This window comes from Rhizobium vallis (assembly GCF_003985155.1).
Lineage (GTDB): Bacteria > Pseudomonadota > Alphaproteobacteria > Rhizobiales > Rhizobiaceae > Rhizobium > Rhizobium vallis.
Genome location: NZ_ML133708.1, coordinates 1 through 48,735, shown reverse-complemented (window position 1 = coordinate 48,735; position 48,735 = coordinate 1). Strand labels below are relative to the sequence as shown.

Sequence of the window (48,735 nt, the reverse complement as noted above, 5' to 3'; positions counted from 1 at the left end):
TCGATCATATGGAAGTTTCTAGTTCCAGAGCTAGGCGCAGACATAGAAGCTCACAGTTTGTGAATCGTCTGTCCGCAATACAGCGGCCAACGCTACTGACGCCAGATGGGGTCAGCTTGTCGCTTACATAGCACGATCGTTCGGATGGACACGACGTCGGGCAGCCTTTCTACATGCTATTATCCGAACGGCAACATTGGGCAGCCTGTCTCATGTTTTCCATGGAGCCAAACCAATAGGGACTTCGTGCCTGCCAAAAACGCAGATGGGGCAGCACAATGACTGTAGTGGCCTCCAGTCCGCTTGGTGAACGCCTGGGGATATATCTTGTCCTCCTCGCGGGCCTTCTAGTGCTTTCGGCATGCACCAAAGACGAATTGGCTGAGCGAAAGCGGGCCTGCTCGGATTACGTTAAGTTTGGCGTACTTCCGAAAAGTGATGGTGATCGATGCGTTTATGAGGAGGGAATATTCAAGGCAGCCGCTGAGACAATCACAGACAGGCAAGTTGAAAACATCTACCCGATCTTGATAGAGGCCTCCCGGCGAATGGCGGCATCAAGCTCCCGATTGGACAAAACGTCCTTTGCTGTGCTGTCTTCCGATATTCCAGCGCCGGGGCCGTTCATTGATCCGCAAAGCAGCACCACTTGGCACGCTGCTATCGATCTCGCTCACGTGACGTTTGATGCCCCTACTCAAGACCCCGATTTTCAGAGAGATTGGTGGGAAATCTCGGGTGGCCGTTCGGGACGCCCCGATGATCTATGGAACCTCAAGATAGTTGGCATCGGGCCATATGATTTTGACGGCCTCGAAACAGTGTGCCAGTTGCTTGCCTATTCACAATCGGCGGAAGGTTGCAAAGCCCGCGTTTACATCGATCTCGACAAAAAGAGCATTGCTCCTGATCTGGGCGAATTGGGTGTTATGGCTATAGATTTCATTCCACCGACTAGGGACGAGGTGCGCAGGGTTCTCCTTGATTCTGAGTTGGAGCATTGGCCGCCAAACCATACTAGCTGACCGAGTCTTTCATTATCCGAAAGTAGCTGGCCCTACTGATACCCAACGCCGACTGAATTTCTGATGGGGTCTTACCCTCCGACTTAAGGGCTAATACGCTACTTGCCTGTGTCCGGGCCGTGGGTGCTCTGCCTTTGTACTTGCCCTCTGCTTTGGCCTTGGCGATGCCCTCGCGCTGCCTTTCTAACATCAGCTCCCGCTCAAACTCCGCAATAGACCCCAGCAGATTAAGCATCAGCTTGCCGGTGGGCGTCGAGGTATCCAGATTGAGCGCCAAGATGCGCAGCTCGACACCCTTAGCCTTTAGCGTCTCCGTGATAGCCACCAGGTCGGCCACCGAGCGGGCCAGACGGTCCAGCTTCGTGACCACCAACACATCGCCCTCTCTGACAAACTCAAGGGCACGCTCAAGCTCGGGCCTTTCGTTCGCTACCGAGGAAAGCTGCTCTCGGAATATCTTTGTGCATCCCGCCGCTTGTAGGTCGCGAAGTTGGGCTTCTAGTCCCGCCTTCTGGTCGGTGGTGGATGTGCGGGCATAACCTATCATCACTGCTGTCATGGTGTCTTCCTCGTAGTCTCACATGAATTAAAGACTATGAGATATTTAAAGTCTCAAAATGTCAATTGTATTTATGTGAGACCCTTAGGGCGACTTTGCGGCAGACTCACAAGGGCTTGGCCTATTGAGACAGCTTAGTTGACTTGGAAGCGGGACGACGCCTAGCTTTGCGAAAACAATGGAGGTTGAAATGGCCAAATTGCCCAAGGATGTACGCCTTGATTATATCGTCAGAAACGGCTTGGTGAATAAGCCGGAGGAATACATCCGAGGCATTTTCGGGAACGCTAAGCAGTTCGAACGGCGGCACGGCGCGTGGGTGATACGTCTCGGCGCAGGTGGAACCGGGTACGCTCCCAACTATCGTATCGAATTCGCGGCATCGCCAAGCCAGGCTTCACCGGAAGAACTGCGGGCCGGCTTCCTCGAAGGCCAATACGTTCCGACGGTCGAAGCCCTGACAGCCGCTAACACTTTGTACGGCGGGTCCAGTCATAAAGTGTTGCAACATGGTTTGGGCGACGAGCGATGGAGCACAGCGACTGACGACGAAGCATCGCTCTTGTCTGTCTTGCAGAAACTGGTTGAGGATCGTCGACGCAGTACTTCCCCTCGTTGAGGTCTTGCTCTGCCGGGACTGATTTCGCAACAGCTCTTTGGGTCCCATCGAGCCCCACCGGGGGGAAGTCGCACGGCAACTGGCACGTAGGTGACCTCTGAGATGCATGACCCCTAAATTTATGGGGTGGAGACTCTGTGGGCGACCTTCGGCCGAAGTCGCGTCGCCCTCTTGACTCATTCGAAAGTGAGAACATAATAAGAACATCGGCGAGGCGACCGCCAATCTAAAAATTCGAAGAGTGGAGACCGGATATGTGCGAGCATCCGACTGGCGAAGCTGTGGCCCTTCACTGGTACGCTGACCTTCTTGAAGATACCGAGTTTTATTGCGGCCAAGCGCGCGAGATAAGCAAGGAAAGAGCTGTCCCTGCGCTCGTGAAAGCGGTGGCGGGTAGTAGAGACGTGCGGTTCTTCGTTGTTCATATTCTCGATCCAGACACGCTTCTGTATGCGCTCATTGTGATTGCGCTCGATCCTATGGCGGGCGATGCGGTCGGCATTGCCAGTATGGAAACTGATATCGTTGGGTGGGTCGAGGACGATGGCCTGAGGCAACCGATTCTGCGGGATGTTTGGACCGACCCGGTTAGATTCCGATCTGCGCCGGATTTCGAGTTGGCGCTTGCTCGCTATCTCGCCATTCTTCAGGACTGCGGAAATTTGCGATGGGTGCATCTGTCATGAAGCATGCATTTCTGGCCGATGGGTTGCCATCTGAGAGGGAAATCGAAGCCGTTCTCGCTTGGCACGACAACAACACCCATGCCGCGATCGGCACCCTGCTCGATGACATTCGTCACCTCCGCCTCCAACTCGTACTCGTGGAAGGAGCTATGGGCAGAGGCATGACGCGAGGCTGGCGGCCGACCTACGACCGAGACTGACAATGCCTGAAATGAACATATCGAAGAAGCTTTCCCGCTGGTCCTTGGAGGATGCGCGGGAGGTCGGTCACGTGCTCGTCATCCGGTGTGGTCTTTGCAATATCACGCGCCGGTTCCTGCCGGGCGATATCCTCAAGCTCCGCAAGAACACCACGTTGAACCGCCTGAAGTTCGTCTGTCAGAAATGCGACAAGGGTACCTACATCGACGTGAATGTTTACTACCCGTCTGCGGGAGATATCGGCAAGCTTCCAATCCGCCGCCTTGCGGGGATACGAGACGTTAGAATGCCAATTTGGCGAGATGAGACCCTATAGGCCGAACATGGCGAACCGCAGAGACAACCCAATTACACGCTGGCGGATGGCGAGACCGAGGCAGCACCACGTGCTTCTCTGGTGGTCTGACCCCTCTGGTCGAGAGGTTCGGTGGAACTTTCCCCTTCCCGTGCGGGGCAAAGTGCTTTCATCGGCAGTCGAACTTGACAGCAATTCGAACAGCTACGCAGCGGATTACGAGGGCAACCACTACCTTGTCTTTTGCTTCAACAGCCGCGAAGCTGCACGGTACTTTAGGGACCGCTGGCAAGGCCAATTCATCGACACGGACGAAGTGAACCGCAAGGGCGTATGGACGCCGAGGGAGGGAAACGTGTGTAATCTCTACCGGATGCTGAGCAATCAGGATGCGATCCGCTCAATTACCAGGGCGATGATCGACAGCACCGGTAACATGGAGCCCATCACCGAGTTCTGGCCCGACTACCGGGCACCGATCGTCCGCAACACGCCGTCCGGCCGAGAGCTTGCCTATGTGCGGTGGGGTCTGCCGAGTTCTTCGCAAGCGATATTCCAAGCCGCCACCAAGCGAGCCGATGGCCTCCGCAAGAAAAACAAGCCAGTCGACTTCCAAGAGCTTCTGAAGATGGAGCCAGATGGCGGCACCACGAACGTCCGCAACGTGGAGAGCAAACACTGGAAGCGCTGGCATGGCGTCGAGTTCCGCTGCGTCGTGCCTTTCACCTCCTTCGCAGAGCCAGACCCAGCCAACAAGCCCGAAGGCGGCCGGACGCCCAATGCATGGTTTGCCGCAGACCCAAGCCATCCCCTCATGTTCTTTGCCGGCATATGGGTGCCGCAATGGGAGAGCGTTAGGAAAGTCAAGGAGGGGCTTACCGTCAATGACCTGTTTGGCTTCCTCACCACCGAGCCCAATGGGGTCGTGGAGCCTGTCCACCAGAAGGCAATGCCGGCCATCCTCGCGAACAGCGATGAGATCGAGACATGGCTCACCGCACCATGGGAGGAGGCTCGCCAGCTACAGCGACCATTGCGGGAGGACCAGCTTATTCTTGTGCCGACCGAGAAGGATGCCGCATGAGCATCGCCAGCCACTCAACAGCACCCGGCGCTAACCTCCTCTTCGAGCATTACTGTGAGGAGCCCGGATGCCAGGAATGGGGAGGCTTCGGCCACAGTCCCTCACCTGCTGTCCCGACTCGCTGGTGGTGCTGGGGACACTTCCCGTACAAGACCTACGAACAGGAGCAAGCCTTTAGGAGGAAGCTCGAAGCTTCGGAGCGGGGTCCGGCGCAGTGATCGCAGAGCTTCTTGTTTGCGCATCGCTCACGGCCGTGGACGGTGACACCGTGCGATGCGATGGGCAGCTCATGCGGCTCCTTGGTGGCGGCATTCCGTTCGTTTGGGGGATAGACACGCCTGAGATTGGCAGCCACGCGAAATGCGTCAAGGAGCGAAAACTAGCACTGATAGCCAAAGGTCGGCTGAAGGAACTATTGGAGGAGCGCGGTCTGCGGATTGAGGTCAAGGGGATCGACAACACGCAGGCACATCGGCCCCTGGTGAACGTCTACCGCAAGGACGGTCGGGAGGTGGGCGCGATGCTGCGAGCTGAGGGCTTTGCCCGCGAGTGGAGACCCCATCACAAGAACGACTGGTGCAGCCAGGATAAATAACAGCGCGCCCTTCGAGCACAAGGAATGCTGCCACCATCGGAGATGCTTGGCCTCCACTACCACGGGATTATCTTCGAGATACGTGACTTCAAATAATGGGGTGCCGACTATGGCTGCTCTGGAGGGGCGCCTTCAAGTATCTGCACGTCATATCCTCCCGAGCCGTTGCGGCGGCCGATGCGTAAGTCTACCTCCGGCATTTCCTTATGGACGAGGCCTGAATAGCGAAGAAACGCTTCATGAGACTTATCTGGCAGAATCGAACTTATCGCCACGCCCTCATTTGTAAGGATGTAGACGCTCGTCGCCGGCTTCCCGGTATGGTTCCGGTAAACTGCCGTGCCTGAGGCGGTCATGTGAATCAGCCCCCTGTCGGGCAATTCCACATCTTTCGGAAATACAAGGGCGTAGTCGTCGAACGAGATCAGCCAAATGTCTTTCCCTGCGTCATCCTTACCCTCTTGGAAAGAGCGATTTTGGCCTAGGCCCGGCTCAACAAGGAGACCTGCCGTCGTGAGGGCAATAACTGTGTCGTAGGGTATCTCACCCGTAAGGCATTTCGGCAAAGTATTGCCAATTCGATGGTCGCATGCATCCTCAAAAAGCTTAGCAGTTATTGCCTCTATCTCATCCACGACGCGTAGAACTTTGTTCGAAAATGTTCCCGGGCTCCTTACTTCTTCAGCCAACACCCGACCCCAACGCTGCCTCAGCTCTTCGGTCGATGCTTCGCCAGCGTAACCTTCAAACCGATCCATGAAGGGTTGATTTAGCTCTTCGGGGCCTGCAGCAGCCTCAATCTCGGTTGGGGGAGAAGTCTTCAAATCTTCGATGGCGTAACCCAGAACCCCTTCCCTATTGATTTGCTTTCGTGCGATCATTCCGAAATGGATTTCAAATGCCCGTGCAGCAAACTGAGGATCGCTCTTTAGGCGTTCCATTCCGTACTTGACTGTTTCCTCTATCAAGGCGCGCTCGCCGTCAATAATGGATCTGCGCCGTGCAGTTCCACTTTCAATGCGGACGTTCAGCCACTCGGCTAAATTACCACCCAAGCGATCTATCGCGGATAGTAGTCGACTCTTCGCTTTTGCGTTCACGCCTGCGGGCGTAAGTTCGGCCGTTAAAGAAATTTCGTTATCTAAGTGGTCCGGCGCAGTCACTTACTCCCCCGAATCGTAGGCCATCAGGGCTTACATCATGGCGTGTATGGAGGACCTTCGCAACTCGTGACGGCTTTATCTGCCGGCCTCAGCAACGCCAGTCAGAATCGCCTGTCCAATGGGTACTCCCGCTGGGTACTTTATTGGGTACTTGGGAAGTTCTTACCGCACCTTATCAGCTTGTTTTTAATGATAAAAACTAAACCGAGGAAAATTTGGTGGAGCTAAGCGGGATCGAACCGCTGACCTCTTGCATGCCATGCAAGCGCTCTCCCAGCTGAGCTATAGCCCCATCAAGGCGGTCCGGCTCAAGGCCGGTCCTGGGATGCTCCTCAAGGCGTGCCCTGCGGAGTGGCGGCTTATTACTTCCGGTTTTCGGAGATAGCAAGCCTAAAAAATTCGGCCCGGAGAATTTTTTCCTCGCCGGGCCGAAATGCAGTCGTCAGACTTCGTCTTCGTCGCCGGTCACGCCGATGATGTCGCTCATGTCGTCGTCATCGTCGTCTTCGTCGGGTGTAAGGAAGGTATCGTCGTCGTCATCGCCTTCGATTTCGACATCGTCGTCGCCCATATCGGGGATGTCGTCGCCAGAGGCGGCGTCATCGGCATCCTCAAGCGAAACCAGTTCGACTTCGGTGTTTTCAGTATCGACTTCCGCGACCTCATCTTCCTCGGCAACTTCGGCGATCGCCGAGGTTTCTTCGAAGAAGGAGAGAGGGTAGGACTTGCCGGTATAAGGGGAGACGATCGGATCCCGGTTCAGATCATAAAACTTCTTGCCGGTTTCCGGATCGGTGCGCTTGGTTCCAAGTTCCGCTTTCGCCACTATAAGCCTCGTGAGAATGACCGAATGCGAGATTCGGCAAATGCCGATCAAGCCGGCGTTCCATCGGAATTTATAAGCCGGTCCCCTTAATCGCTGTGGCTTCCCATGTCAAAGCCAAACTTAATGATCGCAGCGCGGGGTTTTTCGAGAGTCGGCGGATGACCGCCCGGCGGGTTTATGTTAACGAGCCGCGACGGCCGCCGAGGCGGGCGAGGATTGCGACCGGTCAAGCTCAGCTTCCGGCAAAAATAGACTGTTTTTTCAGAGGATTGCGTCATGAGTCACGGCTCTGCGCCAAGGCCCGCCACCGCCCGTAAATCCGCCGGCCTTTCCGGCAGAGTACGCATTCCGGGCGACAAATCGATCTCGCATCGCTCCTTCATGTTCGGCGGGCTCGCCTCCGGCGAGACGCGGATCACCGGCCTGCTCGAAGGCGAGGACGTGATCAATACCGGCCGGGCAATGCAGGCGATGGGCGCCAGGATCCGGAAAGAGGGCGAGCAGTGGGTGATCGAGGGCACCGGCAACGGTGCGCTGCTTGCGCCTGACGCGCCGCTCGATTTCGGTAATGCCGGCACCGGCGTGCGGCTGACCATGGGCCTTGTCGGCACCTATGATTTTCATTCAACCTTCATCGGCGATGCCTCGCTTTCGAAACGTCCGATGGGCCGCGTGCTCGATCCGCTGCGCGAAATGGGCGTGCAGGTCAGCGCATCCGCGGGCGACAGGCTGCCGGTGACGCTGCGCGGGGGAACGCCAAGTGCAATCCGCTACCGCGTGCCGATGGCGTCTGCCCAGGTGAAATCGGCCGTCCTGCTTGCCGGGCTCAATACGCCGGGCATCACGACCGTCATCGAGCCGGTGATGACGCGTGACCATACCGAAAAGATGCTGCAGGGTTTTGGCGCCGCCCTTTCCGTCGACACTGACAAGGACGGCGTGCGCACAATCCGGCTCGAAGGGCGAGGCAGGCTCACCGGCCAGGTCATCGACGTGCCCGGCGATCCCTCCTCCACCGCCTTCCCGCTGGTCGCCGCACTGATCGCTCCAGATTCCGACATCACCATTCTCAACGTGCTGATGAACCCAACGCGCACGGGGCTGATCCTGACACTGCAGGAAATGGGTGCCGATATCGAGGTGCTGAACGCGCGTCTTGCCGGCGGCGAGGACGTAGCGGATCTGCGCGTGCGCCATTCCGAACTGAAGGGCGTGGCCGTGCCTGAAGAACGGGGGCCGTCGATGATCGACGAATATCCTGTCCTCGCCGTCGCCGCCTGCTTTGCCGAAGGCACGACCGTGATGAAGGGGCTGGAGGAACTGCGCGTCAAGGAATCCGACCGCCTCTCCGCTGTTGCCAACGGGTTGAAGCTGAATGGCGCGGACTGCGATGAGGGGAAGGACTTTCTCGTCGTGCGCGGCCGGCCTGATGGCAAGGGGCTCGGCAATGCCGCCGGTGATAAAGTCAGCACTCATCTCGACCATCGCATCGCCATGAGCTTCCTTGTCATGGGGCTTGCCGCGGAGCATCCTGTGACCATCGACGACGCTGCGATGATCGCGACCAGCTTTCCTGAATTCATGCCGCTGATGACCGGTCTTGGAGCATGGATCGAAGAGGTGCGGGAATGAACAATGGACCAGCCACCGCAGGATTGATCGCATGACAACCAAGACCTTTACCATCGCCATCGACGGCCCGGCAGCTGCCGGCAAGGGCACGCTGTCGCGCCGCATCGCCGAGCAATACGGTTTTCATCATCTCGATACCGGGCTCACCTATCGCGCCACGGCCAAGGCGCTGCTCGACGCCGACCTGCCGCTCGACGACGAGGCGGTGGCGGAAAAGATGGCGCGGGAGGTTGAACTTGGCGGGCTGGATCGCGATATACTTTCCAGGCACGAGATCGGCGAAGCCGCCTCGAAGATCGCGGTCATGCCGGCGGTGCGCCGGGCACTCGTCGAGGCGCAGCGACGGTTTGCGGCGAAGGTGCCGGGAACAGTGCTCGACGGGCGCGATATCGGCACGGTCGTGTGCCCGGATGCGCCGGTGAAACTGTATGTGACGGCGTCGCCGGAAGTTCGCGCACGACGCCGTTACGACGAAATCCTCGGCAAGGGTGCGACGGCGGATTTCGATGCGATTTTCGAAGACGTCAAGCGGCGCGACGACCGCGATATGAATAGGGCGGACAGCCCAATGAAACCGGCGGTCGATGCACACTTGCTTGACACGTCGGAAATGAGTATAGAGGCCGCGTTTCAAGCTGCTAAGTCGTACATCGACGCTGCCTTGGACCGAAATGCCTAAAATAAGCGGTTTTCCGTGCTACGTGCGCGGGACGCTCATGCAAAGCAAGCCTGAAATTCCGTCCAAGCGCCGGATTGCCTTCGTAAAAGAGGGCGGACTGGGTTCAGGCCCATTCAACTCGAACCAACCGGCGCATACGTGAGCCTTGAAGCTATCGAAGGCCACGCAGGAGATTTTATGTCAGTAGCAACTCCCTCTCGCGAGGATTTCGCGGCCCTTCTGGAAGAGTCCTTTGCCAAGAACGATCTGGCCGAAGGCTATGTTACCAAGGGTATCGTCACGGGCATCGAAAAGGATGTCGCCGTTGTTGACGTCGGCCTGAAGGTCGAAGGCCGCATCGCGCTCAAGGAATTCGGCGCCCGCGCCAAGGACGGCCAGCTCAAGGTTGGCGATGAAGTCGAAGTTTACGTTGAGCGTATCGAAAACGCGCTCGGCGAAGCAGTTCTGTCGCGCGAGAAGGCTCGCCGCGAAGAAAGCTGGGTCAAGCTCGAAGCCAAGTTCGAAGCTGGCGAGCGCGTCGAAGGCGTTATCTTCAACCAGGTCAAGGGTGGCTTCACGGTCGACCTCGACGGTGCGATCGCCTTCCTGCCGCGTTCTCAGGTCGACATTCGTCCGATCCGCGACGTGACCCCGCTGATGCACAACCCGCAGCCCTTCGAAATCCTCAAGATGGACAAGCGTCGCGGCAACATCGTGGTTTCGCGCCGTACGGTTCTGGAAGAGTCCCGTGCCGAGCAGCGTTCTGAAATCGTTCAGAACCTCGAAGAAGGCCAGGTTGTTGACGGCGTCGTCAAGAACATCACCGACTACGGTGCATTCGTTGACCTCGGCGGCATCGACGGCCTGCTGCACGTCACCGACATGGCATGGCGCCGTGTGAACCATCCGTCGGAAATCCTGAACATCGGCCAGCAGGTCAAGGTTCAGATCATCCGCATCAACCAGGAAACCCACCGTATCTCGCTCGGCATGAAGCAGCTCGAGTCCGATCCGTGGGATGGCATCCAGGCCAAGTATCCGGAAGGCAAGAAGATCTCCGGTACCGTCACGAATATCACCGACTACGGTGCGTTCGTCGAGCTGGAGCCGGGCATCGAAGGCCTGATCCACATCTCGGAAATGTCCTGGACCAAGAAGAACGTTCACCCCGGCAAGATCCTGTCCACGAGCCAGGAAGTCGAAGTCGTCGTTCTCGAAGTCGATCCGTCCAAGCGCCGCATTTCGCTCGGCCTCAAGCAGACGCTGGAAAACCCGTGGGCAGCATTCGCCCGCAGCCATCCGGCCGGCACTGAAGTCGAAGGCGAAGTCAAGAACAAGACCGAATTCGGCCTGTTCATCGGTCTCGACGGCGATGTCGACGGCATGGTTCACCTCTCCGACCTCGACTGGAACCGTCCGGGCGAACAGGTCATCGAGGAGTTCAACAAGGGTGATGTCGTCAAGGCCGTCGTTCTCGATGTCGACGTCGAGAAGGAACGCATCTCGCTCGGCATCAAGCAGCTCGGCAAGGATGCGGTCGGCGAAGCAGCAGCTTCGGGCGACCTGCGCAAGAACGCAGTGGTTTCCTGCGAAATCATCGCGATCAACGACGGCGGCATCGAAGTGAAGCTCGTCAACCACGAGGATATCACTTCCTTCATCCGTCGCGCCGACCTCGCCCGCGACCGCGACGAGCAGCGTCCTGAGCGCTTCTCGGTCGGCCAGGTTGTCGATGCCCGCGTCACCAACTTCTCCAAGAAGGACCGCAAGATCATGCTGTCCATCAAGGCTCTGGAGATAGCGGAAGAGAAGGAAGCCGTCGCTCAGTTCGGTTCGTCCGACTCGGGCGCTTCGCTCGGCGACATCCTGGGCGCAGCCCTGAAGAACCGCGGCGGCGAATAAGCCTCGCAACCGTCTCTGAATTGAAGAACCCGCCGGAGCGATCCGGCGGGTTCTTCATTTTCAGGCTGTCAAAAAGTTATTCCCAGCCGACCATGCGCTGATAGAGGGCATAGACCGGATCGGCGGCCGCGCTTGCCGGCTGATGAGCCACCGGTTCGGCATCGATCATCCTCGGTGTCCTCCGCGCGGGTGCTGCGTCGGTCTCTTCGCCGTCTGGCTCGGCATCCTCGCCGCCGGACTGCGCCTGTTGCTGATCCTCCGGCGCGTCGTCGCGATGGTGTTGGTGCTGGTGGTGCGTTTCGCCCGCCTTTTCGTTCGGCAGCATATCTTTGGCGAACTGGTAAGGCAGCTGGGTATAGGCAAGGCCCTCCGGCATCTTGGCTGCCAGCGGCACATAGGCGGCTTCGGCCATCTCGGGAACCGGCATCGTTTCCGGCTGTGCGGAGATTTCTTTCGGCTGACGGGCAGCCGCAGCTGCAATCTCCATATCGATCTGTGAGGGCCGAGGTGTAACGGACGGGGCTGCATCGGCTGCAGTGAAGTCCGCCGGCTGACGGGTCAAAGTCTCGGTCGCGTCGCTGATGACAGCTTCATCGAGGATCGCATCGATCTCCACCGCTGCCTCGATGGGACCATCTTCCAGCACGGTCTCGACCTCCTGCTCGCGGATGATGGTGGCGATCATCTCCGAAGCCTCTTCGGTCATGGAGGCGACAATTCCCGTCCAGTTCCTGGGAATGACCGGATCGGCCCTTTCCGATGTCGCATGGGGTTGGATGGCGGGTGGTTCCGCCGTTTCTCCGATATCGTCGGCTTCTGCTGACTCCGCCGAAAACACCTGCCGGGATTCGATCTCCTGGGAGATAGATTTTTCCGGGGCGGCTTCCCTGGCTGTCACCGGAGCGAGCTCGGTGTGGCTTTCAGGCTGTGGCGTTTCCGGATCGATAGCCTGCACGGCATCAGCAATGGCCGCTTCTTCGGCCGTCGCCAGTGCCGCAGCCTCGATCGGCGGAGGCATCTTTTCCGCAGGCTGGCGCGTGGCGGCGGGCAGGCTGTCCTCGTGCAGCTGGATCTCAGGGCGGGCTTCGGCGCGCATCGGCGAAGCATCGTTCTGGCCGTAGGAGCGCACGACAGCGCGGGCGGCGAGATCGCGATCCTTGTAGCGGACGATTTCGAGATAAGCGATGATACGGGCTGCCTGCGGCCCCGTCGGGTTCTTCAGGGCTTCGGCGATCACCCTGAGCGGCAGGCTATGGCCCTGGTCGGTCAGTTGGCGCTCGACCTCGTCGATCCTGGCGGCCGGCAGCCGGCGGATGGCGTCGGCAAGCCGGGAAGCGAAGGCAAGATTGGTCTCGTCCTCGCCGCGGTCGAGCGAAATTGAGCGGCCGGCCGCATCGATGACATCGAACAGGGCTTCGACCATGCGCTCACGCGCGGCAAGGAGCAGAATATTGAGCTTGCCGGCAATGGCGGAATTCAGGTCAGTGGCTTCGACGGCGTTGACGGGCGTGGGCGCGACCACCGAACCGCCGAGACCGCCGGCGACGATCGCCGCAGCCTGACCTTGGGACGAAAAGCTTGCATTGGACGCTGCACGAACGGGAGACAGCACGGCATGCCCTTTCGTAAAGTGACGATGAAAGCAGGCTCTATGAAAGGACCGCGCTCATCCGGCCCCTTGCATCCCAGCAGATCCTCCTGTCCGCATGACGCAATTCCGGCGTCATCGAATGCATAAAAATTGAATCAATTATTAAAAAAGAGACATTAATGAATCGCTAACGGCCGCAGACGAAGTTCGCCCGCGGCCGTGAAACCATGGAATGAAGGCAAATCGCTCAGCTATGGGCGAAGATATCGGCCTCTTCCCAGCCGAGCAGATCGAGCTTGGCGCGGGTCGGCAGGAATTCAAAGCAGGCCGTGGCGTGGTCGAAACGACCGTCGCGGATCAGGCGCTCAGTCAGCTTGTCGCGCAAGGCGTGCAGATAAAGCACGTCGGAGGCGGCATATTCGATCTGCGCGAGGGAGAGCGCCTGAGCCCCCCAATCGGAGGATTGTTGCGCCTTGGAGACATCGACGTCGAGCATCTCCTTGAGATTGTCCTTGAGACCGTGGCGATCCGTATAGGTCCGGCTGAGCCGTGAGGCGATCTTGGTGCAGAACACCGGCGTCGTGGTGACGCCGAACGTATGGAAGAGCACGGCAATATCGAAGCGGCCGTAGTGGAAGATCTTCTGATGGGTCGGATCTTCGAGCAAGGTGACGAGATTAGGCGCCTGTTTCTGGCCGGCGGCGATGCGGATGATGTCGGCAGTGCCGTCTCCCGGTGACAGCTGGACGACGCAGAGCCGATCGCGGCGCGGCACCAGACCGAGCGTTTCGGTGTCGATCGCGATCGCACCCGTATAACGGGCGGCATCGGCCGCGGAAATATCGCCTTCGTGATAACGTATGGTCGCCGCCATGAGACTGTCTTTCGTTCGAATGCTTCCCCTACAGCGCCGCGCGTCTTTTCAGAGGTGCAAAGGACGCTGTAGCACTTTGAATGGCTGCATGCGCTATAGCGCAAAGGCAGACGAGGCGAAACCGCTTTCCTGTTGCGGGTGGGTCAGAAGGTCGGCGGCGTATTGATCCAGAGGAGCACGGTTTCGCCATCGTGGCGGTTGCGCCAGGAATGGTAGCGGCGGCTTTCGAAATAAAGTGAATCGCCAGATCCGAGGTCGAAGAACTGATCGCTGTCGAGCACCAGTTCGAGCCGGCCGGACAGGACATGCAAAAACTCCTCGCCTTCGTGGCGATAGGCGCCCTCGCTTGCCGCACCCGGCGCCAGCACGAAACGATGGCAGTCCATCATCCTGCGGCCTTCGGCGAGCAGCTGCACCGTGACCCCGGGCGTCGTTTCCGGCCAGGTACGCCATTCACCATCGCGCACCAGCGTCGGCACGTCGGCGCTCTCCTCACCGGAGAGGCGGGAGACCGTGGTGCCGTAATAATCGGCGAGATCGTGCAGCATCTTGAAACCGACGCCTTGCGAGGTGCGCTCCAGCGTCGAGAGCGTCGAGGCGGTGATGCCGATGTCGCCCGCCACCTGATCGAGCGTCTTGCCGCTCGCATGGCGCAGGCTGCGCAGCTTGCGTCCGAGGCCGGAATCCTGGCCTGTGTCGGCGCCATCGGGGGCAGGATCCTCGCCTTCCAGCGCCTCGCGGATTGCCGCGGGATTGAGCCCGCGCTCGACACGATACCAGGAGATTCGCTTCAGGCGCGCCACATCGTCGGCGCTATATTGCCGGTGGCCGGTTTGCGAACGGCCGGGAACCAGAAGACCCTGGCTTTCCCAGAGGCGCACCGTCGAGGCCGAAATGCCCGCTAGCCGCGCGGCCTCCGCCACCTTGTAGCGTACCGGCCCGTTATCACCCATCCGAAAATATCCCTGATTCCAACCGCCCGCGAGCATTCATCAAAAAGCGTGATGTTTGAAGCGAAAAATGCCGCTTGTTTTCTTGCAGGAAAAATGTAGGAGTTTTCTACATATCTTGCAGAACTTATGCAAGATAGTTTTCCAACCCTTTTCAGCGCAGGAGCGCATCGATGAACGCGACAAGCCTTACCGACCGGAAGAATGCCGCCATTTCCCGCGGCGTCGGCGTGACGACTCAGATCTATGCGGATCGCGCAGAGAATGCCGAGATCTGGGACAAGGAAGGCCGTCGCTATATCGATTTTGCCGCCGGCATCGCCGTTCTCAACACCGGCCACCGCCATCCCCGGATCATCGCCGCGGTCAAGGCTCAGCTCGACCATTTCACCCATACCTGCCATCAGGTGGTGCCCTACGAGACCTACGTGCATCTGGCCGAACGGCTGAACGCGCTGGTGCCCGGCAATTTCGAGAAGAAGACGATCTTCGTGACCACGGGCGCCGAAGCCGTCGAGAACGCCGTCAAGATCGCGCGTGCCGCGACCGGCCGCTCGGCCGTCATCGCCTTTGGCGGCGGCTTCCACGGACGCACCTTCATGGGCATGGCACTGACCGGCAAGGTCGTGCCCTACAAGGTCGGCTTCGGCGCGATGCCCGGCGACGTGTTCCACGTTCCCTTCCCGGTCGAGCTGCACGGTGTCACCGCCGATCAGTCGCTTGCGGCGCTGAAGAAGCTTTTTGCCGCCGACGTCGATCCGCAGCGCGTCGCGGCCATCATCATCGAGCCGGTGCAGGGCGAAGGCGGCTTCTATCCGGCGCCGGCTGCCTTCATGAAGGCGCTGCGCGAACTCTGCGACCAGCATGGCATCCTGCTGATCGCCGACGAGGTGCAGACCGGTTTTGCCCGTACCGGCAAGTTGTTTGCGATGGATCATCACGAAGTGGCGCCCGACCTGACGACCATGGCAAAGAGCCTTGCCGGCGGCTTTCCGCTCGCCGCCGTCACCGGCCGCGCCGAGATCATGGACGCGCCTGGACCCGGCGGGCTCGGCGGCACCTATGGCGGCAACCCGCTCGGCATCGCAGCCGCCCATGCCGTGCTTGACGTCATCAAGGACGAGGATCTCTGCAATCGCGCCAACCAGCTCGGCGGGCGGCTGAAGCAGCGGCTGGAATCGCTGCGCGAGAAGGTGCCGGAGATCGTCGACATCCGCGGACCGGGCTTCATGAACGCCGTCGAATTCAACGACCGGACGACCGGATTGCCGAGTGCCGAATTCGCCAACCGGGTGCGGCTGATCGCGCTCGACAAGGGGCTGATCCTGCTCACCTGCGGGGTCCACGGAAACGTCATCCGCTTCCTCGCGCCGATCACCATCCAGGACGAGGTCCTCGGCGAGGCGCTCGACATTCTGGAAGCCTCGATGCTGGAGGCGACTGCAGGCAAGTGACCGCGCCGAAACCGCATTCAGGGCTGCCGGCCAACCGGCAGCCTCATTCCCAATGAGGATATGACATGGCTTTCACCACCGCACTGACGAAGCACGTTCCCTTCTCTTCACCCTTCCTGCGCGCCGCAGGCTATATCAACGGCGTCTGGACATCGGGCGATGCCACGACGACCTTCGACGTGCTGAACCCGGCAACCGGTGAGCTGCTCGCTTCGTTGCCCGACATGGGCGCTGCTGAGACCCGAACGGCGATCGACGCGGCCTATACCGCCCAGCCGGCCTGGGCTGCCCGCCCGGCCAAGGAGCGTAGCGCGATCCTGCGCAAATGGTTCGACCTGATGGTCGCCAATGCCGACGAGCTCGCCGCGATCCTGACCGCCGAAATGGGCAAGCCCTTCGCGGAAGCGCGCGGCGAGATCCTTTATGCCGCGGCCTATATCGAATGGTATGCGGAAGAGGCCAAGCGGATCTACGGCGAGACGATCCCCGCACCTTCGGACGACAAGCGCATGATTGTCATCAAGCAGCCCGTCGGCGTCGTCGGCACGATCACGCCGTGGAATTTCCCGGCGGCGATGATCACCCGCAAGATCGCCCCCGCACTCGCCGTCGGTTGCACTGTTGTTTCGAAGCCAGCCGAACAGACCCCGCTGACGGCGATTGCACTTGCGGTGCTTGCCGAACAGGCCGGCCTTCCCTCAGGCGTCTTCAACGTCATTGTCGGTACCGACGGTCCGGCGATCGGGCGCGAGCTTTGCGGCAACGAAAAGGTGCGCAAGATCAGCTTCACCGGCTCGACCGAAGTCGGCCGCATCCTGATGCGCCAGTGCGCCGACCAGATCAAGAAGGTGAGCCTGGAACTCGGCGGCAATGCGCCTTTCATCGTTTTCGACGATGCCGATCTCGACGCCGCCGTCGAGGGCGCGATCGCCTCGAAATATCGCAATGCCGGCCAGACCTGCGTTTGCGCCAACCGTCTTTATGTCCAGTCGAACGTCTATGACGCTTTTGCCGCCAAGCTTGCGGCGAAGGTCGCCGAGATGTCGGTCGGCGACGGCTTCAAGGCGGGCGTCGTGATCGGGCCGCTGATCGACGAGCAGGGTCTTGCCAAGGTGGAAGAGCATGTCAGCGACGCGCTTGCCAAGGGCGCCAGGGTGCTCACCGGCGGCAAGCGTATCGACGGCGCCGGCACCTTCTTTGCGCCGACGGTACTGACCGGCGTTGCCCGCGGCATGAAGGTGGCGCGCGAGGAAACCTTCGGGCCGGTGGCGCCGCTCTTTCGTTTCGAGACGGTCGACGATGTCATCGCCCAGGCCAACGATACGGAATTCGGTCTCGCCGCCTATTTCTTTGCCGGCGACCTGAAGAAAGTCTGGCGGGTGGCGGAAGCGCTGGAATACGGCATGATCGGCATCAATACCGGCCTGATGTCGTCCGAGACGGCGCCTTTCGGCGGCATCAAGCAATCCGGCCTTGGCCGCGAGGGCTCGCGCCACGGCGCCGACGACTATCTGGAAATGAAATATCTCTGCATCGGCGGCGTCTGATCCGTCATCAGACAGTGCCGGAAGTATCGGCTGCACGCGGCATTGCGCCGCGTGCTTTCAATAATGCGGCGGGCGGGTGATCGCTGGCGCGTCCAGCGACTGCTCTTCGAGCGACAGGAAACGTTCGGTCAGCCGATCGAGCTTGGTGCGCATCTGCTCGACTGTCTTCCATTGCTCGGCGAGCTGATCGGAAAGTTCTTCGATCGTCTTTGCCTGGTGGGCCAGCATTTCTTCCAGCCGGGTGATGCGGTTCGTCTCGTCAGACATCGATCCTCCTTTGCCGGAACCGGCAGAACTTATGGTTCTCCCAAAGCGGAAATGGGCCGTGTCGTCAATGCTTTCAATGGCGGGCGAGACTATCGCAAAACTGTACCGTTTGGTTACTGAAAGACCTTGCCGTGCCTGATGTTGTGGGGTAGGCCCTTATCGATCAGGGAGGAATACTGATGGATGTAGGGAACGGCTTTCTTCATCCGGACCGGCTCTTTCCGGCCGATCCGGCAACACGGAGCGTCGCGCGGGACCTCTACGAGACGGTGCGTAACCTTCCGATCGTCAGCCCGCACGGGCATACCGAACCGTCCTGGTTCGCCGACGACAAGCCGTTCGAAGACGCGGCCTCGCTGCTGGTCATTCCCGATCATTATCTCTTCCGCATGCTGCACAGCGTCGGTGTGACATTGGACGATCTCGGCGTGCCCAGGCTCGACGGCAAGCCTGTTGCAACGGGGCGGGCGATCTGGCGGACGTTTGCCGCGCATTACCATCTTTTCCGCGGGACACCCTCGAGCCTCTGGGTCGACCACGCGATGTCGGCCGTACTCGGCTGCACTGAGCCGCTGACGGCCGAGAATGCCGATGCGCTCTACGACCACATCAACGCCCAGCTTGCCCTTCCCGAATTTCGCCCGCGGGCGCTGCATCAGCGATTCGGCATCGAAACGATCGCGACGACGGAAGGCGCGCTCGACCCGCTCGTGCATCACCAGAAGATGGCGGCGGACGGCTGGATCGGCAAAGTGCGCACCACCTACCGGCCCGACAGCGTCACCGATCCCGACGCCGTCGGCTTCCGCGACAATCTCCTCAAATTCGGAGAGATCACCGGCGCCGATGTAACGCGCTGGGACGGCCTGATAGAGGCGCACCGGCGCAGGCGCGCCTATTTCCGCCAGTTCGGCGCGACTGCGACCGATCACGGCGTGCCGACCGCCTTTACCGCAGATCTGCCCCTCACGGAAAAGCAGGCGCTGCTCGACAAGGCGCTGAAGGGTCCGCTTTCCCCTGGGGAGGCCGAACTCTTCCGCGGCCAGATGATGACCGAGATGGCCGGGCTTTCGGCCGAAGACGGCATGGTGATGCAGATTCACGCCGGCTCGAGGCGCAATACCGACCGCGCGCTCTTTGCAGCGCGCGGCCCGAATATGGGCGCCGATATCCCAACATCGACGGATTGGGTCGGCGGCATGAATGCGCTGCTTTCCAAGTATGGTCACGCGCCGGGCCTGCGTGTGCTGCTTTTCACACTCGACGAGACGACCTATGCGCGCGAGATGGCGCCAATGGTCGGCCACTGGCCCTGCCTGATGATCGGCCCGCCCTGGTGGTTCCACGACAGCCCGCTCGGCATTCGCCGCTATCTCGACCAGGTGGTGGAGACGGCTGGTTTCGCCAATATGGCGGGTTTCAACGACGATACACGCGCGCTGCTTTCGATCCCGGCGCGGCATGACGTCTGGCGGCGCGAAGTCTGCCGTTTCCTCGCTCAGCTCGCCGCCGAGCACCGGATTTCCAAGAAGGAAGCCGAGATCGTGGCGGGCGAGCTCTCCTATGGCAATGCGAAGAAGGCCTACAAGCTGTGACGGAACGACTGCAAACCCTTACCGGCCTCGCCCCGACCGCGAAGCTTCCCGCCTATGACAGGAATGCGCTGAAGGCTGGCATTCTGCATCTTGGACCGGGCGCCTTCTTCCGCGCCCATTTCGCACCCTTCACGGATGACGCGCTCTCAGCCGCAGGCGGCGACTGGGGTATCGAGGTGGCAAGCCTGCGCACGCCTGATGTGGCGGATAACCTGACTGCCCAGAACGGGCTCTATACGATGCTGATCCGCGATACGTCAGGCACGACGGCGCAGGTGATCGGCTCGATCCTGAAGGCGCATGTGGCGCCGCGCGATCCGGCCGGCCTGCTGGCGCGGCTGGAAGACCCTGCTATCCGTATCGTCAGCATGACGGTAACGGAAAAGGCCTATGGTTTCGATCCGGCAACGGGCGGCCTCGACCTGAAGCACCCCGATATTGTCGCCGACCTTGCCAACCGGCATGCGCCACGCGGCGTCATCGGTTATATCGTCGAAGGCCTTGCGCGCCGCCGGCACAAGGGTATCCCGCCCTTTACGCCGCTGAGCTGCGACAACCTGCCGAGCAACGGCGCGGTGCTGAAGCGCCTCGTGCTGGAATTCACCTCCCGGATCGATCCCGACCTGCATCGCTGGATCGAAGCGAACGTGCCTTTCCCGTCGACGATGGTCGACCGCATCACGCCGGCAAGCACCGAGGCAACCTATGCCGATGCCGAGGGGCTGACGGGCCGCACCGACATGGCGGCGATCGAGACCGAGCCCTTTACGCAATGGGTCATCGAAGACCATTTCGTCAATGGCCGGCCGGCTTGGGAAAAGATCCATGGCGCGCTGATGGTCGAAGAAGTCTCGGCCTATGAGAAGATGAAGCTGCGGATGCTGAACGGCGCCCATTCGCTGCTTGCCTATCTCGGTTATATCGGCGGCTATGAATTCATTCGCGACGTCATGGACGATGCCGCTCTGGCGGCTCTGGCCTACCGCCACATGCATGCAGCGGCGCGAACGCTTGACCCTGTGCCCGGTATCAATCTCGACGACTACGCCAGTGAATTGATAGCACGCTTTGCTAACAAGGCGATCGCGCACCGCACCTACCAGATCGCCATGGACGGCACGCAGAAGCTGCCGCAGCGGCTGCTGGAACCGGCATGCGAGGCTCTGGCGCATGGCGACAGGGCGGAGACCTATGCGATCGCCGTCGCCGCATGGATGCGCTACGCGCTCGGCGAGCACGGCAATGGCGAACGCTATGAGCTGCGCGATCCCCGCGCCACAGAAATCGCTGCCCTCATCGCCGATGTTCCGCGTACCGGTCCGGCGATCTCGGCTGCCCTTTTCACGCTTCCCGGCCTTTTCCCGAAAGCTTTGACCAGCCACCGGGCGTGGACGCAAGATGTGTCCGACAAGCTGGAGATTCTGATCCAGGACGACCGGCTGCCGCTCTTCTAAGCGGCAGCCGCTACGCCTTGATGCGCGCCATATCGGGATCGTAGAGCGGCGCCAGCGACACCTTGCAGGGAATGCGTTCCCTCGCAACATCAAGCTCATATGTGCCGGAGAGAACGAAATCCTCCGTCACTCCGTCGGGGCTGCGGACATAGCCGTAGCCGATCGGCTTGCCCAATGTGTAGCCGAAGCCGCCGCTCGAAAGCCAGCCGACGCGCTTGCCGTCGCGATAGATCGTTTCGCGACCGAACAGCACGGCATCGGGATCGTCGGGGACGAAGCAGGCAAGGCGCTTCTTCACGCCGCCCGAAAGCTGCCGCTCGATCGCCTCGCGGCCGCGGAAGGGAATGTTCTTCCGCATCTTCACCGCCCAGCCGAGGCCAGCCTCGATTGGCGTATGGTCGGGACCGATATCGGAGCCCCAGGCGCGATAGCCCTTTTCCAGGCGGCAGCTTTCGATGGCGCGATAGCCGGCATTGACGAGGCCGAGCTCACCGCCTGCTGCCATCAGCGCGTCATAGACCGTCGTCGCATATTCAATCGGAATATGCAGTTCATAGCCGAGCTCGCCGACATAGGTGATGCGCAGCGCCCGCACCGGGCACCCTGCAATGCCGATGGTTCTGACATGGCCGAAGGGGAAGGCCGCGTTCGAGACGTCGCTGCCGGTCACCTTCTCCAGCACGGCACGGGAATTCGGCCCCATCAGCGACAACACGGAATAGGCTGATGTGACGTCAACCAGTTCGGCATGCATCTCCGCCGGAATATTGCGTGCGATCCAGTTGAAGTCATGCGTGGCGAAACCGGTGCCGGTAACGATGTAATATTCGTTCTCGGCGATCCGGGCGACCGTCACATCGCACTCGATGCCCCCCTTGTCGTTCAGCATCTGAGTATAAACCAGCGATCCCACCGGCCTTGCGACATCGTTGGAGGCGATCCAGGAAAGCGCTGCCTCGGCATCCCTGCCCTTCAGCACGAATTTGGCGAAGGAGGTCTGGTCGAAGATGACAGCCGCCTCGCGCACCGCCTTGTGCTCGCGGCCGACGGCGTCAAACCAATTCTGTCTGGTATAGCTATAGACATCCTTCGGCTCTTCGTTGGCGAAGAGATCGGCAAACCAGTTCGGCCGCTCCCAGCCGAGCTTCTCGCCGAAGCAGGCGCCCTGCGCCTTCAGCCGGTCATAGAGCGGCGACTTGCGGCAGGGGCGGCCGCTCGATTGCTCCTCGAACGGCCAGGCCATGGTGTAATGTTTGCCATAGGCCTCGAGCGTCCGCGTGCGCACCCAATCCGTATCGAAATGCGGACGGCCGAAACGGCGGATATCGACCGGCCAGAGATCATAGGGCGGTTCGCCCTTTGCCACCCATTCGGCAAGCGCCATGCCGGCGCCGCCGGCCGAAGCGATGCCGAAGGCATTGAAGCCGGCGCCGACGAAGAAATTCTTCAGCTCAGGCGCCTCACCGAGAATGAAGTTGCCATCGGGCGTGAAGCTTTCCGGGCCGTTCAACAACTGCTTGACGCCGACATTTTCCAGCGCCGGAACGCGGCCGAGCGCCTGTTCCATGATCTGCTCGAAATGGTCGAAATTGCTGTCGAGCAGCGTGTAGTGGAAACCTTCGGGGATTCCTTTCTCCGCCCAGGCAATGGGGTTCGGCTCGTAGCCGCCCATGACGATGCCGCCGACTTCCTCCTTGTAATAGGTCAGGCGATCGGGATCGCGCAGTGTCGGCAGGTTGGAGGGCACGCCGAAGGATTCGGTGATGATATATTGATGCTCGACGGAGACCAGCGGCACGTTGACGCCGAAGCGGGCGGCGAAGGCGCGCGTCCACTGGCCGGCGCAGACGACGACGCGCTCGCATTCGATGCGCCCCTCGGCGGTGATGACGGCGCGGATCCTTCCCTTGTCGATTTCAAGGTCGAGGACTTCCATATCCTCGAAGATCGAGACACCCGACATGCGGGCGCCTTTCGCGAGCGCCTGGGTGATGTCGGAGGGATTGGCCTGGCCGTCTGTGGGAAGGAAGGCGGCGCCGACGAGATCGTCTGTCGTCATCAGCGGCCAGAGATCGAAAGCTTCCTGCGGCGTCAGCAATTGCATTTCGAGACCGAAGGACTGGGCGGTGGTCGCCTGGCGCCTGACCTCGGTCCAGCGCTCTTCGTTGCAGGCAAGGCGCAGGCCGCCATTCATCTTCCAACCGGTGCCGAGGCCCGTCTCCTCCTCCAGGCGCTTGTAGAGATCGACGGAATAACCGAGCAGCTGGGTGATGTTGGCGCTGGTGCGCAGCTGGCCGACGAGGCCGGCGGCATGGAAGGTGGTGCCTGAGGTCAGCTTCTTGCGTTCCAGCAGGACGGTATCGGTCCAGCCGAGCTTGCCGAGGTGATAGGCTGTCGAGCAGCCGATGATGCCGCCGCCGATGACCACGGCCTTTGCCGTCTTCGGTAATTGTCTCGTCATTTATCGATCCTGCTCAAAGGCTTGATAGGCGCGTTCGAAGCGCGCAAGATTTTCGGCTGTATAGGCGGAATAATCGAAATCAATGGTGGAATGGATTTCCGAAATCATGCTCCAGAGCGTCTCACGCAACAGCGAGGCGCATTTCATCGCGCCATAGCGCCTGCCGAGATCTGAGGTCAGCGGTCGGTCGAAATAAGTCTCCAGCATGGTGCGCTCGGCGGCTTCCGAAAGCTCGTTGTTGGAGGCCAATCCGCCGAGATCGAAAAGCGGCGTGTTGAAGCCGGCATAATCCCAGTCGATCAGCCAGAGCCGCTTGCCATCATCGAGAAAATTGGCGGCCAGCAGGTCATTGTGGCCGAAGGCGATGTCGAAGGGTCCTGCAGCCTCTTCAAGCACCTCGGCCTTGCCAGTCAGCTCGGCAAGAAGGGAAAGATAGGGGCTCCCGGATGCCTTCAGATTGGCGGCATAGTCGCGGATGACATGGAAGACCCAGAAGATCATCGCCTGGCCACGGAAATGCCGGGCGATGTCGCGGTGGCAGGCGCGCACCAGCGGGACGACGCGAGCCAGCATATTAGGCGTCCTGATATCCTCGGGAGAAAGCGCCCTCGCCTCGATATATTCGAGCACCAGCACACCCGGCGAATGGTGGATGACGGCGGGCGATATGCCTGCTGCATGGGCGGCGTAACTTGCGGCAAGCTCGTTCTGTCGGTTGATATGATGGATCGGAATATCGGTGCCGAGCCTGACGACGCAGCGCGCGACGGCATCGCTGACCAGATAGTTCCTGTTGGTGATGCCGCCTGCTATCGGCGAAATTTCAAGCGGGCCCTGCCAGATGCCAAGCGCATGAATCCTATCTTCAGGCGTCATGCTTATCCCCCAAGGGCATGATGCCGAAAGTGCGAGCGGTTTTCGGACGACATCATGCTCTAACTATTTAACCTAGAACAGGATTCATCCTGTTTTAGTGATCCTCCCGAAATGATGGGGCAGAGGAGGATCAGCTGTCAAGCGGAGGGGTCAGATCGTCTTGCCGGCGGCATCGAAGACGTGGCAGCGGGCCGGATCGAAAGAGGTCGCCACATTGGCGCCGCGCTCGACCTTCTGCTGGCCGTCAAGTGCCACGGTCAGGAGCTGGTTATCCGGCGTCGTGGTGTAGAGCATGGTGGCGCCGCCGAGATTTTCGACGAGATCGACGTTGACGGTCGAGAGCGTGATTGCGCCTTCTGCCAGCGAAAGATGCTCGGGGCGGATGCCGAAGGTGACGTCTTGGCCGGCCTCGCCTTTCAGTCGGCGTGGCAGGCGGACGGAATTGCCGCAGACATGGATGCTAGTTTCGGCCTCGCCGACCTTTTCGATACGCGCCTTCAGGAAATTCATCTTCGGGCTGCCGATGAAACCAGCGACAAAGCGGTTGGCGGGATTGTTATAGAGATCGAGCGGCGCGCCCACCTGCTCGATGCGGCCGGAATTCAGCACCACGATCTTGTCGGCCATCGTCATGGCTTCGACCTGGTCGTGGGTGACGTAGATCATGGTGTTGCCGAGCTGCCGGTGCAGGCGGGAGATCTCGACACGCATCTGCACGCGCAGTTCGGCATCGAGGTTGGACAGCGGCTCGTCGAAGAGGAAGATGCGCGGCTCGCGCACGATCGCGCGGCCGATCGCGACACGCTGGCGCTGGCCGCCGGAGAGCGCCTTCGGCTTGCGCTCCAGGAGTTTCTCGATCTGCAGGATCTCGGCGGCGCGTTTCACCTTCGGCTGGATGTCGGCCTTCTTGTAACCCGCCGTCTCCAGGCCGAAGGCAAGGTTCTTGTAAACCGACATATGCGGATAGAGCGCATAGGACTGGAAGACCATGGCGATGCCACGCTTGGCAGGCGCCACCTCGTTCATCCGCTCGCTGTCGAGCAGCAGAGCGCCTCCCGAGATCTCCTCAAGACCGGCGATCATCCGCAGAAGGGTCGATTTTCCGCAGCCGGATGGGCCGACGAAAACGACGAATTCGCCGGGATCGATCGACAGGTCGATGCCATGGATCACGTCCATCGCGCCGTAGCGCTTCTCGACCTTCTGAAGAACGACACTGGTTGCCATCTTCTCAAAACCCTCTCTTGTTGCCGTTACTTCGTTCTTGCGCGCCAATCGGCGTATTTCGGACTGTCTGGACCGACCGGCAGCGGCACTTCGGCTCCACTGTCGGAAGACTGGTAGATGGCGGTGACGAGTTCCAGCGCGCGGCGGGCGTCCGTTGATGTCACCGGCAGCGGCCCCTGACCGCTGAGGAAGGCATGAAACTGGCCCATCTGCGTGGTGAAACGCGGCGCGACCGGCCGCCAGTCGCCGACCACCCGATCGATCTTCTCTCGCACGTCGTCATTGGCGGCGATGATCTTCCAGGGATCCTTGCCCGGCGTATAGGGCTCGTGGGTGCTTTCGAACGTGACATTCTCGAAATGCAATCTCAGCCGGCTGATCTGCTCCTGCGAACCCAATGTGCAGGACAGCGAGACGAAGGCCCCGTTTTCCATCAGCAGGCTGGCAGAGGCGCAATCCTCGACCTCGATATCGTTGACACGGGTGGCGACACGGCCGAAGACCCTCGCGGCCGGCCCCATCAGATGCATCAGCATATCGTGCAGATGCAGCGCATGGGTGACGAGCACGCCGCCAAGCTCAGTCGCCCATTTGCCGCGCCAGGGCACGGCGTAATATTCGGGTTTGCGCAGCCAGAAGGTTTCGACCGAGGCCGTATAGGCTTTGCCGGCAATGCCGGCGTCGATGATCCGCTTGGCCTTCTGGATGCCGTCGCCATAACGGTATTGGAAGATCGGCATCAGCACGCCCTTGGCGGTCTTTTCGGCTTCCATGATCGTATCGACGGCGGCGAGCGACCCCGTCAGCGGCTTTTCGCAAACGACATGCTTGCCGGCAGCCAGCGCCGCAACCACCTGTTCGAGATGAACGCCGGGAGGGGTGCAGATATCGATGATGTCGATCGTGTCGTCGGCGAGCAGCTGCGCAAAGGAGGTGGTGCGGGTCTCGATGCCGAACTCGTCACCGACATCAGCCAGGCGCTGCTCGTCGAGGTCGCAGATCGCCACGACCTTGAACTTGTCGGCATGCGGCAGGTAGCCTTCGACGATGTGGGAGCGGCCGATGCCGCAGCCGACGATCGCGACCGTCTTGATGCTCATGTCACTCTTTCCCGTTGCCGCCATCAGCGTTTCATGCCCGTGGTTGCGATGCCCTCGATCAGCAGGCGCTGGAAGAACAGGAAGAAGAAGAATACCGGCACGAGCGTCAGGGTCGACATGGCGAACAGACCGCCCCAATCCGATGCGCTCGTGGAATCCACGAAGGTGCGCAGGCCGAGCTGGATCGTGTAGGTGTTCATGTCGTTCAGGTAGATCAGCGGACCGAAGAAATCGTCCCAGGTCCAGATGAAGGAGAAGATGGCGGCCGTCGCCAGCACCGGCAGCGACAGCGGCAGCATGATCTTCCAGTATATGCGCCAAGCGCTGCAGCCATCCATCATCGCCGCCTCGTCCAATTCGCGCGGGATGCCGCGGAAGAACTGCACCATCAGGAAGATGAAGAAGGCATCGCTTGCCAGGAACTTCGGCACGACGAGCGGCAGGATGGTGTTCACCCAGCCGAGGTTGAGGAAGAGTACATATTGCGGGATCAGCGTCACGTGATAGGGGATCATCAGCGTGCCGAGCATGATCGCGAACCAGAAGTTCCGGCCGGCAAAACGCAGCCGCGCAAAGGCGAAGGCGGTCAGCGAACAGGCGATGACATTGCCCGTCACCACCAGCAGCGAGATGACGAGCGAATTCCAGAAGAACCGGCCGAAGCTGACGTCGAGACCGACCCAACCGCGCGCATAGGAGGAGAAATCAATCGACGACGGGATGAGCGAGGTCGACGAGAAGATCTCGTTTTCCGGCCTGACCGATGCCGAAACCATCCACAACAGCGGATAGAGCATGAGAAGCGAAGCGGCGATCAGCAGCGCGTGGATGATGAGCGACGCCGGCAGGCTGCGTTTGGTGATATCGGATGGCGGCCTGGCCGCAGTGACGGAAGCGGTCATCTCAGTCATCGTAGTGCACCCAATAACGCGAGCTTAGGAAGGAGAAGGCAGTGAAGATCGCGATGATCACCACCAAGATCCAGGCGAGCGCCGAGGCATAGCCCATGCGGAAATTGCCGAAGGCTTCCTGGTAGAGGTAGAGCGTGTAGAAGAGCGTCGAGTTGATCGGACCGCCCGTGCCGCCTGATATGATGAAGGCCGGCGTGAAGGCCTTGAAGGCCTCGATTGTCTGGACGACGGCGTTGAAGAAGATCACCGGCGTCAGAAGCGGCAGCGTGATCTTGTAGAATTGCCGGAATTTCGACGCGCCGTCGAGGCTGGCGGCTTCATACATATCCTGAGGAATCTGGCGCAGGCCGGCGAGGAAAATAATCATCGGCGAGCCGAACTGCCAGACCGACAGCGCCACCAGCGTGTAGATCGAATAATTCGGATGCGAGATCCAGCTCGGACCCTCGATGCCGAAATGCGAGAGCGCGGCATTAACGAGGCCATCGCTGGCGAACAGCTGACGCCAGAGCACGGCGATCGCCACGCTGCCACCCAGCAATGAGGGGAGATAGAAGATGGCGCGATAGATCGGCAGCCCGCGCAGGCCGCGGTTCAGCGCCATGGCGACCAGCAAGGCGAAGGTCAGTTTGAACGGCACTGAGAAGACCACATAGGTCAGGGTGACGTGCATGGCGGCGGAAAATTTCGGATCCGCCGTGGCGATGCGCACGTAGTTCGCCATTCCCACCCACCTCGGCGACTGCAGCATGTCGAAGTCGGTGAAGGAGAGGTAGAGCGAAATCAGGGCCGGCCCGAGCGTCAGCCCGAAAAAGCCGATGAGCCAAGGGAGAAGGAAGAGATAACCGGGAGCATTAGCATTCCAGAGACGCCTGAAACGTCCCTCGGCCACAGCCCCCTGATATCTTTCCACATTTATGGCCCCTGCGGGCGTGCGCATCGCATTGCTCATACGGGATCAGCCTCGTGCGAGAATCTGCGTGATTTCATCGACAAGCTGTTTGCCGCCATCGGAAGGAGATAGCTGTCCGAAAGCCACCTGTTCGGCGATGTTACGCAAGGTCAGCTCACCTTCGCCTGCGCCAGCGGGCGGCGGCGGCGGCAATTTGCCGGCGAGTTCGCCAAGGCCGCTGACATATTCCAGCGGAACCTTGCCGTTCGCATCGAGCTTCGCCGCCACGACCTCGCGCATGGCGCTCGATTCCGGAATGCCGCGTTCGACATCCAGGAGGACCGCTGCCTCGGGGTTCTTGACGAAGAAATTGACGTAGTCCACGGCTAGGTCGACCGCTTGCGACTGGGCGGAGACCGAGAAGAACATCGAAGGCTTGCGATAATGGCCACCCTTCGAATCCGCCTTGATACGCATATAGTTGGTCAGCGCCAGCTTGTCCTTGTTCATTGCCTGATAAGCGACGAACTGGTTGGAATGGGCAAAACCGGCTGCCGACTTGCCGAGCGAAACCGTGTTGGTGTCGATATCGTTCTTGTCGAGAGCCTGGACATCGGCGGGAACGCAGGCGCCGGCCGCACGGAACTTGGCCCACATGTCGTACCATTCCGAGGCATCGTCCACACCGAAGGCGATCTTGCCGTCGGCGGTATAAAGAGCCTTGCCGCGCTGGCGCAGCCAGTTTTCGAACAGCGGTTCACCGCCGCTGCCGTCGGCCATGCCGAACATGCCCTTGCGCTTGCCCGACTTGGTGATCTCGGCGCCCATACGGGCGAACTCTTCCCAGGTGGTCGCCTGGGTCGGCAGATCGACGCCGGCCTCCTTGAAGGCGGTGGTGTTCAGGACCGTTGCGGCCGAGTTCGCGCCAAGGCTGACGCCATAGAGATGGCCGTCGACGCTGCCGCCTTCGATCTGCGCCTTGTCGAAATCGTCGAGGTTGAGCTTGGCCGGCATGTAGGATTCGAGCGGAGCAAGCGCGCCGCGCCGCGCATATTGCACAATGTAACGATAATCCATCTGGATGACGTCGGGTGCGTTGCGACCGGCGACCTGGGTCGCAAGGCGCGGCCAGTAATCGCCCCAGCCGAGGAATTCGCCTGTGATCGACGTGCCGGAGTTCTTCGACTGATAGAGTTGCGATACCTTGTTGGTGCGGTCGGCGCGCGGCTGCGACCCCCACCACAAAAGACGCAAGCGCTTTTCTTGTGCCAAGGCGCCGGTTCCGAGCGCCGAGAGCGAAAGAAGCGTGGCCCCTCCCGCAACGAAATTACGTCTACTTACACGTAGGGTCATTTTTTCCTCCTCCAAAGGGAAGCGCCTCCACACGCTTCCGAACTAGTTATGCTTGCGCAAATAACTAATTGGTTACAAGCTACGGGCAAAGCGGCAAGCATGTCAAGCGGTGTCGGCTCGCGCGGGCCGCCCTTCTAAATTCGGTTTTTACAATTTCGCACCGAAGGCTTATGAGCGCAACACGGGAAGACGGAGGGCGGAGCGATGAACGACAGCGGCGAGCATGGGGAAAAGAAAATGTCGCGGCGCCCGTCCCAGGAGCGGACGAGCCAACGCGATCCGGAGCGGACACGCGCCGCGATCCTGGAAGCGGCCACCCGGGAATTCGCCGAAAACGGCATGGGCGGCGCCCGCGTCGACGCCATCGCCGAGCGCGCCGGCACCAACAAGCGCATGCTCTATCATTATTTCGGCGACAAGGAGCAGCTCTACCTCCGGGTGCTCGAAGAAGCCTATGTCGGCATCCGTACCGCCGAGCGCGCGCTGCATATCGGCGATCGCAGCCCCGAGGAAGGCATCGGCGAACTCGCGCTCTTCACCTGGCGTTATTTCCTCGAGCACCCGGAGTTCTTGAGCCTGCTCGGCACGGAAAACCTTCATCGCGCCCGGTGGCTTCGCCAGTCCGTCCGGCTCAAGGAATTGCATTCGCATCTGATCGGCGAGCTTTCCCAGGTGCTCGAGCAGGGAAAGAAGCAGGGCGTCTTCATCGAGACCGCCGATCCCCTGCATGTCTATCTGACGATTGCCTCGCTCGGCTATTTCTACCTCTCCAACCAGTACACGCTTTCGACGATCTTCGGCCGCGACCTGATCGAGCCGGCCCATCTCAATGCCTGGGAACGGCATATCGTCCACGTCACACTGGCCTCGATCAAGCGCTAGAGCCTTTCCGGGTTAGCTTGCAGCATTCTGTTGGCTCAAACGGAGTCGGATTGTCGACCGGCCGGTGCGCGTCGTAGCCCAGCTCTACGGCCAAGCCGGCCGGTCGATCAAGCGGCCCGTTTCAGCCAACCCGAAGGGCCGGGCATTTTTCCGCCAGGATCAAAGGCGATCGGCTCGGACGTACCAAGGGGTATGCCCGTCGCCAATCGCCTTTGCCCTGACGAAAACCTGCTCCGGCAGAATGCTGCAATCTAACCCGGAAAGGCTCTGATTTCGAAAGCAGGATTTGACTCTTGACAGGTTCGGCGCTCTTCTGTCATCAAGTAACCGTTTAGTTACCGGCTTGGGAGGGCCGGGCCAGGACGCCCGCTCCCGCCGCAAAGGATTGCAGGGAGGAAAAAATGGCACGCTTGGGGATCATCTTGCACGGCGTCACCGGCCGCATGGGCTACAACCAGCACCTGGTGCGCTCGATTCTGGCCTTCCGCGATCAGGGCGGCATCACGTTGAAATCCGGCGAGAAACTGGAGATCGACCCGATCATTGTCGGCCGCAACGGCGCCAAGATGGAAGAGCTGGCGAAGAAGCACAACATCAAGCGCTGGTCGACCGATCTCAATGCTGCTCTCGCCAATCCCGACGATACGATCTTCTTTGATGCCGGCACGACGCTGATGCGCGCCGAACTGCTCTCCAAGGCGCTCGACGCCGGCAAGCACGTCTATTGCGAGAAGCCGATTTCCGACGATCTGCAGGTGGCGATCGATCTTGCCCGCAAGGCGCGCCGCTCCGGGCTCAAGCACGGCGTCGTGCAGGACAAGCTCTTCCTGCCCGGCCTGCGCAAGCTGGCGCTGCTGAGAGATTCCGGCTTCTTCGGCAAGATCCTCTCGGTACGCGGCGAATTCGGCTACTGGGTTTTCGAAGGCGATTGGGGCGTGCCCGCCCAGCGCCCCTCCTGGAACTACCGCAAGGCCGACGGCGGCGGCATCATTCTCGATATGCTCTGCCACTGGCGCTACGTGCTCGACAATCTGTTCGGCGAGGTCAAGGCCGTCTCCTGCCTCGGCGCCACCCATATCGGCCAACGCATCGACGAGCAGGGCAAGCCTTATGATTGCGACACCGACGATGCGGCCTATGCGACCTTCGAACTCGAAGGCGGTGCGATCGCGCAGATCAATTCCTCCTGGGCCGTGCGCGTACGCCGCGACGATCTCGTCACCTTCCAGGTCGACGGCACGCATGGTTCGGCCGTCGCCGGCCTGACGAAATGCTGGAGCCAGCATCGCGTCAACACGCCGAAGCCGGTCTGGAACCCCGACCAGCCGCAGACGATCGACTTCTACAAGACCTGGGACGAGGTTCCGGATACGCAGGCCTTCGACAACGGCTTCAAGGTGCAGTGGGAGATGTTTATCCGCCATGTCGTCGAGGATGCGCCGTGGCCCTACGGACTGGAAGCCGGCGCCAAGGGCGTGCAGCTTGCCGAACTCGGGCTGAAATCCTGGGCCGAGCGCCGCTGGCTCGACGTTCCGGCGCTGGAGTTCTGAGCCGTGACGACGATCAATCTCCCCGTCGACGGCAAGATCGTTCCCTACACGCTGACCGGCACGCCGATCGAGATCAACAAGCGGGACGCCAAGAGCTTCCCGCGCATCGCCTTTGCCGCCGCTCATGTCGTTGCCGATCCGCTCGCCGACAACGATCCCTGGCTGACGCCGGCGATCGACTGGGAGCGAACGCTCGCCTTCCGTCACCGGCTCTGGGACCTCGGCCTCGGCGTTGCCGAAGCGATGGACACGGCGCAACGCGGCATGGGCCTCGGCTGGCCGGAAGCCCGCGATCTGATCCGCCGCGCGCTTGCCGAGGCGGCCGGCCGCAAGGATGCACTGATTGCCTGCGGCGCCGGCACCGATCATCTGACGCCCGGCCCCAACGTCACCGTCGACACGATTATCAAAGCCTATGAAGAGCAGATCGAAACGGTGGAAGCCGCTGGCGGACGCATCATCCTGATGGCGAGCCGGGCGCTTGCCGTCACGGCAAAAGGGCCGGACGACTATGTCAGGGTCTATGACCGGATCCTTCGCCAGGTCAAGGAACCCGTAGTCATCCATTGGCTCGGCGAAATGTTCGATCCGGCGCTGGAGGGCTACTGGGGCAATGGCGATCACTTGAAGGCGATGGAAACCTGCCTGCAGGTGATCGAAGCCAATGCCGCCAAGGTCGACGGCATCAAGATCTCGCTTCTTTCGAAGGAGAAGGAAGTGACCATGCGCCGGCAGCTGCCGAAAAGCGTGCGCATGTACACCGGCGACGACTTCAACTACGCCGAACTGATCGCCGGCGACGAACAGGGTCATTCCGACGCGCTGCTCGGCATTTTCGATGCGATCGCGCCGGCAGCGTCCGCCGCACTCGAAGCGCTCGGCCGCAAAAGCAACCACGAATTTTTCGATCTGCTCGAGCCGACCGTTCCGCTTTCTCGCCATATCTTCAAGGCGCCGACGCGCTTCTACAAGACTGGTGTCGTCTTCCTTGCCTACCTCAACGGCCTGCAGGACCATTTCACCATGGTCGGCGGCCAGCAGAGTACGCGATCGCTGACGCATCTGGCCGAACTCTTCCGGCTCGCCGACAAGGCCCGGGTTCTCGCCGATCCGGAACTCGCGGTGACGCGCATGAAACAGGTGCTTGCCGTCCACGGCGTTCACTAAGCGCTAGTGCGACTATGGGAGAGGAATGACATGCAGGTCGAAGGACTTTCGATCAATCTCGCGACGATCCGCGAACAATGCGGCTTTGCCGAAGCCGTCGATATCTGCCTGAAGCACGGTATCACTTCGATCGCCCCCTGGCGCGACCAGGTCGCCAAGGCCGGTCTCGACGAGGCGGTGCGCATCGTCAAATCGAACGGCATCAAGCTGACCGGCCTTTGCCGCGGCGGTTTCTTTCCGGCGGCAAACGATGCCGACTGGCAGAAGAACCTCGACGACAACAGACGCGCCATCGACGAGGCGGCAGCGTTTTCCGCCGATTGCCTCGTGCTCGTCGTCGGCGGTTTGCCGGGCAGTTCGAAGGATATCGTCGCTGCCCGCCAGATGGTGTTTGACGGAATCGCCGCCGTGCTGCCGCATGCACAGGCTGCCGGGGTGAAGCTCGCCATCGAGCCGCTGCACCCAATGTATGCCGCCGACCGGGCCTGCGTGAACACGCTCGGCCAGGCGCTCGACATGTGCGAGCCGCTCGGCGAGGATGTCGGCGTTGCAATCGATGTCTACCATGTCTGGTGGGACCCTGATCTTGCCAACCAGATTGCCCGCGCCGGGCGCATGAACCGCATCTTCGCCCATCACATCTGCGACTGGCTGGTGCCGACTGGCGATATGCTGCTTGACCGCGGCATGATGGGCGATGGTGTCATCGACCTCAAAGGCATAAGACGGATGGTCGAGGCCGCCGGCTTCTTCGGTGCGCAGGAGGTGGAGATCTTTTCGGCCGAAAACTGGTGGAAGCGCCCCGCCGACGAAGTGATTGCCACCTGTGTCGAACGCTTCCGAAGCTGTTGCCAAGCCTGATTTCAGTATTCGTTTCATCATGCATGCAGGAGGATTATTCGATGGAGAAACGCCGTTTTGCCCTGATCGGCACCGGGAACCGCGGCACCACCATGTGGGGCAAGGACCTGCTTGCCGGCTGGCGCGAGCATGTCGACCTGACGGCCATCGTCGAGAAGAATTCGCTGCGCGGCGAGCGTGCTCGCAACATGATCGGCAGCAATGCTCCGCTCTATGAAAACATCGATTCCATGCTCGCCGAACAGAAGCCGGACCTGGTCATCGTCTGCACGCCCGACCACACGCATGACGATATCGTCGTGCGGGCGCTGGAGTCCGGCATCGACGTCATCACCGAAAAGCCGATGACTACCTCGGTCGAGAAGATTCGCCGGATTCTCGACGCTGAAAAGCGCACTGGCCGCCGGGTCGACGTCTCCTTCAACTATCGCTATGCGCCGACAGCCGCCAAGATCAAGGAACTGCTCAATGCCGGCGAGATCGGCCGGGTGACGTCAGTCGACTTCCATTGGTATCTCAATACAAAGCACGGCGCCGACTACTTCCGCCGCTGGCATGCCTATACCGAAAACTCCGGCAGCCTCTTCGTCCACAAGGCCACCCACCATTTCGATCTTCTGAACTGGTATCTCGACAGCGATCCCGAATCCGTCACCTCCTTCGCCGACCTGCAGAACTACGGCCGCAAAGGCCCGTTCCGCGGGCCGCGCTGCAAACTCTGTCCGCACACGCAGGAATGCGACTACTATCTCGATCTCGAAGCCGATCCCTTTCTCGATCAGCTCTACGAAGAGCCGTCGAAGATTGACGGCTATTTCCGCGACGGTTGCGTTTTCCGCGAAGACATCGATATTCCCGATACGATGGTGGTCAGCCTCCGCTACCGCAACAACGTCCATGTCTCCTATTCGCTGAACACCTTCCAGCCGATCGAGGGCCATCACCTCGCCTTCAACGGCACCAAGGGGCGCATCGAGCTTCGCCAATATGAGGCCCAGCCCTGGGAAGAGCCGAGGCAGGACACGATTCTTCTCATCCGTAATTTTCCGAATGGCAAAGAGGCGGTGGAGCGCATCGTCGTTCCGCATTTCACAGGCGGCCATTACGGCGGCGACGACCGGATGCGCAACATGATCTTCAAGCCCGACTTGGAAGATCGGCTCGGCCAGCGTGCCGGCACGCGAGCGGGCGCCATGTCGGTGCTGTGCGGCATTGCCGCGCTGACGAGTTCGCGCACCGGCAAGGTGGTCGATATCGCCGATCTGATGCCCGAGCTTGCCAATGACGGTTCGCCCAACTCGCTGAGGACGTCGCGCTGAACGCATGACCCGCACGCCGCCGCATGCGTCAGGCGATGTTTTCAAGATCCTCCCGGCGGATCTGGTAGAGCAGCGGCTGACCGGCAACGAAACGCTCGATTTCGTCCGCCGCCATCTTGCCAAGGCGTGCACGTTCCAGTCCAATGGCGCCGGCAATATGCGGCGTCAGAAAGACGTTCGGCAGATCGTAAAAGGCGGAATCTGCCTCCGGAATCTCCGGATCGGTGACGTCGATGACCGCATCGATCCGGCCGGTCTTCAGCACCGAAAGCAGGGCCGCCTCATCGATCAGAATGCCGCGCGCCGTGTTGATCAGCGTCGCGCCATCCTTCATCAGCGACAGTCTGCGGGCATCGATCATATGCTGTGTCGACGGCAGTGACGGCGCGTGCAGGGAAACGATATCCGCCTGTCGCATCAGGTCGTCGAGCTCGACCTTCTCAGCTCCGAGGCCGGCTGCCTCCGCGGCATCGAGCGTGGGATCGGATAGCAGCAGCCTGTAATCGAAAGGTTTCAAGAGCTCGATCACGCGCCGGCCGATGCGCGAGGCGCCGACAATGCCGACGGTGCGACCATAATTGCCAATCGCTTCGCGCTGCATCGGATGGGTCCGATCGCGGCTGCGGTCGGCGACATAGAGGTCGCGGAAACGGAAGGCGCGCTTGCCGGCGAAGATGATTGCGGCAAGCGAGAATTCGGCGACCGGCACGGCGTTGGCCTCGGCGGCATGGCTGACCGTTATGCCGGCTGCGAAGAGGGCGTCGTCGATGACGCCCTTCACCGTGCCCGCCGCATGGACGATGAGACGAAGCCGCGGCGCGGCGGCGGGAATCTCCGGCCCGACATAAGGCGCGCCCCAGCCGGTAATCAGGATTTCGGCTTCGGCAAGCAGGCGTCGTGCGCGCGTGTCGTCCAGGCGCTGCAGCGGCTCGACGTCGAGCAGGCGGCCGGTGGTATCCAGCCGGCGCAGGATCTCATCTGGCAGGACATGCTCAGTGCGGGATGGTTGCATGGCAAGGACGATCGCCGGGCGGCTCATGGCATCTGTCCCGGCGCTTCGATGGCGCTGACGGTCACGCCCTTTTCCTTAATCAAGGCCTCCAGCGCCGCAAGATCCGGCGCTTTCGGCGGCTTCGTCCAGACCGACGAGACGGCAGCGGGATCGTCGAGCGCCAGCACCGCCGTTACCAGGATGGTCTCGCCGGCCGGGATCTGGCCGCGCAGTTGCGGCACGATGGTTTTTGCGACGATCACATTGGTATTGGGCTGCGCCTTCTGGGCGAGCCCGGCGCGCGTGACCGAAGAGCCGAGATCGAGAATGCCGGTGAAATCTGCCTCGCCGATTGCGTAGGCAGCTCCATCCGAACCTGACAGCGTATCCAGTTCGAAATCCCGGCGGGCGATGGCAAATCCGCCTTCTGCAATGCGCAGCGGCCGGTTTGTCCTGATCCGGTGGAGGCGGATATGCCAGGGGGCTTGCGGCACAAGCCAGGTTTCGACGCCGACATCGGGGAAAGGCGACCATTTCGCGTAAAGCACATCGCCTGCGAGCCTGGCTTCCTGGTTCGTTTCGCGCACGCGGTAGTGCAGGCCGTCATCGCTGAAGGCCAGCATCGAATCGAAGGCGGCAAGCGCAAAGGCGCGCTCATCGGCCTCGACGCTGAAGCCGTAACGCGTGGAATAGGCGAATTTCGCGTATTTTTCCGTGCCGAAACGCATCTGCAGGTTTTCCTGCCCGGATGAAAGCGCGACGACATCACCGCCCGCCCGCATGAGCACCATGCCGGGATGGCGCTGGGGAACGACCTCGGGCGCCGGTGCCGGTGCCTTCTCGCTGGCGGTCCAGAACGGATAATCCTCAGCGATCGCGAGCGGCAGGAAGGCCTTGAAAGCCCAATAGGGCGAGCCGGCAGAGTTGTAGCTCTCCGACATCAAGAGGTTCGGATAGCCGAAGCCGATCGACAGCACGCCGTCACGATCGGCGATCGGCTTATCCCTCCACCAGCGCAGATGCTGCAGGCAGAGATGCTTGATCTCACCCCAAGGCAAGGCCTCGAGATCGGCAAAGGCGAGTGCTGACCAGAAGCCGGCGCAGGCGAAACGATAGGTGAGGCTGCGGCCGAAGGGGATCGTCGCTCCATCGGGGCCAAACCAGTGGCGGAAATCCCGGGCGAAGAGGACCGCGCGCTCGCGGTAGCGCTTCGCATAGTCGTCATCGACGAGCTTCGAATAGATCAGGCCATAAAAATGCATGGCGAAGGGAATGTAGTGGTCGACGCGGCGCACGTTGCCGTCGCGATACCAGCCGTCGCCGATATAGAAACCTTCGAGCTCTTCAAGATATTGCCGTGTCAGGCTGCGGTCGAAATCGGCGCCGAGACGATCGAGCGCGATATCGACGAAGATCCGGAAGAATTTCCAATTGTTGTCGGCATAGTCGAACTGCCTGGCATGCTTGAAATAGGCGATGACATTGCCGCGGGCGCGCTGATCGAGCGGCTCCCAGATCTTTTCCGGCACGAGCGCCAGGGCAAAACCGAGTGCGGCAAGCTCGACCATGCGCTGATCGCGGCCATTGACCGTTCCCCAATATTCCGGATGGGCGGGATCGGTACCATTTGCGAGACCTTCGGCAAAACGATGCCAGTGGGAGAAGTCGCCGTTGCCGGCGCCAAACGGCGCCAATCCCCAGAGCGGGCGGGCGAAACCTTCGAGGTCGGCGGCGGCTCGGTCGAAATGGGCGGCGCCGCCATTGAGCCTGACGCGGGCGTTGCCTTTCGAGAAACTGCCAAGCAGCGGCTCGAAGAGCGCGAGCAGGGCCCGGCTCATATCGGCGCGGGTTTCCAGCGGATTGCCGGCAAGCGGGTTGGCGCTGGCGGGATCATAGGTCATCGGCATCTCTCACGGGTTCGGCATTCGGAACGGTTCCTCCCGGAACGGGAACGACCGCCTGGCAGATGTGGCGCGCAGGGGCTGTCCTGTCGCGGAAACGCGACAACATCAGCGACACGGCCTCGCGACCCAGCGCGGCGCGGTCGACGCGCATGGTGGAAAGCCGCGGATTGGTCATCAGCGCGCAGGGCAGATCGTCGAAGCCTACGATCGCGAAATCCTCCGGCACGCGCAGGCCAGCCTCGGTCACGGCCTCGAGCACGCCGACGGCGATGAAATCATTCATGCAGAAGGCGGCAGTAAAACCGGCATCCTCGGCCAGGGCCGCGACAGTCAGTTCATGCGCCTCGCGGCTGGCGCTGCCCTGGAAGGTCAGCGGCACAAGACGGCCCTTGGCGCCAGGGACGGCGGCGATCGCCGCCTCGAAACCGCGCACACGCTCCCGGATCGTGTGGCGATGGGAGCCGGTCAGATGCAGGATGCGGCGATGGCCGGCTTTCGTCAGCCGGCTCGTCGCCTCATAAGCGCCGAAGAAATTAGCCGGCGAAACGCCATCAAAATGCATGCTGGGATCGGTGCCGTTGACAAGAACCGTGGGCGTCAGGCTCTCCTCCAGCCAGCCGCGCAGCTTTTCGTTCGGATCGATGCCGACGAGAAAAAGGCCTTCGGCATCCGCGGTCTGCATGTAGTCGCGTATGACCTCGGGCGTGGCGCGATCCTCGCGGACCATCCGCACTTCGAAAGGCATGCCGGCTTCCGCAGTACCTGCGCGCAGGCCATCGACGATCGACTCGTAGAAAACGCTGAGCCCACCCGTGACACCATCGCTGGCGATCAGCGCCAAGCCGCCGGCAACGGCTTCGGAGGCCGACTTGACGGGATAACCGTGTTCGGAGGCCACCTTCAATATCTTGCTGCGCACGGTGTCGCTGATACCAGGTTCGTTGGCGAGCACGCGCGACACCGTGGAGACGGAGACGCCGGCCAATTTCGCGATATCAGCCTGCCGCGGCCGTTTGATTTTCAAATCGTTCATGTAGCAAACATTATGCAAATAATGCAAATTTGCAAGACAATCATTATTTCTTGCAATAAAAAAATTCTTGCGTACTCTGCTTGCCGAAATGCCTGACAACGCCATTGGAGGATGGCAGCGGGCATAGTGGGACAAAGGAGGATTATCATGCAGGTCAACCGCCGTTCATTCCTAATGGGTTCAGCCGGTGCAGCCGCCGGCCTCGCCTTCGGCGCAGGAAGCGCCGTACCGGCCTTTGCCGAAGACACGCAGCTCCGGGCCATGTGGTGGGGATCCAACGACCGCGCCAAACGCACGCTCGATGTCGCCAAGCTCTACCAGTCGAAAACGCCCGGTGTGACCCTGGTTGGCGAATCGCTTTCCGGCGACGGTTACTGGACGAAGCTCGCGACCCAGATGGCCGGCCGTTCCATCGCAGACGTCTTCCAGCTGGAGCCGAACACGATCTCGGACTATTCGAAGCGCGGTGCCTGCCTGGCGCTCGATGAATTCGTGCCCGCGACGCTGAAGGTCCAGTCCTTCGGCGCCGACATGCTGAAGCTCACCACAGTCGACGGCAAGCTCTACGGCATCGGGCTCGGCCTCAACTCTTTCGCGATGTTCTTCGACACCGTCTTCTTCGAAAAAGCCGGGCTGCCGCTGCCGACGCCCGACCTCACCTGGGATGAATATGCCAAACTTGCCGTCGAACTGACGAAGGCTGGAGGCAAGGAGGGCTTTGCCGGCGGGCCCTATGCCGCGCGCTATGCTTACGTCTTCGACGCGTGGCTGCGCCAGCGCGGCAAGAGCCTCTACAAAGGCGGCGCTCTCGGCTTTACCTCCGACGATGCCAGGGAATGGTTCAGCTATTGGGAAGACCTGCGCAAAAAGGGCGGCACGGTCGCCGCCGACGTGCAGACGCTCGACCAGAATACGATCGACACCAATTGCCTGGCGCTCGGCAAATCGGCGATCGGCATGGCCTATTCCAACCAGATGATCGGCTATCAGCTGATCATCAAGAACAAGATCGGCATCACCACGCTGCCGCGCGAGAAGAAGGGTGGGCCGTCTGGCCACTATTATCGTCCCGCGCTGATCTGGAGCGTCGGCGCCACGACCAAGAATGGCGAAGCGGCCGCGAAATTCATCGATTTCTTCGTCAACGACGTCGAAGCCGGCAAGATCCTCGGCGTCGAGCGCGGCGTGCCGATGTCGCCGGCGGTGCGCGAAGCCATCCTGCCCCAGCTGAACCCGACGGAGCAGGAGACAGTCAAATACGTCAACCTTCTCAAGGATCAGGTCGGTGAGTATCCGGCGCCGGCGCCGATGGGGTCGACGCAGTTCGACCAGCGCGTGCTGCGCCCACTCTGCGACGAACTGGCCTTCGAACGGGTCTCGCCCGCCGATGCGGCAACCCGGCTCATCGAAGAAGGCAAGGCGACGATCAAGGGATGACCGGTCGCCCGACATGAGAGGAGAGGCCCGCAAACCCCGGCGGGCCTTTCCATTTTCAAGAATGTCAGTTGGCGGCCAGGCTTTCGACCACGCGCCAGTCCGGCCGGCCGAGATTGAACGGCCAGGCATTCACATCCCGATCGTTGAAATAGACCACCTCCCGCAGGTTTGGAAAAGCGCTCTGCTTCAGCGTGGCGGTTTCGATCCAGGGCTTCATGTAGGCGTCGCCGCCTTCATAGCCGAGTTCCGCCACCCAGATGGGCTTTCCGTAGCCGGCGACGAGATCATAGCCCTGCTTCAGCGCCTCGGAGAATGTCCGGTGCTTGCTGTAGGCAAGCTCGTCGTAGCGCTGCAGACCGAAGACCGAGAGCCCGACGAGGTCGACATAATCGGCGCCGGGATAGTAGGCGTCGAGGCCTGGCTCACCCTTCGGCGACCACATGAGCTCCGTTCCGGGCGCCTCCTCGCGGACGATGTCCATCATTCGCTTGTAGGCCGCGATGTAGTCCTGCGGATTCCAGCCGGACCATGAGAACCGCCCCGATTTGTCCTCCATCTCCTGTCCCCAGCGGATGATCACCGGGCTTTTCAGCTGGGATATCATCTGGGCGATCGCACGCATGTTGACATCATAGTCGCCGCGCAGGACCTTTCGACGAAGCTGGTCGGAACTCAGCCGCCAATCGACGTCCCAGGACCAGGGTTCCACCGTGATCAGCAGGTTGCGGCCTCTTGCCTGTGCGTAGGCATCTGCGGCGCGCAGCGTTTCCAGGTCGACGTCCTCCCAGGGCAGGAACAGAGCTTCGGTCGCGACATTCGCCTGTGCGCCGAAATCGCCGTTCGGATCGTAGGCGCCGAACTTGATGCCGTCGGCATGAAGGACAGGGCGTTTGTCGACGATCGTCCGCGCGCGCGCCGCCGGGTCCGCGATGATGCCCGCATATTGCACCTCGCTTCGGCCCGGCAGATCCGCGACTGACAGCAGCAGCACCGCCATCGCGACGGTCGAGAGGCGTTTCTTCATCAGCTTCTTCATGGCTCACCCTCCTTTGCGGGCTGCTTCCTGGCTCAGCAGGACCTGCTTCAGTTCGCGCGCCTTCGCGCTCACGGTGTCCACAGGAATGAGCTTGCGGAATTCGTCGCCATCCAGCGCCGTTGCATGGCGGAACACGTACCAATTGCCGTCCGGCTGGCGCCGCTGATAGATGACCTTGCCGATCTTCTGGTGGCCGAAGCAGGTGCTGGCGCGGCCGGCACCTTCGGCGTTCGTCCAGGTGGCGCGCATGCAGAGCTGGCCGAAATCGTCGACCACCCATCTGCCTTCGGCGAAAGACTGCTTGCCCTTGTCATTGGTCCAGGCGACGAACCGCCGGCCCTCATCGAAGAAATAGCCGCCGCCAGTGCCCCAGGTCCACGTCCTGTCGCTATACATCCGATAGAGCTCATAGGCGCTGAGCGGCGCCGGCGCCTTCTTCCCCACGGCCTCGGCGCCGTTTGCCACCACAGGCAAGCACAGGCTGAGGGCGAGGGCAGCTCCATATAGTCTCGAACCGATACTCATTACATTCTCCTACTCGCCACTTGCCGGTTCCGCCGGCTCAGACACCTTGTTCATCCCGTCCCGTGCTTGCGAACCCGTTCCACTTCAGGCGGAATTTCACGACCCTGGTCTTGCTGCCGCCGACGCCGGCGCCGGCGACGGTAAATTGCGACTGGCTGAAACTGACGAGCGTCTGGCCATGGGAAAGGGCTTCGAGGCTGCGCAAGCCATGGCTACCCGCCTGCATGCCGCCGGTAATGCAGATCGCAAGTCCGGTGGCCGTCGCAAGCCACAGCCCGCGCGATTGCGGCAGCAGCGGCAGATCGTTTTCGATCGCATGGCGAACGACAATCAGCACCGTCAGCGACAGATAGATCGCAAGATTCATTGCGGCGAAGATATAAAAGCCCTGGGCAGCGGCGGCCTTGCTGGCGAGCGCCATGGCGACGGTGCAAAGCCCGGCGAGCCCGATATAGGGCGCGATGACGCGCAGCGGCAAAGACCGCTGCCCCTGCCGTCCCTTCGGCGTGATGCGAAAATCGACGAAGGAGCCACAAATATGATCGCGCACGGCGGCAAGGGTGCCGGCGAGCGACCACGGCCAGCGGATGAAGATGAAGGCCAGCCCCTCCCACCCGAAGAGTTTCGCATTGTACGGCCTGAAGGTGCCCGTTGCCCGCCAGAAGAAGGCAAACAGCGTCAGCACGATCGATGTGGGCGTGAAATGCAGCAGGAAATCCGGATAGGTCACGTTGACGAAGACTTGGCCCGTCAGCAAGGCTGCAACCGGCAGCAGGAACATCGCGGCCATGATGGTGGAAAAGAGCGGATACCAGAGCTGCGAAAACACGAACTGGAATCTCAGCCGCCAGTGCAGACGTGGGACATAATGGCGGGAATATTGCAGCAGGATGGTGACCAGGCTGCGCGACCACTGGAATTCCTGGACGGCAAGATCAGTGAAATTCGCAGGTCCGTCGCCATGGGCGATCGCATCGACGGCGTGCACGCCGCGCCAGCCGCCGGCATTCATCATCAGCGTCGTGGAATGGTCTTCGGCAAGCTCGGGTCCAAGGCCGCCGATCTGGCGGAGGGCCGATGTGCGAACCGCATAATGCGAGCCGATGCAGAGCGGCGCCCAGCCATTGTTGTAGCCCGTCTGCAGCGAACCGTGCAGGCTTGCCTCCGCGTAGAGCCTGCCGCGCGCCGCCCAGCTTGCCCCGGCATTGGCATCGCAGATGCTGGGGGCCGAGACATAGCCAACCTCGGGATCGGCAAAGGGACGCAGGATTTCCCGGAGATAGGTCGGCGTCGGCACATGGTCGGCATCGAACTGGGCGACGAAATCATAGCGCTCATAACCAAAATGGTCGTAGAAATAGGCAAGGTTGCCCTCCTTGCAGCGCGTCCGGCGCGGCCAGGCGGTGCGATGATACGCGGCCACGCCCTTTCGGGTGGAGATCAGCACGCCGCGCTCCGCGCACCAGCGCCCGGTTTCCGCCGACGGATCCTCATCGGCCAGCCAGACATCGAAATCGACGCCGACCTGGTCGAGCATCGCCTGAAGTGTGGCGCGGACGACGGCGAAGGGTTCGGACGGCGCCTTGGTGACGACCATCGCCACTCGCCCCTGCGGCAGGGGTGCCGCGGGGCTGACCCTCCTCGCATCGAGGAAGATCAGGATGAAATAGGCCGGGATGAGCGTGATCCAGGCTACGACGAGGGTGACGAGCACGAAGGCTGCCCAGGAGATGATATGGGCGGACTGGCACCACCAGATCCAGAAATAGCCGAGTGCGGCCAGCCAGCAGAAAATGCCGAGGCCGTAGACGGCACGGTTCCGGCCGATGAAGACAGGATCGAACATGTCAGCGGCGGCTTTCGCCATTCTGGCGCCGTTGCCGATCGAGGCCTCGCTCATGCTCTCACCTCCAGCCCGAAGGTGGGACTGGCGGTGCGAATGATCGTATCGATATCCGAGAGAGCAGGCGAGAAACCGAGTTCCGCCTGCGCCCTTGCCGTATTGGCAAAGAGGATCGGCGGATCGCCGGGACGGCGAGCGCGGTAGCGGACGGGAACTTCCCGGCCGGTCGTGCGGTAGATCGCCTCGAGAATTTCGCGCACCGAGGTGCCCCGGCCGGAGCCGAGATTGACGCTGAGCGATTCCCCGTCCTCCATCAGATGGTTGACGGCTGCAAGATGCGCCTGTGCGAGATCGCTGACATGGACATAGTCGCGAACACAGGTTCCGTCCTCCGTCGGATAGTCGGTGCCGAAGATATCGAGCCGCTCCAGTCTGCCGGCGGCAGCGAGAAGGGCGCGAGGAATGAGATGGGTCTCTGGCTGATGACGCTCGGCAAGCTCGCCCTCGGGATCGGCTCCGGCCGCGTTGAAGTAACGCAGCGCCGCGAAGCGGATGCCATAGGCGGCGGCGAAATCTTCGAGCGCCATCTCGAAGATCAGCTTGGTGCGGCCATAAGGATTGACCGGCTGCTGCGGGCTTTCCTCCCGTATCGGTAGCGAGGCGGGAACGCCATAGGTGGCGCAGCTGCTCGAAAAGACGATCCGGTCGATATCCTGATCGAGGCAGGCTTCGAGCAGGGTGAGGCTGCCGACGACGTTGTTCCGGTAATACTTCCTGGGCATGTCGACGGATTCGCCGACATAGGCACTGGCGCCGCAGTGGATGACACATTCGGGCGAAAAATCCGCAAGCGTCCGGCGCAGAGCGACGGCATCGCCGAGCTCGGCCCGAATGAGCGGCCCCCAGCGGACGCTGTCGGCATGTCCGGTAGAGAGATTGTCGTAGGTAACCGGAACCATGCCGGCGCGCGCCAGCGCTTTGCAGACGTGACTGCCTATGAAACCGGCGCCGCCGGTAACCAGAATGTAGCGGGGCATCTCATACGACCTCCACCTTCTCTTCGCCGGCAAGCAGCGCGTCGAAATAATCGACGGTGCGTGCCAGACCGGTTTCGAGCCCGACCAGGGGCAGCCAGCCCAGATCGGCCATGGCGCGGGAAATATCCGGCCGCCGCTGGCGGGGGTCATCAGTGACCCTGGGCAAGTGGACGATCCGCGAGCGCGAATTCGTCAGGTCCAGGACGATTTCCGCCAGGCGGCGAACGGTGATTTCGGTCGGGTTACCGAGATTGATCGGGCCGATGCAGGCGCTGCCGGCGGTCGAGAAGCGCAGGAAACCCTCGACGAGGTCGTCGACATAGCAGAAAGAGCGAGTCTGCTGACCGTCGCCGTAGATCGTCAGGTCATCATTGCGCAGAGCCTGCACGATGAAATTGGAGACCACCCGACCGTCGTCCTGGCGCATGCGCGGCCCATAGGTATTGAAGATCCGGCCAACCTTGATGTCGACGCCGTAGGTCCTGTGATAATCGAAGAACAGGGTCTCGGCGCTACGCTTGCCTTCGTCGTAGCAGCCGCGCGGCCCGATCTGATTGACATTGCCGCAATAGGATTCGTGCTGAGGATTCTGGTTCGGATCGCCGTAGACCTCCGATGTCGACGACTGAACCACGGTCGCACCGGTCTTTCGCGCGCAATCCAGGGTGTTGACGGCGCCGAGCACGTTGGTGAGCAGCGTTCCCACCGGATCCCGCTGGTAATCGGGCGGAGAGGCGGGAGAGGCGAAGTTGAAGATCAGCGACGCTTCGATATCGAAAGGCTGACGAACATCGTGATCGATGATGTCGAAACGGGCATTCGATAGAAGATGCTCGACATTCGAACGGCGGCCGGTGGAAAAATTATCGAGGCATATGACGCGGTGGCCGCGCTGCAGAAGCCTCTCACAGAGATGCGAGCCAAGGAACCCGGCCCCGCCATTCACCAGAGCGGTGCGCTGTCCCTGGAGCGCCAATATGCCTGCGACTGCGGAATAACCTTCGTTGGGAACGAAACTACGCATTACAAACCCCTTCCCATATATCTAGTCTTTTTGTTTGGTATGCAATTCATGCCTTCGTTGTCCGGCACGTTATTCATGGATAAAAGAATAAATCCACGAACAGCTTTGGAATTATGCTTCGGTTTACCGAATTACTATTAAAATAATAAGACTACCACCGCTACGGTCAACTTTAAAAATACCAAGTATCCAAAATAATTACGCAACTATTCTTTAAAATAACGAATGATTAATCATTCTTAATACTCTGCCGCCAAAATGCCTGCCTTTGCTGCTCAAGCTTCGCTCAATGAAGCTAGTATACGAGGGAACGGGAGAGGCTGGCCGTGATCGACTGTACGGCCGGACATTATCCGGAAGCGCCATAAGCGAGGGGGTTGGCTATGTGGAAAAAACAAGATGCAGCGCAGCTGAAAAGCTGGCGTCTGTTCCGTGCTGTTATGCTTGTCGGGGGAACGACGCTTCTTGCGATCGGACAGACGGCCTGCACGATCGCCGGCGACGATATCGCTGGTATCGCGACGAAGAACGTCGTCGTGGTCGAGGCGCCGCGCGTCTCCAAGGCCTATGCCTATCCGGCCAGTCCGACCGAACGCCAGGCGCCCGCACCGGTTCGCGCTGTCGCCTATCACGGCTCAGCGCCTTATATCTGCTCCCCCAGCGGCTTCGGACAGAAGTCGCGCTGCTTTGCGCGTCCCTCGATCTGAAGCAACGTCAGATCAGTTGCGCCACCGGGCGGACATGTCGTCTTCACCCACAGGATGCTCATTGAAGAACCGGGACGCGGCTTCCGTCCGGTTGCGGACATTCATCTTCTTATAGATGTTGCGGACGTGAACCTTCACGGTGTTTTCGGAAAGGTGCAGCTTGTCGGCGATAATCTTGTTCTGCGTCCCTTTGCAGATGAGATCCAGGATCTGAACCTCGCGGGTCGTCAATGAGGAGATGCTGTCGCGTCTCAACTTGAGAGCATTGTTGCGTGCCGCGTCGACCGATTTCGTCTGATAGAGCGATGGCTCGAGTTGGTCGTTCTTGTTGGCAAGGCGATTGAGGAGTGCGGAGGGGAAATGCTCGCCGCCCTTCATCAACAGGTCCACCGCCGCCATGAAGACGTCGAGTCTAAGGTTAAGCGGCAGGACACCATCGATGATTCTTGCCTCCACCAGCCGGCGAACATAGGGTTCGAGCATGTCGATTGCCTCGACGACAAGTCCGATCGAGGTTTCAGGATGGCTTTCGCGGACGCCCTGCAGCGCCTCATGGAGTTCCGGACCGGATATATGATAGAATAAAACGAGCTTTATATCGACAGTATCCTTTTCCATCATCGGCTTTGTACTATTTATACTTACAACTTCGCAGTTCGGAAATTTCTTCGCCAGTGCTTCCGCCATGCATTCCGAAAATAGATCCGCCTTGGCTACCACCATTATAGTATCTGCGGACACGCCCAACTTGCGACTTTGGTCTGCATTCTCCATTCCTGAGCCTGTCATGAACATATACGCCTCCCCTAGCGTTACACTTTACTCAGATGTTCAGCGATGGCGGGTACTGGATATTGTGAAATGCCGGCCCCTGATGTCACCGCATTATTTTTTAGACATTTCTTAATTATGTTAATACGGATTGAGAAGGAAGGAAATGGCCCAAAGTAATTAGTTTTAGGGAGTGAAAAGCGCGATTTACAACATCTTGGTTGCATTTTTACTGCATCAATACTTCTACGCTACATCTTCCTCCACTATAGGCAATTCAAGAAACGTAATATTTCAATACATTTCGTCATGAATCCGGCACATGTTACGATACTTGAATATTAGACAGAAAAGCATTCGAGATAGTTCGCCAACCAGACGATGACTGTGGCAACCCGCACAGCGCGAGCCCGCCGCGTGCCGCGGAAGTGTACTTGTTTTGTTTGATTGCGTGGTCGGGATTTGTCCCGTTCGCGTTACTCACCCTTCACGTTATGGCGAACTTTAGCGAACGAGGGGCTACCATCGCCAGTGAAGATGAAGTCTTCACGCCAGCGATAGCTGGCTTCTACTTTTAAGAGAGGAATTTTGTTTCGTTTGCAGGATTTGTCATTTTCTGTCCCGCTGCGTGGGCTTGGCGTCCTGCGGGCCGCTGACTAGGCGTTGAATGCTCGACCGGCTACCAGACATGCAAAAGCCCGCACGGGGCGGGCTTTTGTGTATTTGGTTGCGGGGGCAGGATTTGAACCTGCGGCCTTCAGGTTATGAGCCTGACGAGCTACCGGGCTGCTCCACCCCGCGATATTATTTTACAGCAGAAAGGGCCGCGAGCGCGACCCTTTTGTGACGGC

At 60.7% G+C, this 48,735-nt stretch carries 45 protein-coding genes and 2 tRNA genes; 22 read left to right on the top strand and 25 right to left on the bottom strand.

The window, feature by feature from the left end; translation table 11 throughout:
• The first annotated feature begins 278 nt into the window (after positions 1–278).
• Positions 279–1,025: a hypothetical protein gene (locus EFQ99_RS33045; RefSeq protein WP_126925136.1), complete on the top strand. Its 747-nt coding sequence runs from the start codon at positions 279–281 to the stop codon at positions 1,023–1,025.
• Here EFQ99_RS33045 and EFQ99_RS33040 read toward each other — a convergent pair.
• Positions 1,018–1,584, bottom strand: coding sequence for a recombinase family protein (locus EFQ99_RS33040; RefSeq protein ID WP_126925134.1), 567 nt, complete (start codon positions 1,582–1,584; stop codon positions 1,018–1,020). The two genes, EFQ99_RS33045 and EFQ99_RS33040, sit on opposite strands and share 8 nt — an antisense overlap.
• A 190-nt stretch (positions 1,585–1,774) precedes the next feature.
• Here EFQ99_RS33040 and EFQ99_RS33035 point away from each other — a divergent pair, with 190 nt between their 5' ends.
• The 7 genes from EFQ99_RS33035 (at position 1,775) to EFQ99_RS33005 (ending at position 5,064) form a co-directional block, all read left to right on the top strand.
• Positions 1,775–2,203, top strand: a complete 429-nt coding sequence (locus EFQ99_RS33035; RefSeq protein ID WP_126925132.1) for a hypothetical protein — start codon at positions 1,775–1,777, stop codon at positions 2,201–2,203.
• A 254-nt stretch (positions 2,204–2,457) separates the two neighbouring features.
• Entirely contained in the window at positions 2,458–2,889 is a 432-nt protein-coding gene (locus EFQ99_RS33030; protein WP_126925131.1) for a hypothetical protein, read from the top strand.
• Positions 2,871–3,089 carry a hypothetical protein gene (locus tag EFQ99_RS33025; RefSeq protein WP_245441631.1) on the top strand — a complete coding sequence of 73 codons (219 nt, stop codon included), beginning with the start codon at positions 2,871–2,873 and terminating at the stop codon, positions 3,087–3,089. The genes EFQ99_RS33030 and EFQ99_RS33025 overlap by 19 nt, the downstream gene beginning before the upstream one ends.
• Before the next feature lie 2 nt (positions 3,090–3,091).
• Entirely contained in the window at positions 3,092–3,406 is a 315-nt protein-coding gene (locus EFQ99_RS33020) for a hypothetical protein (RefSeq protein ID WP_126925129.1), read from the top strand.
• Between the two features lie 130 nt (positions 3,407–3,536).
• Positions 3,537–4,469, top strand: coding sequence for an SOS response-associated peptidase family protein (locus EFQ99_RS33015; protein ID WP_245441630.1), 933 nt, complete (start codon positions 3,537–3,539; stop codon positions 4,467–4,469).
• Positions 4,466–4,687 (top strand): hypothetical protein, encoded by a 222-nt coding sequence (locus EFQ99_RS35905; protein ID WP_126925126.1) that lies wholly within the window; start codon positions 4,466–4,468, stop codon positions 4,685–4,687. The genes EFQ99_RS33015 and EFQ99_RS35905 overlap by 4 nt, the downstream gene beginning before the upstream one ends.
• Positions 4,684–5,064, top strand: a complete 381-nt coding sequence (locus EFQ99_RS33005) for a thermonuclease family protein (RefSeq protein ID WP_126925125.1) — start codon at positions 4,684–4,686, stop codon at positions 5,062–5,064. The genes EFQ99_RS35905 and EFQ99_RS33005 overlap by 4 nt, the downstream gene beginning before the upstream one ends.
• A 107-nt stretch (positions 5,065–5,171) precedes the next feature.
• Here EFQ99_RS33005 and EFQ99_RS33000 read toward each other — a convergent pair whose 3' ends face one another.
• The 3 genes from EFQ99_RS33000 to EFQ99_RS32990 all read right to left on the bottom strand — a co-directional run bounded on the left by EFQ99_RS33000 (position 5,172) and on the right by EFQ99_RS32990 (position 7,053).
• The gene (locus EFQ99_RS33000; protein WP_126925124.1) at positions 5,172–6,227 is read right to left on the bottom strand and encodes a DUF2806 domain-containing protein; all 1,056 of its coding nucleotides are present in this window, start codon (positions 6,225–6,227) and stop codon (positions 5,172–5,174) included.
• Between the two features lie 216 nt (positions 6,228–6,443).
• Positions 6,444–6,519: transfer RNA gene (locus tag EFQ99_RS32995), tRNA-Ala, on the bottom strand.
• A 150-nt stretch (positions 6,520–6,669) separates the two neighbouring features.
• The gene (locus EFQ99_RS32990; protein WP_126925123.1) at positions 6,670–7,053 is read right to left on the bottom strand and encodes a TIGR02300 family protein; all 384 of its coding nucleotides are present in this window, start codon (positions 7,051–7,053) and stop codon (positions 6,670–6,672) included.
• 276 nt (positions 7,054–7,329) lie between these two features.
• Between EFQ99_RS32990 and aroA the strand changes: the two genes are divergently transcribed.
• The 3 genes from aroA (at position 7,330) to rpsA (ending at position 11,245) form a co-directional block, all read left to right on the top strand.
• Entirely contained in the window at positions 7,330–8,685 is a 1,356-nt protein-coding gene (aroA, locus tag EFQ99_RS32980; protein WP_126925121.1) for a 3-phosphoshikimate 1-carboxyvinyltransferase, read from the top strand.
• Positions 8,686–8,716: 31 nt separating this feature from the next.
• Positions 8,717–9,364: a (d)CMP kinase gene (cmk, locus tag EFQ99_RS32975; RefSeq protein ID WP_126925120.1), complete on the top strand. Its 648-nt coding sequence runs from the start codon at positions 8,717–8,719 to the stop codon at positions 9,362–9,364.
• A gap of 177 nt (positions 9,365–9,541) precedes the next feature.
• On the top strand, positions 9,542–11,245 hold the full coding sequence (gene rpsA, locus EFQ99_RS32970) for a 30S ribosomal protein S1 (RefSeq protein WP_008536171.1): 1,704 nt from the start codon (positions 9,542–9,544) through the stop codon (positions 11,243–11,245).
• Positions 11,246–11,321: 76 nt separating this feature from the next.
• Here rpsA and EFQ99_RS32965 read toward each other — a convergent pair whose 3' ends face one another.
• The 3 genes from EFQ99_RS32965 to EFQ99_RS32955 all read right to left on the bottom strand — a co-directional run bounded on the left by EFQ99_RS32965 (position 11,322) and on the right by EFQ99_RS32955 (position 14,663).
• On the bottom strand, positions 11,322–12,857 hold the full coding sequence (locus tag EFQ99_RS32965) for a hypothetical protein (protein ID WP_126925119.1): 1,536 nt from the start codon (positions 12,855–12,857) through the stop codon (positions 11,322–11,324).
• 226 nt (positions 12,858–13,083) lie between these two features.
• Positions 13,084–13,710, bottom strand: coding sequence for a ribonuclease D (locus EFQ99_RS32960; protein ID WP_126925118.1), 627 nt, complete (start codon positions 13,708–13,710; stop codon positions 13,084–13,086).
• A gap of 143 nt (positions 13,711–13,853) precedes the next feature.
• Positions 13,854–14,663 carry a MerR family transcriptional regulator gene (locus EFQ99_RS32955; RefSeq protein ID WP_126925117.1) on the bottom strand — a complete coding sequence of 270 codons (810 nt, stop codon included), beginning with the start codon at positions 14,661–14,663 and terminating at the stop codon, positions 13,854–13,856.
• Positions 14,664–14,833: 170 nt separating this feature from the next.
• On the opposite strand from EFQ99_RS32955, the gene EFQ99_RS32950 reads away from it, so the two are divergent.
• Both EFQ99_RS32950 and EFQ99_RS32945 read left to right on the top strand, forming a co-directional pair.
• Positions 14,834–16,114: a 4-aminobutyrate--2-oxoglutarate transaminase gene (locus EFQ99_RS32950; protein WP_126925116.1), complete on the top strand. Its 1,281-nt coding sequence runs from the start codon at positions 14,834–14,836 to the stop codon at positions 16,112–16,114.
• A 65-nt stretch (positions 16,115–16,179) separates the two neighbouring features.
• Entirely contained in the window at positions 16,180–17,661 is a 1,482-nt protein-coding gene (locus tag EFQ99_RS32945; RefSeq protein WP_126925115.1) for an NAD-dependent succinate-semialdehyde dehydrogenase, read from the top strand.
• A gap of 57 nt (positions 17,662–17,718) precedes the next feature.
• Here the strand turns inward: EFQ99_RS32945 and EFQ99_RS32940 are convergent, their stop codons facing one another.
• On the bottom strand, positions 17,719–17,928 hold the full coding sequence (locus tag EFQ99_RS32940; RefSeq protein WP_077977694.1) for a SlyX family protein: 210 nt from the start codon (positions 17,926–17,928) through the stop codon (positions 17,719–17,721).
• 179 nt (positions 17,929–18,107) lie between these two features.
• On the opposite strand from EFQ99_RS32940, the gene uxaC reads away from it, so the two are divergent.
• Positions 18,108–19,523 (top strand): glucuronate isomerase, encoded by a 1,416-nt coding sequence (gene uxaC / locus EFQ99_RS32935; protein ID WP_126925114.1) that lies wholly within the window; start codon positions 18,108–18,110, stop codon positions 19,521–19,523.
• Positions 19,520–20,977, top strand: coding sequence for a mannitol dehydrogenase family protein (locus tag EFQ99_RS32930; RefSeq protein ID WP_126925113.1), 1,458 nt, complete (start codon positions 19,520–19,522; stop codon positions 20,975–20,977). Before uxaC ends, EFQ99_RS32930 begins: the two co-directional genes overlap by 4 nt.
• Before the next feature lie 10 nt (positions 20,978–20,987).
• Here EFQ99_RS32930 and EFQ99_RS32925 read toward each other — a convergent pair whose 3' ends face one another.
• From EFQ99_RS32925 to EFQ99_RS32895, 7 genes are all read right to left on the bottom strand, one after another.
• Positions 20,988–23,438, bottom strand: a complete 2,451-nt coding sequence (locus tag EFQ99_RS32925) for a GcvT family protein (RefSeq protein WP_126925112.1) — start codon at positions 23,436–23,438, stop codon at positions 20,988–20,990.
• Entirely contained in the window at positions 23,439–24,314 is an 876-nt protein-coding gene (locus EFQ99_RS32920) for a choline/ethanolamine kinase family protein (protein ID WP_126925111.1), read from the bottom strand.
• A 150-nt stretch (positions 24,315–24,464) separates the two neighbouring features.
• On the bottom strand, positions 24,465–25,541 hold the full coding sequence (locus EFQ99_RS32915; protein ID WP_126925110.1) for an ABC transporter ATP-binding protein: 1,077 nt from the start codon (positions 25,539–25,541) through the stop codon (positions 24,465–24,467).
• Positions 25,542–25,567: 26 nt separating this feature from the next.
• Positions 25,568–26,665, bottom strand: coding sequence for a Gfo/Idh/MocA family protein (locus EFQ99_RS32910; protein ID WP_208722851.1), 1,098 nt, complete (start codon positions 26,663–26,665; stop codon positions 25,568–25,570).
• Positions 26,665–27,552, bottom strand: a complete 888-nt coding sequence (locus tag EFQ99_RS32905) for a carbohydrate ABC transporter permease (protein ID WP_126925108.1) — start codon at positions 27,550–27,552, stop codon at positions 26,665–26,667. The genes EFQ99_RS32910 and EFQ99_RS32905 overlap by 1 nt, the downstream gene beginning before the upstream one ends.
• On the bottom strand, positions 27,545–28,504 hold the full coding sequence (locus tag EFQ99_RS32900) for a carbohydrate ABC transporter permease (RefSeq protein WP_164736486.1): 960 nt from the start codon (positions 28,502–28,504) through the stop codon (positions 27,545–27,547). The genes EFQ99_RS32905 and EFQ99_RS32900 overlap by 8 nt, the downstream gene beginning before the upstream one ends.
• Before the next feature lie 6 nt (positions 28,505–28,510).
• Positions 28,511–29,797, bottom strand: a complete 1,287-nt coding sequence (locus EFQ99_RS32895; protein ID WP_126925107.1) for an ABC transporter substrate-binding protein — start codon at positions 29,795–29,797, stop codon at positions 28,511–28,513.
• Positions 29,798–30,001: 204 nt separating this feature from the next.
• On the opposite strand from EFQ99_RS32895, the gene EFQ99_RS32890 reads away from it, so the two are divergent.
• The 5 genes from EFQ99_RS32890 to EFQ99_RS32860 all read left to right on the top strand — a co-directional run bounded on the left by EFQ99_RS32890 (position 30,002) and on the right by EFQ99_RS32860 (position 35,576).
• The gene (locus EFQ99_RS32890) at positions 30,002–30,679 is read left to right on the top strand and encodes a TetR/AcrR family transcriptional regulator (RefSeq protein ID WP_126925106.1); all 678 of its coding nucleotides are present in this window, start codon (positions 30,002–30,004) and stop codon (positions 30,677–30,679) included.
• 401 nt (positions 30,680–31,080) lie between these two features.
• Positions 31,081–32,229, top strand: a complete 1,149-nt coding sequence (locus tag EFQ99_RS32875; protein ID WP_126925105.1) for a Gfo/Idh/MocA family protein — start codon at positions 31,081–31,083, stop codon at positions 32,227–32,229.
• A gap of 3 nt (positions 32,230–32,232) precedes the next feature.
• Complete coding sequence (locus EFQ99_RS32870) at positions 32,233–33,396, top strand: dihydrodipicolinate synthase family protein (RefSeq protein ID WP_126925104.1); 1,164 nt, start codon at positions 32,233–32,235, stop codon at positions 33,394–33,396.
• Between the two features lie 30 nt (positions 33,397–33,426).
• A complete protein-coding gene (locus EFQ99_RS32865) occupies positions 33,427–34,257 on the top strand; it encodes a sugar phosphate isomerase/epimerase family protein (protein WP_126925103.1) in 831 nt (276 codons plus the stop codon).
• Positions 34,258–34,298: 41 nt separating this feature from the next.
• On the top strand, positions 34,299–35,576 hold the full coding sequence (locus EFQ99_RS32860; RefSeq protein WP_126925102.1) for a Gfo/Idh/MocA family protein: 1,278 nt from the start codon (positions 34,299–34,301) through the stop codon (positions 35,574–35,576).
• Positions 35,577–35,604: 28 nt separating this feature from the next.
• On the opposite strand, the gene EFQ99_RS32855 is transcribed toward EFQ99_RS32860, so the two are convergent.
• The 3 genes from EFQ99_RS32855 to EFQ99_RS32845 are packed head-to-tail and all read right to left on the bottom strand — an operon-like array spanning position 35,605 to position 39,504.
• Entirely contained in the window at positions 35,605–36,615 is a 1,011-nt protein-coding gene (locus tag EFQ99_RS32855) for a hydroxyacid dehydrogenase (RefSeq protein ID WP_126925101.1), read from the bottom strand.
• Positions 36,612–38,468 (bottom strand): DUF2264 domain-containing protein, encoded by a 1,857-nt coding sequence (locus EFQ99_RS32850; protein WP_126925100.1) that lies wholly within the window; start codon positions 38,466–38,468, stop codon positions 36,612–36,614. Before EFQ99_RS32850 ends, EFQ99_RS32855 begins: the two co-directional genes overlap by 4 nt.
• Positions 38,458–39,504, bottom strand: a complete 1,047-nt coding sequence (locus tag EFQ99_RS32845; protein WP_126925099.1) for a LacI family DNA-binding transcriptional regulator — start codon at positions 39,502–39,504, stop codon at positions 38,458–38,460. The genes EFQ99_RS32850 and EFQ99_RS32845 overlap by 11 nt, the downstream gene beginning before the upstream one ends.
• A 147-nt stretch (positions 39,505–39,651) precedes the next feature.
• On the opposite strand from EFQ99_RS32845, the gene EFQ99_RS32840 reads away from it, so the two are divergent.
• Complete coding sequence (locus EFQ99_RS32840; protein ID WP_126925098.1) at positions 39,652–40,941, top strand: ABC transporter substrate-binding protein; 1,290 nt, start codon at positions 39,652–39,654, stop codon at positions 40,939–40,941.
• A gap of 64 nt (positions 40,942–41,005) precedes the next feature.
• Here EFQ99_RS32840 and EFQ99_RS32835 read toward each other — a convergent pair whose 3' ends face one another.
• The 5 genes from EFQ99_RS32835 to EFQ99_RS32815 are packed head-to-tail and all read right to left on the bottom strand — an operon-like array spanning position 41,006 to position 46,406.
• Positions 41,006–41,977: a glycoside hydrolase family 26 protein gene (locus tag EFQ99_RS32835; RefSeq protein ID WP_126925097.1), complete on the bottom strand. Its 972-nt coding sequence runs from the start codon at positions 41,975–41,977 to the stop codon at positions 41,006–41,008.
• Positions 41,978–41,980: 3 nt separating this feature from the next.
• Positions 41,981–42,502: a DUF995 domain-containing protein gene (locus EFQ99_RS32830; RefSeq protein WP_126925096.1), complete on the bottom strand. Its 522-nt coding sequence runs from the start codon at positions 42,500–42,502 to the stop codon at positions 41,981–41,983.
• A gap of 37 nt (positions 42,503–42,539) precedes the next feature.
• Positions 42,540–44,402: a glycosyltransferase family 2 protein gene (locus tag EFQ99_RS32825; RefSeq protein WP_126925095.1), complete on the bottom strand. Its 1,863-nt coding sequence runs from the start codon at positions 44,400–44,402 to the stop codon at positions 42,540–42,542.
• Complete coding sequence (galE, locus tag EFQ99_RS32820; RefSeq protein WP_126925094.1) at positions 44,399–45,382, bottom strand: UDP-glucose 4-epimerase GalE; 984 nt, start codon at positions 45,380–45,382, stop codon at positions 44,399–44,401. Before galE ends, EFQ99_RS32825 begins: the two co-directional genes overlap by 4 nt.
• A 1-nt stretch (position 45,383) precedes the next feature.
• Positions 45,384–46,406, bottom strand: a complete 1,023-nt coding sequence (locus EFQ99_RS32815; RefSeq protein WP_126925093.1) for a UDP-glucuronic acid decarboxylase family protein — start codon at positions 46,404–46,406, stop codon at positions 45,384–45,386.
• 383 nt (positions 46,407–46,789) lie between these two features.
• Between EFQ99_RS32815 and EFQ99_RS32810 the strand changes: the two genes are divergently transcribed.
• Complete coding sequence (locus EFQ99_RS32810) at positions 46,790–47,113, top strand: hypothetical protein (protein ID WP_126925092.1); 324 nt, start codon at positions 46,790–46,792, stop codon at positions 47,111–47,113.
• A gap of 12 nt (positions 47,114–47,125) precedes the next feature.
• Here the strand turns inward: EFQ99_RS32810 and EFQ99_RS32805 are convergent, their stop codons facing one another.
• The gene (locus EFQ99_RS32805) at positions 47,126–47,908 is read right to left on the bottom strand and encodes a response regulator transcription factor (protein ID WP_126925091.1); all 783 of its coding nucleotides are present in this window, start codon (positions 47,906–47,908) and stop codon (positions 47,126–47,128) included.
• A gap of 700 nt (positions 47,909–48,608) precedes the next feature.
• Positions 48,609–48,685 (bottom strand) — tRNA-Met (locus EFQ99_RS32800).
• Positions 48,686–48,735: the final 50 nt, after the last annotated feature.

Bases quoted from the DNA above. Each gene is read 5' to 3' on its own strand.
- EFQ99_RS32905 (WP_126925108.1), bottom strand. From the start codon at position 27,552: ATGACTGAGATGACCGCTTCCGTCACTGCGGCCAGGCCGCCATCCGAT.
- EFQ99_RS32940 (WP_077977694.1), bottom strand. From the start codon at position 17,928: ATGTCTGACGAGACGAACCGCATCACCCGGCTGGAAGAAATGCTGGCC.
- EFQ99_RS32925 (WP_126925112.1), bottom strand. From the start codon at position 23,438: ATGACGAGACAATTACCGAAGACGGCAAAGGCCGTGGTCATCGGCGGC.
- EFQ99_RS32865 (WP_126925103.1), top strand. From the start codon at position 33,427: ATGCAGGTCGAAGGACTTTCGATCAATCTCGCGACGATCCGCGAACAA.
- galE (WP_126925094.1), bottom strand. From the start codon at position 45,382: ATGCCCCGCTACATTCTGGTTACCGGCGGCGCCGGTTTCATAGGCAGT.
- EFQ99_RS32850 (WP_126925100.1), bottom strand. From the start codon at position 38,468: ATGACCTATGATCCCGCCAGCGCCAACCCGCTTGCCGGCAATCCGCTG.
- EFQ99_RS32810 (WP_126925092.1), top strand. From the start codon at position 46,790: ATGTGGAAAAAACAAGATGCAGCGCAGCTGAAAAGCTGGCGTCTGTTC.
- EFQ99_RS32825 (WP_126925095.1), bottom strand. From the start codon at position 44,402: ATGAGCGAGGCCTCGATCGGCAACGGCGCCAGAATGGCGAAAGCCGCC.
- EFQ99_RS32950 (WP_126925116.1), top strand. From the start codon at position 14,834: ATGAACGCGACAAGCCTTACCGACCGGAAGAATGCCGCCATTTCCCGC.
- EFQ99_RS32895 (WP_126925107.1), bottom strand. From the start codon at position 29,797: ATGACCCTACGTGTAAGTAGACGTAATTTCGTTGCGGGAGGGGCCACG.
- EFQ99_RS32910 (WP_208722851.1), bottom strand. From the start codon at position 26,665: ATGGCGGCAACGGGAAAGAGTGACATGAGCATCAAGACGGTCGCGATC.
- EFQ99_RS32805 (WP_126925091.1), bottom strand. From the start codon at position 47,908: ATGTTCATGACAGGCTCAGGAATGGAGAATGCAGACCAAAGTCGCAAG.
- uxaC (WP_126925114.1), top strand. From the start codon at position 18,108: ATGGATGTAGGGAACGGCTTTCTTCATCCGGACCGGCTCTTTCCGGCC.
- EFQ99_RS32845 (WP_126925099.1), bottom strand. From the start codon at position 39,504: ATGAACGATTTGAAAATCAAACGGCCGCGGCAGGCTGATATCGCGAAA.
- EFQ99_RS33040 (WP_126925134.1), bottom strand. From the start codon at position 1,584: ATGACAGCAGTGATGATAGGTTATGCCCGCACATCCACCACCGACCAG.
- EFQ99_RS32830 (WP_126925096.1), bottom strand. From the start codon at position 42,502: ATGAGTATCGGTTCGAGACTATATGGAGCTGCCCTCGCCCTCAGCCTG.
- EFQ99_RS33020 (WP_126925129.1), top strand. From the start codon at position 3,092: ATGCCTGAAATGAACATATCGAAGAAGCTTTCCCGCTGGTCCTTGGAG.
- EFQ99_RS32955 (WP_126925117.1), bottom strand. From the start codon at position 14,663: ATGGGTGATAACGGGCCGGTACGCTACAAGGTGGCGGAGGCCGCGCGG.
- EFQ99_RS32960 (WP_126925118.1), bottom strand. From the start codon at position 13,710: ATGGCGGCGACCATACGTTATCACGAAGGCGATATTTCCGCGGCCGAT.
- EFQ99_RS32855 (WP_126925101.1), bottom strand. From the start codon at position 36,615: ATGAGCCGCCCGGCGATCGTCCTTGCCATGCAACCATCCCGCACTGAG.
- EFQ99_RS32900 (WP_164736486.1), bottom strand. From the start codon at position 28,504: ATGAGCAATGCGATGCGCACGCCCGCAGGGGCCATAAATGTGGAAAGA.
- EFQ99_RS33045 (WP_126925136.1), top strand. From the start codon at position 279: ATGACTGTAGTGGCCTCCAGTCCGCTTGGTGAACGCCTGGGGATATAT.
- EFQ99_RS32920 (WP_126925111.1), bottom strand. From the start codon at position 24,314: ATGACGCCTGAAGATAGGATTCATGCGCTTGGCATCTGGCAGGGCCCG.
- EFQ99_RS32815 (WP_126925093.1), bottom strand. From the start codon at position 46,406: ATGCGTAGTTTCGTTCCCAACGAAGGTTATTCCGCAGTCGCAGGCATA.
- rpsA (WP_008536171.1), top strand. From the start codon at position 9,542: ATGTCAGTAGCAACTCCCTCTCGCGAGGATTTCGCGGCCCTTCTGGAA.
- EFQ99_RS32915 (WP_126925110.1), bottom strand. From the start codon at position 25,541: ATGGCAACCAGTGTCGTTCTTCAGAAGGTCGAGAAGCGCTACGGCGCG.
- EFQ99_RS32945 (WP_126925115.1), top strand. From the start codon at position 16,180: ATGGCTTTCACCACCGCACTGACGAAGCACGTTCCCTTCTCTTCACCC.
- EFQ99_RS32890 (WP_126925106.1), top strand. From the start codon at position 30,002: ATGAACGACAGCGGCGAGCATGGGGAAAAGAAAATGTCGCGGCGCCCG.
- aroA (WP_126925121.1), top strand. From the start codon at position 7,330: ATGAGTCACGGCTCTGCGCCAAGGCCCGCCACCGCCCGTAAATCCGCC.
- EFQ99_RS32840 (WP_126925098.1), top strand. From the start codon at position 39,652: ATGCAGGTCAACCGCCGTTCATTCCTAATGGGTTCAGCCGGTGCAGCC.
- EFQ99_RS32835 (WP_126925097.1), bottom strand. From the start codon at position 41,977: ATGAAGAAGCTGATGAAGAAACGCCTCTCGACCGTCGCGATGGCGGTG.
- EFQ99_RS35905 (WP_126925126.1), top strand. From the start codon at position 4,466: ATGAGCATCGCCAGCCACTCAACAGCACCCGGCGCTAACCTCCTCTTC.
- EFQ99_RS33030 (WP_126925131.1), top strand. From the start codon at position 2,458: ATGTGCGAGCATCCGACTGGCGAAGCTGTGGCCCTTCACTGGTACGCT.
- EFQ99_RS32860 (WP_126925102.1), top strand. From the start codon at position 34,299: ATGGAGAAACGCCGTTTTGCCCTGATCGGCACCGGGAACCGCGGCACC.
- EFQ99_RS33035 (WP_126925132.1), top strand. From the start codon at position 1,775: ATGGCCAAATTGCCCAAGGATGTACGCCTTGATTATATCGTCAGAAAC.
- EFQ99_RS32875 (WP_126925105.1), top strand. From the start codon at position 31,081: ATGGCACGCTTGGGGATCATCTTGCACGGCGTCACCGGCCGCATGGGC.
- cmk (WP_126925120.1), top strand. From the start codon at position 8,717: ATGACAACCAAGACCTTTACCATCGCCATCGACGGCCCGGCAGCTGCC.
- EFQ99_RS33025 (WP_245441631.1), top strand. From the start codon at position 2,871: ATGGGTGCATCTGTCATGAAGCATGCATTTCTGGCCGATGGGTTGCCA.